Raw genomic sequence first — 57,671 nt, forward strand, 5'->3', positions numbered from 1 at the left:
GCCGATACCATAGCGCTCATTGAGAGTGAATCCGGTAAGCATTTTGATCCTGAATTAGTAGAGCATTTTAAGCAGATAGTGGATGAAGTGACGAAAATCCGTGATAAGCATCATGAGACGTAATACTACCCACAAAAAAAGCGCTCAATGAGCGCCTTTTAAAATAAATTCATCGATTATTACTCACTATCTTCTAGAGAGTAGGGTAGTTCAATTATGTGTAATTGTGATGCTTCATCGCCAGCAATTCTTAAGCTTGCGTCTAGCGGTGTATCATTAGCAAGTACAGCGGTAAATAGCACTTGCTGCTCGCGCTGGACGCTTTCAATAATGGTACCAGCCCGGCGGAACCCCGCTCCCTCTTCTAAAGCCATCTCTAACACGCTTTCATCAGCCAATGTTGCTGAGACAGTGCCACTAACGATATAGAGGGCGCGTTTATTGCCACCGCGGTACTTCATGCGAGCAATCGTCTCTTGCCCCATGTAGCAACCTTTATTGAAGCTAATGCCATCGATTGCCTGTAAGTTACACATCTGTGGCACGAACTGCGCACTATGGGCTGCACCAATATTAGGGTAGCCGGCGAGAATTTCTAATGCTTGCCATGCTGTTGCATCAAAAAGGTTAACATCAGCAACTAGGCTTGTGGTATCGACTTTACTCTGCTCTAAAATAACAATAAAGCGGCCGCTATCTTGGATGATTATGCCGTTATCGATGAGTGTTAACTCAGTATTTAGCTCACCAAACTTTGCCGTTAACCAGCTTGCAGCTTGCTCGCCAGCAACCCCTAGGATTAACCACTGCTCACTCACATCTGTAAGCTCAGCTTTGCTAAATACGGCATATTTTTGTAGTTGCGGTAGATCTAAAGCCAATGTTTGCTTTGGCATCAGCATAAATAGGGTGTCGTCTTTGGCAAAGGTTCTAAATGTTGCCAACATCTTTCCTTTAGGATCGCAGTGAGCGCCCCATCGCCATTGTTCTGCTTCGAGCGAGCTAATATCAGTAGTGACTTGGCCATGAATAAAGCTACGCCCCTGTTCACCGGTTACTGACATTAAACCAAGATGAGACAGATGAGATACCATTAGGGTAGGTTGCTGTCCGTTTAAAGGCCAGTTCGGCTGAGAAGTTGACAAGGTCATGAGCGAGTCCAAGAGTTTAACCAGAAGAGAAATGATTGTACCGCTAATCTTTGGCGGCGAAAAGTTGCATACCTCAACTTTATCAAAACTATCCTTAAACGGCTTAAAACTAATTGCTTGAAATAAAGAAAGGGAATTGTTGGCGGTGAATTTCTGAAAATAATAAGGCCGCTAAATGATATTAAGCGGCCTTTAGTTTCTATCGAGCATGGATAGGAGTCAATTTAGTGCAGTAATCGAGTTCTAATCGTGCCTTCAATCGCTTGCATTTCTGTTAGCGCTTCATCGGCTTTATCTGAATCAACTTCCATTACCACATAACCAATCTCTGCGGTTGTTTGCAGGTATTGCGCGGCGATGTTGATGCCTTTCTCTGCAAATGCCAAGTTGATTTGGATTAGAATTCCCGGTCTATTGCGGTGAATATGCAGCAAGCGTGAGGTTCCTGAATGTTGTGCTAAAGACACTTCAGGGAAGTTAACTGCAGTCATGGTTGAACCATTATCTGAGTACTTAGCGAGCTTACCGGCAACTTCGATACCGATGTTTTCTTGGGCCTCAGCAGTGCTACCACCCACATGTGGAGTCAGTAGCACATTATCCAGTCCACGTAGCGGGCTAATAAACTCATCGCTGTTAGACTTAGGCTCTACTGGGAAAACATCAATTGCAGCGCCTGCTAAATGCTGCTCTTTTAACGAGGCGGCAAGGGCGTCAATATCGACCACTGTGCCACGAGAAGCATTAATCAATATGCTGCCTTTACGCATGCAGGCCAGCTCAGCGTGGGCAATCATCTCTTTTGTTTGCGGTGTTTCTGGCACATGCAAACTGACTACGTCAGCCAAAGACATTAACTGTTCCATGGAGTGAACCTGCTGTGCATTACCCAGTGGTAGTTTATCTTCAATATCGAAGAAGATAACGCGCATACCTAAGGTCTCAGCTAGGATCCCTAATTGGGTGCCAATATGGCCATAGCCAATAACGCCAAGGGTTTTTCCACGAGCTTCATAACTACCAGCGGCACTTTTGAGCCAGCCACCACGGTGCGCCATCGCATTACGCTGGGGGATCCCACGCAGTAACATGATGATCTCGCCTAGTACTAATTCAGCTACACTTCGTGTATTAGAAAAAGGAGCGTTGAAAACTGGAACTCCCAGTTTTTCTGCTGCAGCCAGACTCACTTGATTGGTGCCAATACAGAAACAACCTATCCCGACAAGTTTCTCTGCTTGAGTTAATACTGTTTCAGTCAGTTGGGTACGGGAGCGAATACCAACAAAATGAGCATCTTTAATTGAAGAGAGTAGTGCCTCTTCGCTTAAAGCAGCCTTATGGTACTCAATATTGGTATAACCCGCTCGTTCGAATACATCTACCGCAGATTGGTGGACGCCTTCCAACAGCAGGATTTTAATCTTATCCTTGTCCAGCGAATGTTTCGCCATGATTTATGTACCCTTTTGGTTTATTTGTATTTTTATACCGCGCGTCACAGTTGAGACGACTAAATTCAAGCGTTAGCGTGGTTTCGGTATAGACTGTCAATTAATATACCTAAACCACCAGGAAGATACTCTTTGTAGAGCACTCGCATTAGCTTAATTCTAAGTGCATTACCGAGGAGTTGTAGCTCCTTGCTGTGATAATGCAACAGCGAAGTTAAGTAACGCAAGGCGTTCTTTGCGAGGTTTTAACCTACTTCATAGTTTGTATTTGATTTTGGTAAGAGGCTAGCTATTACCAGTAATCAATGACTTGGCTAAAGTTTGTTAAACTTCCACACAATTTTAGAACTTCAGGTAGTCTGGGCTTAAACAAAGTAGCACTTTTTTTGCTCGCTGTGGAGGGCTAGATGGCTAAAGTGTTTATTCTAAATTTAGAACAATATCTTATATGGGGGAGATATTTTGAATAAAAGCGTTTTATGGCTAGTTATATTTTTTATAGTACTAGTTTGGTCTGCTGTTGGACCTAAAGATCAGTTCACTTGGTTTTTAGAGGTTTTACCTGCATTAATCGCATTACCTTTACTTGCATTTACTCGTAAAAGCTTTCCGCTTACGAGTTTGGCTTACGTCTTAATTCTAATTCACTGCGTGATCTTAATGGTTGGCGGCCACTATACCTATGCTGAAGTGCCATTGTTTGATTGGATAGCTGAATGGACTGGAGGTAGCCGGAATAACTACGACAAAGTAGGTCACTTAGCCCAAGGCTTTGTGCCTGTGCTACTCGCTCGCGAAGTGTTTATTCGTCTAAGCGTGGTCAAATTGGGGGCTTGGTGTAACTTTTTGGCGGTGTGTTTTACTTTAGCATTCTCAGCTTTTTATGAGCTGATCGAGTGGTGGGTTGCAGAACTGACAGGTGAAGATGCTGAAGCGTTTTTAGGAACCCAAGGATACATTTGGGATACCCAATCTGATATGGCAATGGCATTGGTCGGTGCGATATCTGCAATTATGTTATTGAGCCGCTATCAAGACAAATTAATTGCATTGAAGATGAATCTTAAAGATAAATAGTAACTTTTAGATGAAAAAGCTAAAAACAGCAGTAAAGTTAATGATTGTACTGATGCTGATAAGTGATTTTCATCAAGCATACTTTATTACTAGGTCAAGTCTATGTAGACTGGCTTAGTCTGCTTTTTGACTGCAGCTATTTTGCTAACAACTGCATGTTATTAAGCGTTGAATGGATTAAGCGAAACTTTTCAGGGAGAGAAGTGATGAATAATAGTGATGAAGTAGTTTTTCTTCATCAGGTGACAGCACCTTGCCACCTGGCCATGCTAGCGGAATCAATAGGGTTGAAGACGCGGGTTATTTCGGATATTGAGCAGTTAGAAGCTAGCAATGAACAATGCAGCTTTTATCTAATTTCTCAACAAGGTGCAGCTGTCGACTGTAACGGGATCCCTCTAGTGGCTGCGCAATTGGTCAAGCATGTTCCTGTGGCGCTTTACGATGTAACAAAAGATTCGTTAGATGAAGAGTCAGCGCTGCTATTGGGTGTTAGAGGCTTACTTTTCTCTGATCAGCGGATGGACCTACAGCTCACGGGTTTGCGAAAAATACTGGCAGACGAACTTTGGTATGATAGAACCTTAATAAGCCGAGTTTTTCGTCAATTAGTCAGCCAAATTGAAACACCATTGCAGCTATCAGCTGAAGGTTCTGAATCCTTCCAGCAATTAACGCGTCGAGAAAAAACCATTATTCAATTGGTTTCTAGCGGTGCTCGTAATAAAGAGATTGCCGAAAGCTTGTGCATTAGTGAACATACAGTCAAAGCGCATATCTCATCTATTTTCAGAAAAACCCATGCCCGTAATCGTGTTGAATTATTACGTTGGGCGGAGCCGTTTCAGAACCAGCTAAACCTGCACACAGCTGTTTAGATACTACAAACTTGCTACGCCAAATTAAACGACCTACGGGTCGTTTTTTATAGTTATGGGTTTTAACACTTTTTGCTTGAAGTTCTCTCTCATGTGATGGGAGTTCAAAGTGCTGAAGGTAAGATTTGTATTTGCTACTGGGTAACAGCTTCTATCATTCTTGCTCTCGTTTATCCGACATCTGACCGATAAGAAAGGTGGCAATGCTCATATCAATCACAGTTAAGTATGTGATCAGAAATCGTATTACAAGGCTTCTCTTAGTATCAATCAACGTTCTGCAATCTTCCATTAACATTACACCTCTATAGGAAGCATTCTAGCTTCCCAATTCTGCTTTCCATTGCCTCAAGCTGGCATATTTAATGTGATCTTAGCTTGGTAAAAATGACAATAGCTAGTCATTTAAGAGGTAAGTTGCTTGCTAGGTAGATCAAATCTCTAAAAAAGCAATTTATTTTAGTTAAAAAAATCAAGGTTTTTGCCTGCTTACCGCTCGACACTGTTCTTTGCTAACCTCTTGATTTAACCGTTCCTTTGTTTGCTCTTGGTTGTCACTGTTCTTGATGGTGGCTATTTTATCCTTATATTACAGTTGGTTAGTGTAATCAAATGTGACGAGACCTCCTTTTTTTTGTTGCGGAACTCTGCAACAATCGTTACGCACGTTAATAGAAAATAGCGGCATTATTATAAAAATGGGGTTGAATGTATGAAGTATGTAATAAAGGGGTCGGCGTTTTTTTCACCGATTTCGTCATCGATTTCACCATCTAATTTTCCATCTACCTGAGCAACTAGCAGCTTAAGGTACGACTAATAAACATTTTTAATTTTGGGTTCGGCCTTCAATGAAAGGCTGACAAATTACTAATCGGAAGTAACAGAAATGTTAAACAAATCAACAATTGCAATCGCTATCGTCACTATGCTTAGTGCCGGTTCAGTGAACGCTGTAGTACTAGATGGTGACAGTCAAGGCGACCACGTTCGTTTATATGGCGAAGTGGGTGTAGGTGGGCATTTTGATACCCATGCAGATTATAACCACGATGAGTTCTACGACACCAAGGGCTATGTAGATGATAGCTTTGCGACTATGGGCGTATCGGGTCAACGTGAAAAATTTACTTATCGCCTTGAACTTGACTACCAACGCCGTAACTGGCTTGGCGGAGATGGTGAGTTTGAGCTGGCTATCGATAAATTATACGTAGGTTACCTTTTAACCGATCAGCAGTGGGTTGAGCTCGGCTTGACCGACACCGCTTTCGACGATTATGACCACTTTGGTGACTTCACATTCAACAAGTCCATCGAAACCGGTGAAGCCGGTGACCAAGAAAATACTGTTAAGTACCAAGCCAAGTTCGAACATCTTGTTACCGGAGTTTCTTACTCATATAACGGTGAGCACAAAAGTGGCGCACTGCAAGGTGACATCATTAACGGCTATGTAGGCTGGATGACTGATCTACTGTCTGTCGTGGTTGGCTTAGAAACTCGTGGTGGCTCTAACGGCGTCAGTAAATATGGTGAGCAGGAGCAGATAGGTTTTGGAGCACGCCTTAAACTGATGGAAGAGTTCTCTATTGGTATCAATGGCTTTATAGAAGATGAAGACTTGTCTACGCGTAAGAGCGGTGATGTACACCTGGATTACCAGACTTTCCGTAACCAAGGATTAACGGTAAGTGCCAAGTACGACCTGAATGAACATTGGGAAATCATTAGCTCCGTAAACCACGAAGAGTACGAAGGTTGGGATCTTATCAGTCCTAACTATGACTACTCTGAGCTACCACCTGAGTACGGAAAAGAGCGTCGATGGGCCAGCCTAGGCTTCAACTATCGTCCAGCTCGCGACATCGTGGTGTCACTAGAAGGCCGAGTCGGGGAAGCCCCTGAAGCTGGCTACGCTTACGTGCGTATGTACTTTTAGTCCTAATTGAATTCAACTTTTATAGAGTTTACTATGAAAAAAAGTTTCCTATCGCTGGCCATTGCCAGCACCATCAGCATGGGCGCCTTCGCTGGCGTTGAAGACCTGCTGATCACTGAAATGACTCAAGGTTCTGATGCTAGTGTGGGATCTGTTGAGATCACTAACACAGGTTCTGACGCCTTTACCTTTACTGCTGATGTCACCGCTTTCCAACGCTCTAGCGGTAAGTACGATAACGAGTTGCTTAATGCTGATGCTAAGCCATTGTTGACTGGCGAAACGCTTGCTGCTGGCGCCTCTCTAGTGCTTGTTAACAGTCGATCTACCGAAGAGTTTCGTAATGCGATTGAGACTCAAGGTGGCACAGTTGTAATCTCCACCTATGACAGCAGTAATAAATACAACAACCTGTTTATGACCAGTGATGACGGTTTCTTCCTGAAAAATGGTGATACTGTTATCGATCGTGTTGGTGCTGTGAACGACAATAGCAAGTGGGCGCCTAATACTACTCTGCGCCGCAAGAAAACTGCGGATGGCAACAATCCTGCTCAATCAGGTACTTTCGATGCGACTCAGTGGCAGAACATTTTACCAATGCGATTTGATGATCTCGGTAAGTCAGAGCTACCTGCTGCTGATGCTGAAGACATCATGGACATCTTCACTTGTCCAACTGATAAGAGTGAAATCAAGTCTCCTAGCGAAGTGCAGGGCAGAGGCTTTACCTCGCCTTTAATTGCCGAAGGTAAGACTGAATCAGATGATAAAGTTGCCGTAGAGGGGATCATCTCAGCAAAGGTGTCTATCCCTAATGAGGGCTTCTACCTTCGCAATTTTGCTTCTGACAACGATCCTGAAACTTCCGATGGCATCTTCGTTAGCTCAAGTGCGGCGGGCGAGCTTAAGGTTGGCCAAACTATTTGTATCGGCAGTAAAGTGGCAGAGTACCAAGGCCAGACTCAACTGTCTGCAGATACGGCATTTAGCTGGAACGTTACTGATACTAACATTGCAACCATGCCTACCGATATTCAAGTATTGAGCTCTGATAATGGTTCTTTCGATAAGACATTAGAGCGTTACGAAGGTATGTTGGTTAATCTGCCTGAGGATTTAGACCCTAGTACTCCTAGCGAAGAAGTCAAAGAGGACATGCGTATTACTCGCAGCTTCAGCTACAACTACTTGTCTTCTCCTAACGGCCGTAACAACATGGTTGCTGCTTATAAACGCCCTAACTTGCAGCCTAACCATTTACATGTTGCGGGAAGCCCTGAGTCGAAGGCGGCTTATGAGCAAAACAATGACTATCGTTTAGTTATTGAGAGTGCGACTAAGTCCAGCGGCACCGAGCTGCCTTATTACGCTGGTTTTAACAGTGACCCACACACCAACTACATCCGTATCGACGATAGTCTCGTTAATGCGCAGGGTGTGATCAGCCAATATGAAACTGAGCTGATCCCTGGAACTGATAAGTATGATCAGGATTACAGTCTGACTATAACTAACCAGTTGACCAGTGATAACTTTATTCACAACTTACCGCGTACTGACGAACCGGATTTGAATGACACTGTAGCGGAAGATGATTTTGCTATCCGTATTTCTAGTCAAAACCTGTTTAACTTCTTTAACTCTCCTTTCGGTGGTGACAATAATAACTTTGGTCAGAGCCGAGGTGCAGATAGCTACGATGAATACATTAACCAGAGAACCAAACTGGTAGAGATTATTCGTGCTCAGGATGCCGATGTTATGGCCCTGATGGAGATTGAAAACAATGGTTTTGGCGATGCTAGTGCCATTGCTGAGATTGTCAACCAGGTTAATATTCAGTATGTCGATGAGCGAGCTCAGGATTATAATGGTCCTAACTCCACTGAGAACCGTTATGTGTTTGTTGGTTTCGACAACAACGGCAATCAAATGTTGGATAACCTAGACGCTATTGGTTCTGACGCTATTGCAACTGGTATCATATACCGCCCAAGCAAAATGAGCGTTGAACGCACTCGCGTTATCCCAATGCCTCAGCAGAAAGCACCTACCATAGTGAACGACTTAGGTGAGGTGATCAAAGATCAGAACCAGGAAATTCTAGAGAACGGCCAGAACTACCACCGTGATGCTCTAGTTGTAACCTTTATCGTTAACCAAACAGGCAAGCGCTTGACGCTAGCTGTAAATCACCTTAAGTCAAAAGGCTCTACTTGCTGGGAAGAGTGGCAAGGTGTTGAGTTTGGCAATGCCACGACTTGGAACAACCGTACTGCACCAGATTTGGACTACCAAGGTTCTTGTGCTGAGTTCCGTGTAGCCGGTGCCGTGCACTTAGGTGAAGAGATGGAAGACGTTCTTGGGGATAAGATCATCCTTGGCGATTTGAACGCCTATGGTAAAGAAGATCCTGTGCTAGTTCTTACTGAGAACCCACGCAACAAGACGATCGTTACCGCTAGCCACACTTTCCTTGGACCTAAGCCTCAGTTTAACGAAGATGGCTCTGCAGCTGTAATCACTAAGACTTATGGTTACATCGATATTGTCGGTGAAAAGTTTAAGGAGAAGGGCAAGACGCCTTGGAGTTACTCTTTCAGTGACGAAATTGGCTCGCTTGACCACATCTTGGTCTCTCCTTCTCTAAAAGATCGCGTGATTGATGCGACTGACTGGCATGTTAATGCAGCTGAAACTGGTCTGTATGACTACCAGAATCGCTTCAAAGGTACCATCGACGGTACTGGAACGCATAAGTTCTATAGAGCAGACATCTATCGTGCGTCGGATCACGATCCTGCGTTAATCACTCTTAGCTATAAGCCTGGCGATGCGGATGCAAACGTGCCTCTGAACCTGCCAAAACTGAGAAAGTTAATCAAGGTTCCTTATCAGATCCCAACAGGTGTTACTGCTCAAGTTGGCGATGTAGCGACCGTCAATATGACTCCTACGAATGATGAAGAGCGCTTAGATTTGAGCCAAATGGTGCTGCCTAATGTGGTTGTTTCTAATGACGCAACGGCTTTGATTAATTTCGAAGTCTTCGGTGCGCCATCAGCTATCTACAACGTTACGGTAAGCCTACAGCGTGATGGTCAAATTGTAGAAGGGTCTAAGCAAACTTTCAAAGCGAAGGTATCTAGCCGTGACTCTTTGATTGCTGACATTGTTGAAGAAGAAACGGACAACACTGGCGGTGATGGTAGTGCGGGCAGTGCAGGCTTCATCAGCTTGTTATCCCTGTTCGGACTAGCAGCTATGCGCCGTCGTCTTCGCAAATAAGCGTTGTTCTCGACAATGAAGCGCACAGCCTGCGGGCAGTGCGCTTCCTATCAAGGATTCAAAAGAGATACGATTATGAGAATTAAAATGAATGCAGTTGCTGCGGCCACTGCTATGGTTTTGGGCGCTTTTTCTACTACGGCAAGTGCTGATTTACTGATTACTGAGTACATTGAAGGCGGCGGATTTAATAAAGCTATTGAGCTTTATAACTCTGGTGACGCTGCACAATCTTTAAATGGCTATAAGCTAGTTCGTTACAAAGATGGTGCCACTACTACGACAGAAATGGTCGCATTTACAGATCAAGAAATACCAGCAAAAGGCATCTTAGTTGTTAGGCATACCGATGCTGTGTTGAACCTCGACGCTAGCGTAACTGAGATGATTGGTGGCCTTCAGCAGAATGGAACAGATGCTGTTGCACTGCTCAATGGCGACACGGTCGTTGATATTGTTGGCGCGGTACCTACCCCAAAAGATTGGGGTAAAGATGTCACGCTGCGACGTAGCGATACTGCTAGCTCCATGGTGGCTAAAGATACTTTCGACGAAAATGACTGGACTTCTCAGCCCAAGGATACGGTCGATGGATTTGGCTGTATTGGTGACAATGCTTGTACTTTCGTCGAAGAGCCTGGTGTGCTGCTGATTACTGAGTATGTGGAAGGTGGTAGCTATAATAAAGCGATTGAGGTTTCTAATGTAGGTGGTAGCACACTCAATTTGGATGACAGCGAATATAAGTTAGCCATTTATTTTAATGGTGCGACTGAGATCACTGATTCCACTGTTGTTAATCTTACTGGTTCACTCGACGTTGGTAAAAGCTTAGTGTTCCACCACTCAAGCGCTGCTGAAGCTTTTAAAGTCGGAACTGCTCATACTGTAGCTAAGTTCAGCGGTGATGATGCTTTAGTGCTTACCAAAGATGGTGCTGTCATTGATAGCATTGGTAAGGTTGGAGAGCAGCTAGTATGGACTGATGGTGACTTTTCTACTAAAGATAAAACTCTGCGTCGTAAAGCAGCTGTAAAGGTCGGTGATACCAATACCGCTGACGTATACCCTGGGACCTCTAAAGAACAGTGGCTTATTCTACCTAAAGACACTGCGGATGGCCTTGGTTGTGCCGGTGAAGACGCGTGTCCTTCAGAGCCCGAGCCAGATCCAAACCCTTGCACTAATTGTGAGATCCTTGCTCCGGTTGCCGATCCGACTACGTTTAATGCTGAGATCTATTACTCAGATGTACTCAGTGGAGAATTCAATAATGCAGAAGAGCTTAAGAATGCGCTATCAACCATCATTGCTAAAGGTCATAAGCAACTGAGCTATAAGCAAGTTTGGTCCGCATTGACCTATGCAGATCAGGATCCTGCTGACGATAAGAAAGTTATTGAGATCTACACTGGTGAATCTATTTCAAAGTACGACAACCAGACTAGTGGTAGTGGTGCGGGCAAGTGGAACCGTGAGCACGTATGGGCTAAGAGCCATGGCTTCCCAAGTGATTCTCAGTGGGGTTACACCGATGCGCACCACTTGCGTCCTTCAGATCCTGGCATCAACACAGCACGAAGCAACAATGACTTTGGTGCATGTAGCGACACTGGTGAAGAAGTACTATTCAACGGTGTTGGTACCGGTAACTACCTGGACAAAACAACCGACTGCTGGGAACCTCGAGATGAGGTGAAAGGCGATGTCGCTCGTATGATCATGTATATGGATACGCGTTATCAAGGTACCGATACAGCGACAACGAATATGCCTGATCTCATCGCTGTTGATCGTCTAACGACTACAGCTGAAGATAGCGAGCCGCTGATCGGTACGCTTTGTACTCTGTATGCATGGAACAAGTTAGATGCTGTTGATACTTATGAGCAGAATCGTAACAACCAAGTCTATAAATATCAGGGCAACCGTAACCCATTCATTGACCGCCCAGAGTTAGTGCAAGAAGTATATGGTGCAGTCTGTGGTGACGATCCAAACCCTAGCTTGGTCGTTGAAGGCGATATCGTTACGCCTGAGAGTGTAACTGAAGGTACTGCATACACTATCGATGCCTCTGCAATCACAGCTGGTGAAGGTGTTGCTCTTACTTATAAGTGGGAGCAGGTTGTCGCCGAAGAGAAGACCGTTGTTGGTGACCAGGCTGTACTGTCTCTGACTGCGCCACAGATCAAAGCCGATGAGACTTTGAACTTTATGCTGACTCTGAGCGACGGTACTTTGACAACAACCAAAGCCGTTAGCTTGGTTGTGACCAATGTTCCTTTAACTCTGAGTGTAGAGTTTGCTGGCAATACCAAGTTGACTGAAGGCGATAAAGCGTCTATCACCGCGACTGTTGCAGATGCTCCAGAAGGTACTAGCTACAGCTGGAAGCAAGTATCAGGAAGCACGGCAGAGTATACTGCTACAGGTCTGACACTTGATGTAACGTCACCTAGCGTGAGCATTGATCAGGTTCTTGTGTTCGAGCTTACGGCTACTGTTGGCGAAGAAAGTTTCAGTCAGTCTGTTAGCATTGAAGTGAAAAATACTGAAGAAGCGGGTTGGACTAAGCCTGATGGGGCGGGTAGTTTAGGTGGTCTTATGACACTGCTGCTACCTCTCATGTGGTGGCGTCGCCGCCAAGGCTAGCCAATAGCTAAGCCTGTAAAAAGCAGCACCGGGATCGCTCTGGGTGCTGCTTTTTTTAACTGTACAGCCGTTGCCTTATATCTCACCTTGGCGCCTTAGCCTCATGGTGGGAAAGCTAATCACTAAAGCGAGTGGTAACGTTTATCTGTTTAATATTGAAGGGTTATTATGAATACTTCACTCCATCCTTCTCGCCTGCTTCTAACTGGTTCTTCTATCGCTCTGGCGTTGGTATTGAGCAGCTGTGGTAAGGAAAAGGTAGAAGAAGCGCCTAAAGCACCCAAGGTGACGGCATCTGCCGCCTGTATTGCTGCGGGTGATGATTGCAAGCGCTTCACTCTGTTGCATACTAATGATCATCACGGCCGTTTTTGGCATAGTAAAAATGGTGGCTATGGCATGGCTGCGCGGAAAACTATCCTTGATGAGATCCGCAAAGAGGTGGTTGCGCAGGGAGGCCAGGTGTTACTGCTCTCCGGTGGCGACATCAATACAGGTGTTCCAGAGTCAGATCTGCAAGACGCCGAACCTGATTTTATCGGCATGAATCACCTTGGTTATGACGCAATGGCCGTGGGTAACCATGAGTTTGATAACCCATCAACTGTGATGGACAAGCAGAGAAGTTGGTCAAAATTTCCTTGGTTATCGGCTAACATCTATCATCAAGTCGATGGTGAATGGCAACGCTACTTTGAGCCCTACAAGGTGTTTGAGGTGCAAGGCTTGAAGTTAGCCGTGGTTGGTCTGACTACCGAGCATACAGCTGAGATAGGCAACCCAGAGTTCGTTGCGGATTTTAAGTTCACGTCAGCTCAAGCTGAAGCGAAAGAGACTTTGGCAGAGCTTGAGCAGAAGCATAAGCCTGATTTGGTGTTTGGTCTCACCCATATGGGCCACTATGAAAATGGCAGGCATGGTAGTAACGCTCCCGGTGATGTTGCTTTGGCTCGTAGCTTAGAGCCGGGTCAGATCCAGGCAATCATTGGCGGTCACTCACAACTGCCTGTGTGTATGGAAGGTGACACGGGTGAATACGTAGAAAAGTATGCTCGAGATGAGCCGTGTAAGCCCGATCGTCAAAATGGCACTTGGATAATGCAAGCCTACGAGTGGGGCAAATTTATAGGCCGTGCAGACTTTGAATACTACGGTGACGAGCTCCACCTAGCAAATTACGAGCTGGTTCCTGTAAACACTGAAAGTAAGTATGGTTTCATGCTGCATTCTTCGATGCTAACCCCCAAGGATCCAGAAACTGTTGAGCTGCTGCGTCCCTATCAGCGCAAGGGGCAGGTACAGCTGAGGGAAGAGATTGGTGTCGCAAAGGCAGATTTCATCGGTAAGCGTAAGGTGGTTCGTTACCAAGCGACGCCTCTAGGGATAATGATAGCCCACGCTCAAACTCAGCTCCCTGTGCCAGCGGACTTCGGTATCATGAATTCTGGCGGTATTCGTGCCAGCATTAAAAAAGGGCCTATTCGCTATCGTGATGTACTTAAGGTGCAGCCTTTTTCTAACAGTGTGACTGTGACTGAGATGAATGGCGCCGAACTGAAACAGTACTTATCTAAGGTGGCGCTTAAAACTCGAGGTTCAGGAGGCTTTGCTCATTTTAGCGGCATCAAGATGACGGTTGACTGTAAAGCGAAAGATGTCGACATCAAGATGGTTGGTGACAAGCCCTTCAAGCTAACGGATAACTATCGATTTACCCTCCCCAGCTACAACGCTGCGGGTGGGAACAAGTATCCCAAGTTGAAAGAAAAGGCTAGAGACACCGGCTTTATTGATGCTGACATGCTTTATCAATTCATCAAAAAACATGACTCGCTTGATCCCATTGACTACGACACCGTGAAAGATGTCCGTTATATCAACTCTCGAAATTCTGATGGTTGCGGCGGCTAAGCTTATTATTCAGTGGAGTTAATCAGCTGCCAGCTTGGAGCATAACCCTGTGAACATCGCTCTGAGTTATCCAGTAGTTGTTGAGCGACCTAAGAGAGATGATGCTGTTCATTGTTCGCTAAGTTTGTGAATTCTGTCATTACTTGGTTTACGTCGTTGCAGCGGATAACGTTGCCTGCTTTATAAGTAGATAAAAGCAAATCGATTTATACGTTAAAAGCCACTTCCACCATAGGAGGTGGCTTTTTCATTTCCGCTTAATAAATGGTTGTTAAGGTAATTAAGTGGCCATAAAGTTCAGTCAAATAACTAGCCTGATTAACCTCAACCACTAATGATGAAATTGTTAAATTGCCAATTATTCGCTATTTAGTGCTCAATGTTCTATCAGTGACTAAATATCTATGTTAATTAATTACAGTTACGTAGTATTTAGATCTTTAAATAGCTCTATTAACGTCATTACTCTGTAAAAAATACAAAGTTACTTTCTATAAAATCTGTTGTGAAGTCGTAGGTAGTTGTTGGCTTTATTGGCTTTTATGTGATTTTTTTGTCAGTACTTTTTTGTAAAAAGTTTAACTTTTACCGTGTTCAGCATGGTTGTCTACTCAAAGCTTTGAAACCTCAAGTTTATTCTGTAAATTCAGCTTGGATCTCTTGCAGCTAAGTGCATCCTGTATACACTGCACCCATATCAATATTTATGTGGTTAAAAATGTATGGAAGTTTTCATCAGTTTATTCGGTATGCTCTGTTTGATAGGGCTTGCAGTAGCACTTTCAGAAAATCGCAAAGCTATTAATCTACGTACGGTGCTCGGTGCGCTGGCATTTCAGGTCGCCTTTGGCGCATTTGTGATGTACCTCCCTATGGGGCAATCCATGTTAGATGGTGCTTCAAGTGGAGTCATGCACGTTATCAACTATGCTAACGAAGGTTTAAAGTTCCTATTTGGTGGGTTAGCCACTTTTAGCCTAGGATTTATCTTCGTGATTAACGTGTTATGCGTAGTGGTATTTATCAGCTCTCTTATTGCAGTGCTGTATTACTTAGGCATTATGCAGCTGATTATTGGTGTGATTGGTGGCGGTTTATCAAAGTTACTTGGCACTAGCCGCGCGGAGTCACTCTCCGCGACCGCAAATATCTTCGTTGGACCCATTGAAGCGCCATCAATGGTGCGGCCGTTCGTTAAGCATATGACACGCTCAGAGTTATTTGCAGTCATGACAGGCGGGTTGGCATCTGTGGCTGGCGGCACCATGATTGGCTACATTCAGATGGGTGTGGACGTTAAATATGTTTTGACTGCCGCCTTTATGACGGCTCCTGCTGGACTTCTATTTGCTAAATTAATGTGGCCGGAAACAGAAAAACCAGTAAATGACATTAAGAAAGTCCTTGATGAGCAAACTGATAAGCCTGCCAACGTGATTGATGCAGCTGCTGGTGGCGCAGCGATGGGATTGCAGCAAGTACTCAGTGTATCAGCGTTATTGCTTGCTTTTGTTGGTCTTATCGCACTTGTGAATGGTTTTATTGGCGGTATTGGCGGCTGGTTTGGCTTCGAGGAGCTAACCATGCAAGCGATATTGGGCTACATTCTTGCGCCACTTGCGTGGGTGATGGGCGTGCCTTGGAGTGAAGCGGTTCAGGCTGCATCATTCATCGGTCAAAAGATGGTGATAAACGAATTCGTCGCCTATATAGATTTTCTAAAAGTCCAAGACCAACTGTCTGAGAAAACACAGATTATTATCAGTTTTGCCTTATGTGGCTTTGCCAATATAGGTTCGCTTGCGATGGTGATGGGCGGTTTAGCGGCGCTTTGTCCTGAGCGTAGACATGATTTAAGTGAGCTCGGCATGAAGGCACTCATTGGCGCGGCACTGGCAAACTTAATGAGCGGCACAATCGCAGGTTTGCTATTTAGCATCGCGGGATAATTTAAAACAGAGATTGTAAACCTAACTAGGATTTTGGTGTGCTTGCTGAGGGGTCAACAAGCACCTAATTGATACAAAAGGAAAGACTATGACACCACATATTAATGCCGAAGCTGGCGCATTTGCTAAAACCGTACTTATGCCAGGCGATCCATTGCGCGCTAAGTACATAGCTGACAACTTTCTAGATAATGCCGTGCTAGTAACTGATGTACGTAACATGCTGGGCTATACCGGTGAGTACAAAGGCAAACGTATTTCAGTGATGGGCTCAGGAATGGGGATCCCATCGATCTCTATCTATGCCAAAGAGTTGATTACAGAATATGGCGTCGAGAACATTATTCGTATTGGTTCATGTGGCGCTGTCAGCGACAAAATTAAGCTAATGGATGTGGTAATGGCAATGGGCGCAAGCACAGACTCTGCCGTTAACAGAACTCGCTTTGCTAATACCGATTTTGCCATGATTGCCGATTTCAACTTGCTAAAACGTGCAACTGACTCAGCAGAAAAGCTAGGCGCTAACTACCATGTCGGTAACCTTTATTCATCGGATCTATTCTATAGCAGTGATGAACAGCGTTACGACTTGATGGAGAAGTACGGCATCTTGGGCGTCGAGATGGAAGCTGCAGGTCTTTATGGAGTAGCGACTGAATTTGGCGCTAATGCATTAGCGATGATGACGGTAACGGATCATCTGCGACAGGGTTTACATTTAACTGCCAAAGAGCGCCAGCAAACATTGAATGAGATGATTAAGCTGACCCTTGATGCAGTAGAAGAGTTACTTTAATAGCGCTTTACTTTTTGAGCTTAATAGAGACTTAAGCCAAGACCTGTAAAGTGTAGTCATATAACTCTTTACCCTATGGCGTGCGATTAGGCACACAAGTTGAACGTGAAAACGTGACAGCACCTAATATTAAGCCTAATCGCGCGCCAATCCTTCCTCTTTGACTACTTTTTAATTAGCGACTCGAATCGTTAAAAAAGCCTAGATCCACTCATCTTACCTGTTTAAACAATTTGGCTTACGCAGTAAACTGTCGACAATAACTACAACAATGGATGTAAAAGATGTCGATTTGGTTTAGACCGGTAAGCTTAGATACATGTGCCAAGATGGATTCAGGGATGCATGGCAAAGGCACATTAATGCAAACAATGGGGATCACCATCTCAGAGATTGGTGATGACTATATGAAGGCAACTATGCCGGCATCTCCTGCTGTGCATAACCCCCTAGGCATTGTGCATGGGGGCGCAAACGTCGCTCTGGCAGAAACCGTAGCCAGTTATGCGGCTAATTTCGCAGTCGATTTCGAGCAGTATTACTGCGTCGGACAAGAGATCAATGCTAATCATCTAAAAGCATCGCGCAATGGCACATTAACGGCGACTGCAAAACCTATACACCTTGGAAAGCGTAGCTCTGTGTGGGAAGTATTAATCCACAATAGTGCTGGTGAGTTATGTTGCATATCTAGAATGACTGCTGCTGTAGTAAAACGCTAATAAGCAATAAGCTCACTAAAGAATATTTAATTACGCAATGAGGTTGTTGCATTGGCAATCTATTGCTCATACTCAGTATATGGTTTTTTAGGATAAAGGTTGGAGCAAAAATGGATAGCGCAACAATATGGGAATGGGTCGGGTATTTAGCCTCTGTGGTGGTTGCCATATCGCTGATGATGTCAAATATCAAAAAGCTACGCTGGTGGAACCTGATTGGAGCTGCACTGTTTGTGGCCTATGGCTTAGCCATTGATGCCATTCCTGTTGCATTGGTGAATTTCTTCATTGTACTTATCGATATTTACTATTTAGTTAAACTCTATAAAGCCGATCCTCAAGAGCAGGACACTGGTTCCTAAGTGTTTATAAAGCTTTGCTAACAATGGATGTTGGTTACTCATTAATGCTCTATGGCCACTAGGCCACGGAAAAGGAGGCGATATAAGTCGGCCTCCTTTAATTTTATCTTCTCTATAATACTCACAAGCTTAAACCTCTTAACCTCAATAATGGCCTAACTCTTACGGCTGAACACTAGTACACATTTTCAGTTAAGTATCAGTTCACCTTTTGAGGTTAATATTTTACTTGCTTGATTTAATGTAAGTCTTTTTATTTTTCTACTGATGCATTCTGTTGGGGGGAGTTAGATTTTCGGTGATTCTCACTATTAATCGTATCGCGAGCTAAGCAACGTTATCAAAAGATAAGAGTGTTAATCTGTATTTGTGTTTAGCGTTATCGCTTTTAATCGCTTTATTGATTTTTGGTTGGCGACTACTATTAATCCATCGACAAGAGGTCAATATCACCGCAATACGATACCGTACTGCACAGAGGAGATAAATCATGGCCACCATTTTTGATTTAATCGAAACTTGGCTTGAGTCTAGCCAAGATTGAGGAGTAATTTATGAGTCAGCACAACCGAGTACTAACTGCACAGAATGGCGTACCAATTAGCGACGACCAAAACTCACTATCCGCAGGTGAACGCGGACCATTGTTACTTCAAGATTGGCATTTAATTGAAAAGTTGGCGCACTTCAATCGCGAACGTATCCCGGAGCGTATTGTGCACGCCAAAGGCACAGGTGTTTACGGTACGTTTACCCTGACAAAAGATTTAAGTGACTTCACACTGGCAGAACATTTCAACGGTGTAGGCAAGCAAACTGAGACTTTTGTGCGCTTCTCTACCGTTGGTGGTGAGATGGGCAGCGCCGATGCTGAGCGAGATCCCCGTGGATTTGGTCTACGTTTTTATACCGAGCGCGGTAATCACGATATTGTCGGTAATAACACTCCGACCTTCTTCCTGCGTGATGGTATTAAGTTTCCGGACTTTATCCATACTCAAAAGCGTAACCCGCAAACCAACTTAAAAGATCCACATGCAATGTGGGATTTCTGGGCACTTAACCCTGAAGCACTACACCAAGTGACGATTCTAATGTCAGATCGTGGTATTCCTGCTAATTATCGTCAAATGCATGGATTCGGTTCGCACACTTTCTCTTTTTGGAATGCCAAAGGTGAGCGCTTCTGGGTTAAGTTCCATTTCAAAACCCAGCAAGGTATTGCAAATTTAACGGCCGAACAGGCAGATATTTTGAAAGGTATCGATCCTGATTCATCGCAGCGTGACATGGTGGCGGCGATTAATGATGGCAACTTCCCTAAGTGGAGCGTTAAAGTTCAGATCATGCCTGAAGCTGAAGCCAATACTTATAAGATCAATCCATTCGATCTCACCAAAGTATGGCCACACGGCGACTACCCACTGATTGAGATTGGTGAGCTAGAGCTTAATCGTATGCCTGAAAACTACTTTGCAGAGGTCGAGCAAGTCGCATTGGCGCCAAGTAACCTAGTACCTGGTGTGGGCGCATCGCCTGACAAGATGCTGCAGGCGCGGTTATTTGCCTATGCAGATGCGCAGCGCTATCGTATTGGCGCTAACTATAATCAACTGCCTGTAAACTGCCCCCATGCAACCACGGCAAATCATCACCAACGTGGCGGCGCAATGGCCGGAACTCAGTGCCCATTCTCCGGTAGCCAAACGGGTGGTGATGCGAGTCGTAACTATGGTCCTAACAGCCATGATGGTTTGCAAGAGCAAGCACACTTTGCTGAGCCACCTCTGCGTTTAGACGGTGAAGCTGACCGCTACAGTCGTTACAACCAAGATGACTTTAGCCAAGCAGGTGATTTGTACCGCTTGTTACCAGAAGAAGAGAAGGCTAGATTAATTACAAATATTGTTGGCACTTTGAGCATAGTGAGTGAAGCCACTCAAGCTAAAATGGTTGAACACTTTAGCGCGGCTGATAGCGACTACGGCCAGCGCGTGAAGCAAGCGTTGGGCTTATAGACTTAGCATAAACCGAGAAGGCTAAGATGGCTCTGAGCCGAAGGGCTAATACGGTAAAGACAGAAGAGCTGAACAAAAAAGCAAAGGCCTGTGGGGCATGACTCCACAGGCCTTTTTACTCGTATCTAAATCATTTCGGCATGATCTGGCTCAGCTAGAACCGATGCTAAAACATCAAAGTCACCACACCTAACAAAGCAAAAAGTACTGCACAGCCTCGATGGATCCAGTGCATGGGTAGTTTCTCTGCACTGAAGTGCCCTGCAATCACCACGGGGACGTTGGCGATTAACATACCCAGCGTTGTCCCCATCACTACCATTGCTAATGCATCGTATTTGGCTGAAAGCACGACGGTAGCTATCTGTGTCTTATCGCCCATTTCAGCAATGAAAAATAGTATAAAGGTTGCTAAGAAAGGTCCCATTGAATAAAAACGGCTCTCCTCTTCATCGACTTTATCTGGCACAAGCACCCAAAGTGCAATGGCAAAGAATGACCCTGCGACTAAGTAGCGACCAATCTCGGGACTGATATAACCGATAGCCCACTGACCAAGCCAAGCTGCGGCAAAGTGGTTGGCGAGTGTTGACAGAAAAATACCCAGAATAATGGCTGTTTTGTTTTTAAATCTGGCGGCGAGAATGAGCGCTAATAACTGTGTTTTATCACCAATTTCGGCAATAGCAACGGTAAAGGTTGAGGCGAGAAGAGCTTCCAATGGTATTCCTATATTAGGGAGGCAAAAATCCAAGCACAATACACCCCTCCCTAAAATGAGTGGCATTGTGCTCAGGTCTTGCTGGGTCGATGGCAATCAAAATGACACCGACTGTAAGTACCATGGCGTATGGCCAATTATGTTGATACTTACTCAACCAATGTAAAGCGAATACATTGATTGATAGCTACTCCCCTGAAGCAGAGCTGAGCATTATAGTGATAATGCAGCTAAGTTCAATGCTAAAAAGGCTGTCGATGCCTCATTTTTGAACTAAAACAGTGAAACGTAAACTAAGTGTTACTAAGGCTTTACAGCCTTATTGTCGATAAGTATTAAGTTGATTTTATGCTATGCAGATGGCTTGCCGAGGCGGTGAGTAGCTGTTAATGTCGCTAACAGTCATTTTTTAGAGAAAGAGTCGTAATGAAACAATCTTATCGATATTGCCCGCGATTTACCAAGCCTCAGTGGCGAAGTTGATAAGGTGAATATCCGTATTATTTAACTAAGCCGTTGGGGCCAATTGGAATCGTAAGGTCGATGGTGACCAGATTCGATTGGGGGCTGTTAATAGTATTGTTAACTTGCGAAAATATCTCTCCCTCAAAGTCGTTCTAAATCTGACCTACCAAAAATAAATTATAAAATCTAACAGGACAATTTTGTGAATTCAAAAATACTTGGCTCTATCGCCATTGTAGCTGGAACAGCAATTGGTGGTGGTATGTTGGCATTGCCACTTGCTACCGCATCACTCGGTACTATCCCTGCACTACTTTTACTGGTTGTGATTTGGGGCGTATCTATCTACACCTCTTTATTGATGCTTGAAATTAACCTGCGTGCAGGTGTTGGCCTAAACGTGCATGCGATTACCGGTAAAACACTAGGTAAGGTGGGGCAACTTATTCAAGGTGGCTCATTTTTAAGCTTGCTATTCGCATTAACCATGGTCTATCTGATGGGCGGCTCGTCGCTGCTTGAATCTAAGATGGAACTGGTCGGTATGAAGATGGACAACCAGCTCGCGGTACTGTTGTTTACTGCTATTTTTGGTGGTTTTATTGCAGTCGGTGTACGTTGGATTGATAAAGTATCCCGGGTGCTATTTACTTCGATGATTGCACTATTGGTTATTGTTGTAGCCTATCTGCTACCAGAAGTGGATATGAATCTGCTGATGAACAACTCAACCGCAGGCATCGTTGCAGGTAGTGATTTAACTAATCTATGGTTAGCCGCTATTCCTATTGTGTTTACCTCTTTCGGCTTCCATGTCTGTATCGCGACTATTGTGCGTTACTTAGATGGCGACGCCATCTCACTACGTAAGGTACTTATTATTGGTTCAACCATTCCGTTGGTGTGTTATATCCTATGGCTAATGGTGACGCTTGGTACATTAGGCGGTAAGACTGTTTATGGCTTTGAAGGCTCATTACCGCTATTGGTAACAGCACTGCAGGGCGTGGCTGACTCTGCTATTTTGCAGCAGTTTATTGATCTGTTTGCAAACCTTGCATTGGTCACGTCGTTCCTCGGTGTGACCATGAGTTTGTTTGATTACGTGGCTGAGCTTACTCGTGCTAAAGACAACGCCTTAGGCCGTGCGCAAACTTGGTTATTGACCTTTATACCGCCACTTTTATGTGCGCTTTACTACCCTGATGGTTTTTTCCAAGTACTCGGTTTCGCGGCGATTCCACTGGTTGTGATGATTATCTTCTTGCCAATTGCTATGGCTCTTGGCCAGCGTAAGCAAAACTTGGGCGGCTATCAAGTGAGTGGCGGTAGCGCTGCACTCAGTGTTGCTGGTGTGTTGGGCGCAGGCATTATTGCCGCGCAGTTGTGGGTTGCTCTATAGATAAAGTAGCAATGCAACGTTAGCTTTACAGATGATACAACTGGAGTCTGTTTATTAGCTAACATCTTGTGATAAAGTCGAGCAACAATATAAATATTGAGCTCGGCTTTTTTTATATCTAAAACTGACCAAAGTTGTATATGGCAGTTAGCAGAAAATAATAATCCTAAAAATAAAAATGGACTTAACAACATGAAAAAATGGCTTTTGACAGCTGCGGCAATGGCGACCTCTTTTGGAGCTACTGCTGATGAAGGTATGTGGCAGCCTTATCAGTTACCTGCAATGGCAGACGAACTGAAGGTAAAAGGGTTAGAGATCGATGTTAACTCGATTTCAAAACTAACCGAATTTCCAATGAATGCCGTGATCAGCCTTGGCGGCTGTACAGCGTCATTTGTTTCACCAAAAGGCCTAGTGGTAACAAACCATCATTGTGCTTATGGTTCAATTCAGTACAACTCAACGCCAGAGAAAAATTTACTTAAAGATGGCTTTTTAGCTAAAAGCTTTGCTGAAGAGTTGCCTGCTACGCCGGGTTCTCGTATCTATGTTACCGAAGCCGTCACTAATGTGACCGACGATGTGAAGTCAGGCCAAATGAGCAAAGTGGGTAACGACTTCTATAAAGGCATAGAGCAAAAAGAAAAAGCGCTAGTAGCTGAGTGTGAAAAAGAAGATGGCTACCGCTGTCAGGTTTACAGTTTCCATGGTGGTCTTGAGTATTACTTAGTCAAGCAAATGGAAATTCGTGACGTACGCTTAACGTACAACCCTGCCGCGAGTGTGGGAAAATATGGTGGTGATATCGATAACTGGATGTGGCCACGTCATACTGGCGATTACTCTTTTTATCGTGCCTATGTCGGCAAAGATGGTAAGCCAGCTGATTTCAGCAAAGACAACGTGCCTTACGAGCCAAAAAGCTTTTTAAAAGTATCAGCTAAAGGCGTTAGTGATGGCGATTTTGTCATGGTAGCGGGTTACCCTGGCCGTACGAATCGTTACCGCACCGCGAATGAAGTCGAAAACCAGTTTGAGTGGGCTTATCCAGAGGGTAAAGTTCTCCGTGAGCGCATTATTGAGATTATCAAAGAAACTGCACCAGAGGGCAGCGATGAGCGCATTAAGTATGAAAGCGCGATTGCCGGTCTAGCTAACTACGCTAAAAACTTCACCTCGATGATTGAGTTCTACGGTAAATCAACCATGCTTGATGACCGTAAAGGACTGGAGCAGGACTTAGCGAATTGGATTAAAGCCGACAAGAAACGCCAAGCTAAATACGGCGAAGTATTGGCACAATTGGACAAGCTAATTGCTAAAGGTCAACAAGGTCAAGAACGTGATTTGCTGCTGGGCTATATGGGTTACAGCACTATGATGAGCACAGCTAATCGTTTGTATCGCTTAGCGAATGAAAAAACGTTACCAGATATGCAGCGTGAACCAGGTTATCAAGACCGTGATATGACTCGCTTTACCTCTGGTATGGAGCGTATTGAGCGCCGTTATGCTGCTAGTGTTGATAAAGCAATACTTGCCGATCTAATTAGCCGTTATGCCGCACTACCAAAAGATCAGCGCTTACCTGCGTTTGATAAAGCCTTTGGTATTGGTAACAAGTTCGATATGGCTAAGTTTAATAAAACGCTAGATAAGATGTATGCCAACACTAAACTGTCAGATAAAGACACGCGTTTGGCATGGATGGATAAGTCAGTTGCTGACTTTAAAAAGTCTAAAGATCCATTCATTCAATATGCAGTCGCGACATATGCAGAGCGTATGCAACGCGAGCAGGCTGAAAAGCAGTTGGCGGGTGATTTAATGAAAGTACGTCCACAATATATGGACGCCATCATTGCTTATAACCAAGAGCAAGGAAAGCCAGTGTATGCTGATGCAAACTCTAGCCTACGAGTCACAGTGGGCAATGTGAAAGGCTACTCACCTGAAGATGGTCTGCAAGCAGTGCCATTTACTCGTCTTGAAGGTATCCTAGCAAAAGACACTGGTGTTGACCCATTCGATGCGCCTAAGAAGCAACTTGAGCTAATCGCTAACAAGCAGTACGGCGATTACTATGTTAAGTCGCTAGATTCTGTACCCGTTAACTTCCTATCGACGCTGGACACTACAGGTGGTAACTCAGGTTCACCAACCTTGAATGGCCGTGCTGAGTTAGTCGGTCTGCTATTTGACGGTGTATACGAGAGTATCATTGGTGATTGGGGTTACGATCCTGATACTAACCGTTCAATTCAAGTTGATAGCCGTTATATGCTTTGGGTGATGAAGTACTTAGATCATGCAGATAACTTGCTTGAAGAGATGGAAATTGTGCACTAATCATATTGATTATGATTAATTAGCCTTTTGATGCGAAAGCCGAAACATGAAAGTGTTTCGGCTTTTTTGTTTGAATCTAGCTTTCGTTATTTTGACTACATTTCACTAGAGAGTTTTGAAGCTCATTTATTGATTGTATGAGGTTAGTGATTCTTGTTTCTAAGTCATAAAATGCGTTGTTTAGTTCTTGGTTGGAACCTGATGTATATGACCAACATGTAATTGAGATATTTGAGGAGGCTTCTTCGTACTTGAGAAGTTTATCTTTTAACTCTGGAGTATAAATATGGATAAGCATATTAAGGCGCATTTGATTTTCGGATTTTTCCGATAGACTCTTTTTAATACTTTCTATTTGTTCAATAATTTCTGCTTCAGATAACCCTTTTCTTTGATTCGGTTCAATTTCAGTTTTATATAATTCGGAATGAAATTGCCGTAATTCAAATAAGAGGTTAAACATTGGCCCGAGGTTACTGAGTTTTTCTTTTCTACCGCTAACACGTCGTTCATGTTGATGCTGCATATCTAATTGCTCAAAGCGGGCTCTCATTTCAGTTTTTGCCCTTCCATGAAGAAAAATCTGTATCAGTATTACTCCGATAAAAGCAAGTAGCCCAACAGCTAACTGAGCGGCGGGCCCGAATAATTTATGAATCATCAGGAATTCAATAATGTACATATTCTGAGTGTTTATTGGATGTTGTGAACAGTACACTAAAGTGAAATCTTAATTTTATCAATGACTAAAAATACGAACTTACGCCCGAGGAAAGTCGTGGCGCTTCGCCCACACCCGAGCCAAGGGGGAAAGCGCTTGCCCCCCTTAGCGAACCCTCAGCGCCCCGGCGAAATTTAAAAAGCGAAATTTCCAACGGGGGAGATTAGCTTCTGCGAGCTAAGCTTTTTACCTTTACTCCAGTGCTAACTGAGAGCGCCGTTAATTTTTAGCGTAAAGCTGAAAACTCAAATGCAGCAAGTTCGCGCTTTTTTAACTCAGTGTAGATACGGCTGTGACCTTCCATGACATGGATGTCATGGCGAGCTTCCATGGACGGACTTGCTGCGCGTCACGGTCGTATCTGCACATGCGCCGACCGCAGGTCATTGGAACCACTTTTGCTTGATGATTCCTGATAGATAAAAAGATACTTTGAAAGCATGGAAGGCGGTGAGCTTATATGGCTAAACTTTTAGCGGGCCTCGGATTTATCTGCTCATGCTCATGCGCTAGCCGCAGGCCATTGGAACCAATGGTGCCGAGCGGCATAATACCAGACAAAATAAACCGTAATCGCTATAGGTTTGTCCGATAGCGGACATTCATTTAATGGAGAAAACCGTACTCTGTGCGGTATCTAAAATACGCTCAGCTGCGCAGCCTAGCCCGTAGCTGATTGTTAAGTCTTAACAGGTGAAAGAGTGAAACGGTTTTTAATCCTAATACTGAGCATACTGGCATTTAATAGTGCAGCCAGTTTTGATGAAAAAGTAGCGGCTTCATTTGCAGCTAAATACGAGGTTTGTGCACTCAAATTGAAAGATACTCAGGGCTATAAGCTCAAAGCGCTGGGGCTGAAAATTAAGGCTGATGAAATTGGTCGAGATAAAATTAGTGCTGATTACATCAAAGCTTTTGTCAAAGAGAAAAATAAAGCATGGTTGTTGCCGCTACATAAATGCAAAAAGTTTGCTGATAGGCTGTAGCTTACAGCTGGTCTGAAACGATAAATCAACATTGAGGCTATTATTGGCCTGACCGTTCACTGTGGGCGGTTTTCTTATATCTAGTACCTGCATCCTGCTTGTCTCTATATGCCATAATAGGGTGAGTAATTCATTGGCAACTCATCTTTTTAAGGTATTAATTTGATTGACTCTACGCTGCTAAAGGCACTCCACTGGAATACAGAACTTTCAGCGGGTTTGACTGAAAAGTTGTTATCGATTGCCCAGCTTAAAACGCAATTGAAAGCGAGTGAGATGGACGGTGCGACGATTGCGCATCAAGGCGCCAGCTTTGTCGTACAGGGCACCGTAGCAATTTGCTTGCAAACCCCGAACCTTAAAACCGTCAACAATATCGTGATGGGCAAAGGGGATTGGTTTGGCAACTATGACAGCCGTAACTCGTCTTATACGCCATTTTTTATTACCGGAATTGATGAGGTAACTCTTATCCATTTCAGTAATTTCGATCTACACCGTCTTGCTCAAGAGAATATTGAGATCTATAAGTGGTTTCATTCGTTGTCGCTGGAGTCTAAAACTAAGTGGCTGCAGTCGCAATTGATGATGAGTGAGAATAAGTTAAAGCGGGTAGTGTATTTACTTTTGGAGCTTGCAGCTCATATTCCTTTACTACGTGGTGAGACACCTAAAGTGTCGATATCTCAACAGCAAATCAGCCAAATAACCGGTATTGCTCGTCAGCGAGTTAATGAAGTTATTAAACAGCTGGAAAAAGAGCAGTTATTACAAATTAAACGCAGTTGCATTTACCTAGTTGATTTAACGGGACTTGGGCGTAAGCTCGATAACGTGGATTTGAGTTTACGCGATCCGAGATTGATGATTAATCAATGAATTGTAAAGCCACGAACTAAAAGGTGGCTATACAGGAATCATTATTCTTGATGATTTGTGAGTAGTTGAGTCGTGTTTGAATAAGCTGCTTGATCTAGGATATCGAAAACAATATCATTAACTGATCTAGCCGAATTTCGCAGCTGTTCACATTGTGCATAAACAAAATTGAGTAATGAAATGTCAAGCTTTGGCATATCACCATTATGCTCCTGCCAGCTGTAGATGCTACTGCGTATTTTCCATTCGGGATTATTTGCGAGGTTGCTTGTTATATCTTGTTTTAGGTCTTGACAGTAGTAGGTTTCATGCCCTGTAGGACTATCAGCTATTGTTGGTTGTGATATAAACAGCAGAGCAAGTGCTAGTAAGTTTTTAAGCATCATATCTCTCCCGCATAATAATAGGCTTTCTCTGTGGAAACCCATTTAAATCAGTATTGTTGCTATGTCTTTCTAGCTCCTTGAAAGGTATTTCATGATGTGAGTCCTTCATCATGCTAAATCTTGAAAATATCATTCTTTTCTCTACTCGCTAAACGCATTTACTCTATTGCACTTGAGTATGCTCATGCACAATATTTAAGACCGCGGTAGTATGCCATTTTAGATGATAAAGCTCTGTCCTGTAGTGGACACTTTTAGGGTTCTAGTTTGAAGTTGCCAGCATTTTGGATAAGGTTAGGAAGTTGCTAATGAAAGTTGTAACTTTGCCAGCTCAACAGGGCTTAAAGGGCGCATCTCTCCTTCGGCTAAGTGTGCTAACGTTAAAGCTTGAATCGATACTCTTTTAAGGTCAATAACTTTGTAACCAAGCGCTTGAGACATACGGCGAATTTGTCGGTTCAGCCCTTGGGTTAAGGTGATTTCATACTTATCTGTCCCTAAACGACTAATCACACATGGCAACGTAGTGACATCCTTATAACTCACGCCCGCAGCCATATTTGCCAAAAACAGTTCATCAAACGGCCGGTCAACTTGCACATGGTAAGTCTTGCTGTGGCCAAAATTTGGGTGCATTAATTGATGGGTAAGTTCACCATCATTGGTGAGTATAAGTAAACCGTGTGAGTCTTTATCGAGCCGACCTACAGGGTAGAGTCGAGGCGATTTGGGCAACAGGTGCAGCAGGCTATTGGGTAGTTCGGCTAACAAGCGACTATCGGTGCCTACTGCCTTATTAAATATCCAGTATTCTTTAGCCTCAACGGTTTGGATTAACTCACCATTGACAACAATTTTCTCTAGGCAGTCTTGGCCGTCAGGCGTATCGATTAGGGTGACGCTATCGACATGGTTGGCGAGGCGATCATTGAACATGACTCGCCCATCACGGATTAAACGGGTTGCGGCGCGTCGCGAACAGCATCCTGTGATAGCGAGGTACTTTGCGAGTCTCATGGTAAGCGTTATTGCTCCCCAGCAAGGTAGCGCTGTGATAGTTCTAGATAGTTCTTTATCGCGATTCTTCTCACTGTCCAGGCAAAGGACAAGCACCAAAGCAGAACGATATTGGTTTGTAGCCACATAGTGATAGCGACCCAGCATGGAGCGTTTTCTGGGTGTTCACAGGGGCTAAAGTCGAGGGTATTCCAATCGAGTTGTACCACTAATGCTGTTGCAGCAATAAAACCCAGAATACTTAAGGTGAAAATGGGTCCTTTGCAGATAGTATGTTGACTGAATCTGTCGGTTATACATAAAAAATACATCAATACAGTGCCGAGCAAAAAGCAGGTCGATACTAAGCGATGCATCTCTAGATAGTTGATGGGAAACACGCCCATCAGTAACACACACATGCCGACCCAACCACCGACGAATGAAAGATAATGACTAAAAAAGCCTTGTTTTAGCAGGTATAAGCCGAACATCGCCAGCATGATACAGATCCCTGTGATCATTAACGCGATATTAAATACAAAGGCAAATTTAGCGTTATTATAGTCACCTAAAAAATCAGAACGACGATTGAAAACAGTATCACCGATAACTTGGTATTCGGCCCAAACTGAGATGGAAACACCCGTAGCGGCGATGAGTGCACCAAAGAAAATAGTCAGTACGACTAACCGGTGCAGATCATACTGCATCGATTGATACTTTATTCTATCTTCCATCAAGTTCTCCATTTATTACGAGTGGCTAGTATATACCCAAGCTACTTGAAAGTGCAGGTTGTGTTGAGGAGATCGACTCTAGGCAACAATTTGCAGTTTAACATTACGCTTGCATGAAGAAATAGCGTCACTACTGCAGTGTGGAGACGCCAAGTGTTGAACTCGCTTATAACCTGCCTGAAGATCTTACTTTGTACAAGAATTTGATTTCTTTCGGCAACTCTCTACAAAAGAGTTGGTTTGGAAAACGTTAGGGGCTTGATCGTGACTAAGATACAAAAATGTATGATTTTCAGCATAGAACCAAGGCAGAGATCCCAGCAAAGTTTTTGTAACCATGATCGAGCATGCACTCAGTAGTGTAAAAACAGCGCTTTCGAATACTGTCAGATAGTTGCTGATGTACTTTTTTAGGATCGATATCTAGGTGATTTATATGGTACCGAATTCTGTGAAAAAATATGACCCGAGAGCGAAGCGAAAGTTTCGATGTTTTATTACAGGATTGAAGGCCTCGATAAAAGAAGGAAAGTGTCCTGCGTTTCCTTATTTTCAGAAAGAAGCTAGCTGGATCAATCTGTTGTTGTCGATATTGTAAAATTGTAGATTTTAATATACCCAACTGCAGCAAAGCGCGTGGTATACGATGACCAACACCGGGTAGCCGAAAGCGAACTCTGCAACTTTGGAAACGCTTCATATGCATTGAGTCAGGTTTATAGAGTGGATCATAAATAATGGTTAATGGGATGTCACAGTCTGCAGAGTCTGGAGATGCATTAAGATACTGAGCTGCTTCTCTAACTTTTGGATCCCAAGAGGCAATAGATATATCGTAAGTGCTAATAGGCATCAGCAGCAAGGCACGATCTAGGCGTAAATTCTTAGAAAACATCGATGTGGCAAAGCCGCCTCGACTGACACCATAACCGATGCGTTCGCAGAAACAATCCAAATGTTTGCCCAGTTTTTTGGTAAATATTACAAGCTCATTGGAAGTGAAATAGTTGCCTTTGCCTATATGGTTAAATGAAATGACATTCATCCGTCGTTTTGCAAAGAAATCATATCCCCAAGGTGCTTTATTTTCAATCAAATCTGAATCAGAGAATGCTTCACTACCAGGTGGGAAGGTGATCATCAGTGGTTGAGCAGCATCAAATATATGATATTGAATAACAACATCGTCAACCTGCAAGCGAACAGTTTGGTTGAATAATAGCAATGTTAGTTGCTCCTGAATCAGCACTAGGCTCTTTTGAAATAGAGTTGAGCATATTTGTAATTAGGCTAATTTTACTGAAAGCTAATATATCGAGAAGTCATTACCTCTTTTAATGTGATCTACCTTCAATTAAAAAATTAAAGCGTTAAAATCAATGGGTAATTGTATGTTTCTTGGTGGTGTACTTGTTGTTGGCTGGTTTGTTAGCTGTGCTTTATGTTACTTTGCTGTGTGTTTTTTGGGCGGTTTATGACAGTAACAATTAATTGGTTCAGTATCATTAGTTTGTTCGTAGAGGCCATAGGGCTGTTAAAAAAGGGCAAATGAGGGTTAACAGCCTCTTTTGCCCTTGAGAAGAGTTTACTTGCTATGATGGGTTAGTTTTGCTCAAACTGATACTCTTTGACTGGCTTAGCACCGAGCAAGTGTTCGACAAAATAGTCCCAGCGTTTACGTACAAAGTAATCGCTATCATTAAGGAAATGATCGCGGTTTGGATAGATCATCAAGTCAAAATCCTTATTGGCTTTGATGAGTTTATCCACCAACTGCATAGTTGCAGCAGGGTTAACGTTTTCGTCTAACTCACCATGGGCCAGTAACAGCTTACCTTTAAGCTTAGCTATGCTATCCATGTTTAGATTGGTTTGCTCATCCCAGTGTTTTGCCACCGGGTAGCCTAGCCAAATCTCGTTCCAGCCGGTTTTATCAACTCTAAAGTCATGGTTGCCTGATGCCGCTACGCCTACCTTAAAGAAGTCAGCATGCCTAAACATCGCTTGAGCAGTGTCGTAACCTCCAGCTGAAAAACCGTAAATACCGACTCGGCTAACATCTAAGTAGCTGTGCTTTCTAGCAAGATCTTTGATGGCTTGGACGTGGTCATCGACACCAGCGGCTAAATTCTCGTAAGCAACTAAATGGAAATCTCTATTTCGCTTGCTGGTGCCACGTCCATCCATTTTAATAACCACAAATCCAAGTTCAGCAAGGGATTGTGCTTGTTGGAAATAGCTCCAAAAAGATTTGGGTGTGAAAAAGTTATGTGGTCCAGTATAGGTCGCATCAATTACCGGATATTGTTTGCTTGCATCAAAGTTGCTGGGTTTATACATTAAGCCATAGAGTTTAGTTTTGTTGTCATTGGCGAGCACTTCAAAGGGTTCTGGTGCACGCCAACCAATGGCCATCAGTTCACTGACGTCAGGATTGCCAACGGTCATCACCACTTTGCCGTCGATTGTGCTACGCACTTTAGTTGTCGGCACTGATTGTACAGTAGAAGATATGTCGACAAAATAACTGAAATCAGGCGCAATGCGAGCGCTGTGCTCTAGTGCTTCAGGAGTAAGTAATTGATGGCCTGTTCCGTCTAAATTTACTTTATAAAGGTGGCGCAGGTAAGGGTCGCGATCATCAAATCCACCTGATGCTTCGTAATATAGTGTGCGGGTTTTCTTATCCAATGCGCGGTAAGTTCTGACAAAACAGTCACACTGGGTGATTTTGTTTTTGAGCTTTCCGCTTGCTAAATCATACAAGTAATACTGTTGCTTACCAGAGCGTTGGCTTGGCCAAATGACCTCATTTGTCTCCGGTAGCACCCAAGCATCTTGTGCCCACGGATCAAGGAATTTATCGGATTTTTCTTCAACAATGAGTCTTACCTGATGGTTTTCAGGGTTGTACTCATGAAAGCTTATGCGTTTTTTGGCTCTGGCTTGCTCGAAGAAATAGAAACGATTGTTGTCTTCCCACCAGCCCCACAGCGGACCACCGTAATAGGTTTGCTGCAACTCTGGTGCAACGACTTTGGTGACTTCCTTACTAGCTACATCAACGGAGTAGATATCACCTGTTGGTAGGTGTTCATCACCCGCGAGTGGGTAATAGTAACTATAAAGTTTTGGTCGTAGGCCTTCGTTATGACTTGACTGAATAAGGTGTAACTTGCCGACCTTTTCGCGATTCATTCTGTGGGTCAGAACTGTTTTACTATCTGGTGCCCAGTAGACACTAAGTCGCTGTTTAACCTTAGCAGGATCTTTATTGATATAGGCTTTTGGGTTCTGGTTTTGTACTGCATAAGGGTAACCTTCAGTGCCATCAAAAGTGAGTTGACTGATACTGTTGCTGCGATTATCAGTCAAAAATAGATTCCAATCTTTAACACCTAACGCATAGTTACCATCTGGAGATGAATAGCTTGCTTGTGACGGAGTGTCAGCCTTATCAGGTTTATCACAAACACTGGTGAGTAGGCTGCATTGATAGTCCTGCTTACCATATCGCATGCTCAGCTGGTTATTATCGACGTCTATTGCGTTAATCTTCAAATAGAAGTTAGTGCTCTCATCATGCTTTACGCTCGTTTTTAGCTGTTGATGATCAAACAATAGCGATACTTTGGCCGTGGCAGGTTCAACTTTGTAATAAGTATTATTGCCTTCGGGATCGACCTCACTGAACCAGAAATTGCTACTGTTATTTATCCAGTTAGGCTCAACCGCTAGGTTGCGGATCTTCTTACGTACATTTTTTGGTAAAAAACTCTCTGCACGTTGGTAATCTGCAATAGAAATGCTGGGCGTTTCAGGGGCCGTTGGTGTCGCGCTGCATGCTGCAAGCATTGCAGATGCGAGCACCATCGCTAACTTTCTTATCATTTTATACTCCGTAACTTAATCTTAAACAGTCGAAATAAAGTCTACAAAGAGTACGAGGATACACTTAATGGATAATGTATACACTTATTGTTACCGAAATGAACACTCTGAAAATAGAGCAAAATAAACGCAATGAGGTTATTAGCAGTAATTCCTAAGGGCTTAACAACCCAGTGACGGTGGCTTATGTTATGTATAGGTTTACAAGCTATAGAAAATGCTGCTGAATATTTTAATGTGAAGTATTGCGTTTGGAGATGGCGTTGAAAGAGCTAGATGACTGTTTGTTCTTTGGGGGATAAACAATGAGCAGCGTATTAACGATGCTCATTTTTTATCAATAAAACTTAGTTAAGCACGTTTACGAAATACCACAATCAGCACGGCAACAACCGCCAATATCATGCAGTACCAAGCGTGAGTAACCACTTCTAATGGTGATAAGCTGAAGGTTGATGCAACCAATAGTGCTTGTGCGCCGTATGGGATTAGGCCTTGGATAATACATGAGAATATATCCAAAATACTGGCCGCACGTTTTGGCGTTACGCCATGTTTTTGCGCTAAATCTTTAGCAATATCGCCAGTCACTACAATCGATACTGTGTTGTTAGCAACACAAGTATTGGTTGCTGCCACAATACCTGCCATGCCGAGTTCTGATGCGCGGCACGAAGCTTCGCCTTTGGCTTTAGAGAAACGTGCTATTAGCTTTTCTATCTGCTTACTCACAAAGGCGAGTCCGCCTTGTTGTTGCATCAGTGCAGCTAAACCACCGACTAACATAGACAGAATGAAAATCTCCTGCATGTTGCCAAAACCAGCGTAAATATCTTGTCCGAACTGAATGACACCGTAGTCCATCGTTAACAGTCCAGTAATCCCCGCTAATAAGATACCCACTGTAAGCACAACAAATACGTTCAGACCCGCAACCGCTAAGAATAGAATCGTTAAATAAGGGATGACTTTAATGAAGTCAATCTCTTGAGCTGCAACGTCAGCCTGCCCTTGGCCAACTAAGGTAAAGATAATCAAGGTGATAATAGATGCCGGGACAGCAAAGATAAGGTTTTCTTTAAACTTATCTTTCATTTCACAGCCCTGAGTTCGAGTCGCAGCAATGGTGGTGTCTGAAATAATAGAGAGGTTGTCACCGAAAAGTGCACCAGAGATAACCGCGCCCGCCATGATGGCCAAGTCGATTTGTGCTTCGTTTGCTACGCCTAGTGCGATAGGCGCCACTGCGGCGATAGTGCCCATTGAGGTACCCATTGCAGTTGCAATAAATGCCGCAATCACAAAGAAACCTGGCAGCAATAAGCTAGAAGGTACTAACGATAAACCTAATGCTACAGTAGCATCCACACCGCCAGTCGCTTTTGCCACGGCCGCAAATGCACCTGCAAGCAGATAGATCATACACATTGCAATGATATTAGAATGACCAATACCAGCTAAAAATGTCTCAATTGATTGATTTAGTTTTTGCTTCGAGATTAATATCGCAAAAATAATCGCTGGCAGAATAGCAACGACACTCGGTAGTTGGTAAAAAGCAAAGTCGACACCTTGGCTTTGAAAGTAAACTCCAGCACCAATAAACAGTGTTAGAAAAAGAAAAAGCGGAGTTAGCGCTAGAAACGATGGCGCTGTTGCGTCATTTGTTTGAGCTTTTGGGGCATTGCTGGAATTTGTCAATGTTATCTCTCTTATATTAAATCAGTCATCGAACCACTGTTCCCATCGCCCTCCTAGCTGGAACAAACTGTGGGTTAAATGAATAAACTCACAGAATGGTACATCTCAATAGTTGAGAGGATATGAGATCAAGAGCCGCCTGTCAATTTAGACGTCTAGATGTTTTTACTGCCAAAGTGAACGTTAGGTAAAAGTTGTGACATAAGTAGGATTAACTGCTACTTATTTTAGCAAGAACTTAACTTGCCAACATTGTGGGGTAAATACAAATGTTTTACCGAGACAAGGTGGATTTTGGAATATTATCCCCATCCGACCTGAAAATGCAGGATTCAGTGGGAGTTTAATGGGCTTTAGTCACAGGTTCATTGCTCCATGCTGAACCTAAGCACCAACATCCATGTAGACGAGGCATTGATTGCAGCTAATGGTCGCTCCCTTGGTACAATCAATAACACAGAGTAACGCCCATGCTTTTTATATAAGAAACGCCCATCGAAGAAGCGGTTGTGCAAGCCCACTTCGTTGTTGCGGCAACTTAACAGGGAATAACCATTTCCACGTTAACGCGCCTAGAATTGAACTAGCACAACACCGCTGAAACGAGCATTTTCAAGTGAGACGGGTATTAACTGGTAGCTAAGATGCTAGAATAGCAGCTCTTCTATCTGCTTAATCTTGAGAGCCACTAATGCAAATAATGCACGTTGATAAACAGTCATATCGAAAAAATACTAATATTGTTATCGCGACATTTGTTGCAAGTTTGGCAATATTGGCGCTAGTGTTTGGAACATTACTTATTCAGTTTTTTGGCACAGTAATAGTGCCTGATGATGGTTCGACAGGTAACTTTCATTTGAATGTATTAGGTGTCATTTTGTCTTTAGCTGTTTGCAGTGCGGTGTTAAATAGTCAGAAGAATAAACCTTATATGCGTGAGGTTTACTACGTTTGGCGCTTAAAGCAGTTACATAACCAGATCTATCGTAAATTAGCCAAAATTAAACTGGCAGCTGAAAACAATGATACCAATGCATTTATTATTTTGAGTTTTTACTTTGCTAGCCTAAAGCAGGTTTATAGTTTAGATAACAACACGTTAACCATTTCGACTGTCGAGAAAGATCTCAATCAGTTAAATGAAAAGATAGCATCGCTTGGTTTAACTATTTCTGCAGAACAGTTTGAGCCAGAACTGTTAGAGAAAATCTAGTACTGATAATGTGGTTGCTGTGTGAGCTAGCAATAGCTAGCTCACAGGTAGACTGTAGTGCGTTATTTTCAGGCAAGTATGGTTACAGTAACTTGTGGCTAATACGCTCCACTCAGCAGACTGATAGCATCAGCTTAACTCAAAATAAAAAAACGTTTAGACTTCCAGATGGCTGGATGATATGTTCATATTTCATTCAAATGGAATAGGAATTAGCTGGTATGAAACTCGAATCTTTAGCATTGCACCATGGTTACGAATCGGAAGCGACCACTAAGGCGGCCGCAGTGCCTATCTATCAAACCACCTCTTATACCTTTGACGATACCCAACACGGAGCGGATCTATTCGATCTTAAGGTGCCGGGTAATATCTATACTCGGATCATGAACCCCACTACCGATGTGCTTGAGCAGCGCATTGCGGCCATAGAGGGGGGAATTGCTGCATTAGCATTAGCATCGGGTATGGCGGCAATCACTTACGCAATCCAAGCGCTCACTGAAGTCGGTGACAATATTGTCAGTACCAGTCAGCTATATGGAGGCACTTACAATCTATTTGCCCATACACTGCCAAGACAGGGAGTGGATGTACGTATGGCTGCTTTCGATGATTTTGAGCAATTAGATGCACTGATAGATGACAAAACTAAAGCACTTTTTTGTGAATCTATTGGTAATCCAGCCGGCAATATTGTTGATCTACAGCGCTTGGCTGAGATCGCTCATAAGCATGGCGTTCCGCTAATTGTCGATAATACCGTAGCAACCCCAGTGTTGTGTAAGCCGTTTGAACATGGCGCAGATATCGTGATTCACTCACTAACCAAATATATAGGCGGTCATGGTACGACTATCGGTGGAGCGATTGTTGATAGTGGTAATTTTGATTGGGCTGCGCAGCCTAAACGCTTTGCACTACTCAATGAGCCTGATGCTTCCTACCACGGGGTGGTCTATACCCAAGCTTTCGGCCCTGCGGCATTTATTGGCCGTTGCCGCGTGGTTCCTTTAAGAAACACTGGTGCTGCACTCGCACCACAAAGTGCATTCTTATTACTGCAAGGCCTAGAAACTTTAGCGCTAAGAATGGAGCGCCATTGTGAAAATGCGCTGGCTTTAGCGCAGTATTTAGAGGCCCACCCAAAAGTGAGCTGGGTCAATTACGCGGCACTGCCAAATAGCCCTTTTCATGACAATTGCCACAAAATTACTGGCGGTAAGGCTTCTGGTATTATTAGTTTTGGTATTAAAGCTGCTGACGGCAAAGTGGCTGGCGGCCAGTTTATTGATGGGTTAAAAATGATCTTGAGGCTCGTCAATATCGGTGATGCTAAATCACTCGCATGCCATCCGGCTTCAACAACCCATAGGCAGTTAGATGCCGCCGAGCTTGCCAAGGCGGGGGTATCGGAAGACTTAGTGCGGATCTCTGTGGGCATTGAGCATATCGACGATATTATTGCCGATGTGGCGCAGGCTTTAGAGCAAGCTTGATAGCTTGCTCACATTTCAGTTAAAAGGTTAGCTTGCGGGCTAACCTTGTCTGTCTGTCCGCAGAACATTCGTTAGCTAGTTGGGATAACTAGTAAAATGGTAAATACCCAGTGCTTTGGTGTTATCGCAGTATATTGGTAGATATTTATCATAGTGTTGACTATGTCATTATTTTATATTGGAAAGTGCTAAATAAAGTTACCAAGTACACAATTGGTTTTCATGTGTTACTCTGCTGTTTACTACTCAAAAAGAGTTAAGTTTAAAGAGCTGTAAAATGCATAAAAAAATAATTATAGCGATCACATGTTCTGTTCTTATGGCGCTTTTTTCCTCTGCTCATGCGAATACTACGCTGTTGCAGTTAGAAACAAAGTTTAAAGATAGCTTTCCAGAAACTGCACTAGCCACACTTAATAATGCAGGCATAGCTAAAGATGAGCTAACCGCATATGAGCGTGCACGTTTGTACTTCCTCTATGGACAAGCTTATGAAAAAACGCGTCAGTTAGAGTTAGCGATTGAAAGTTATGATAAAGGTATTGCTGAAGTAGAATCTCTGCCTATTTCAGACATACTGATCGATAGTTATTTAGAACGCTCATTTGCTGTCTACCTACAGACTAACGATCCCGCTGCTTACTGTATTGATCGTCGTAAGGCGCTTAAATATGCACGGCAACATGATAACCAAGAGTTGCTTGCTAAGACTCTGACCCAAAATGCTTATTGCTATTATACAGCTACAACTGTGAATGAAGGGATTGCGCTGCTCGATGAGGCGATGGTGATTGTTGATAAAGGTGAGCAGCTAGATGTACACAGAAAAGCGGTTATCTATAATGCCACTGGTAGTTTGTATCGTACTGCCGGCTTACATAAACGTGCCTACGATAATTTTAACAAAGCCTATGAAACTTGGAAAACTGTAGACGACAAAGAAGACATGTTTAACATGCAGCATAATATGATTAGCTCAGCGATTAAGTCTGGTGATTGGGATAATGCTAAAGTTAATATTGCTGCGCAGTTTACCTTAGCGGAACAAGCTCCTGAGTTTAAAGATTTCTACTTTTTTGCCTACCTAAATGCTGGCCGAGTGGCACTGGGGACTTTCGATTACCCGCTTGCTGTCTCTCACCTCGAACAAGCTGTTGCCTTTAAAGATACAACCCAAGAACGCTATTTTGTGACTAGCAGTCATCTGTTTTTAGCACTAGCGTATATGCGAACAGGTGAGGTGGAAAAAGCGGCTAATATGGCGGCTATTTTTAAACAAGATAAGCGTTTCCCTGCCAATATGACCAGTATGGCGCTTACCGCTGATGCGATTTTGGCATTCGACAACAATGACTACTTGAGTTCAGTCAATACGCTGTTAAAAATTATAGATGAAGAGCGTGAGAATAATAAAAATATCATTAATAACAAAGTGATAGATGCAGCGCTGGAGCACAATGCAAAATTGGTTGAGTTTGAAAACGTGTTATTGGCTAATAAGCTCGAGCTCAAGGAGTTGAGTCTTAAAGCAGCAACAGATAAAGAGCGTATCAATGAACTTATACTTAGTATCTATTTTTTAGTCGCAGTGGTACTGCTAGCTGCTATTTTCTTCCTGTTACATTCACGTAGAGTGTTTATGGGTCGTGCCCAAACAGATTTCCTTACAGGCATTGCCAATCGAGGGTATACCTTTGTAGCAGGTGATAGAATCCTCGAAAAAGCGATCAAGAAGCAGCAGTTAGTTTCAGTCATCATTTTTGATATTGATAACTTCAAAAGTATCAACGATCGATATGGCCACCATATTGGTGATCTCACCATTCAAGCTACGACCAAGCGTATTCAGCGTTGGCTTAAGGAGCAAGACCTTTTAGGCAGAATTGGTGGTGAAGAGTTTCTTATTATTTTACCTGATACCAACGGCGAAGAAGCTGCAGCAGTGTCTGAGCGGATCCGCAGCGCTGTTGCATCACAGCCTTTTCAGTTTGATGAGATCAAATTGGAGTTAACGATTAGCTTAGGAATTGCTGTTTTACACGAACAAGCGACCACGCTGAGTGAGCTGGTCATAGAAGCAGATCAAGCGCTCTATAAGGCCAAATTCTCAGGTAAAAACAAGGTCTATCTCGCTTGGCAGCGTGCTTAAAGCTTAAAGGCCTGTAAGTCATAAATATTACACAGCAGCCCAAGTTCTTGGGCTGCTTAATTCTATGCTCAACCTGAGTACACTGGCTTGCCAGCCATCAAAGTTTCATCATATTGAGTAAACCGACCAAGCTAAATTTGACCTTCTAGCGTTAACTTACTGCGATTCTTCTTGTGTTATCAACTTGTATTAACCTATTTATTTGCTATGTTTTTTGGATAGCAATTACTGTTTTTGACTATCAATCATGTATATAGAAAATCAAGACCAGCGAATGTATGACGCTAAAGCAGAAAATGGATAAATAACCAAGGTTGGAGATACTATGAAAAAAGCGCTAGCAATATTGCCCCTCGCCACGTTGGTTTTTGTGCCGACAAGTTCGGCGATTGAAGTATTTAAAGATGATAAGAATGCATTTGAAGTTGGTGGTTTCGTTGATGCTCGTATCATTGATACCCAAGGTGTCACCGAAGTCGTAAACGGCAGCTCTAGAATTAATTTTAGCTTTACCCGAGAGATGACTGGTGACTGGAAAAGTTACGTTAAACTTGAGTGGGGCGTAAATCCCTTTGGTAATGCAACGATATCTTATAGTAGTGAGAGTAATTTCGAGACTCAAAGTGGTGATTTTTTAAATAACCGTTTAGGTTATGTTGGCCTTAGTCATGGTGATTACGGTTCAGTCTCTATCGGTAAACAGTGGGGCGCATGGTACGACGTCGTCTATAACACTAACTATGGTTTTGTTTGGGACGGTAATGCATCAGGGACTTATACTTACAATAAGTCTGATGGTGCCATCAATGGTGTGGGTCGTGGTGATAAAATTATCCAGTATCGCAATGATTGGGGTGACTTGAGCATTGCTCTGCAAATGCAGCTCAAGAGTAGCATGACTGATATTGAAGATGATGGCAGTAACAATCCTAATAGACTGGTATCAACAGAATACGATAATACATATGGTATTGGTTTAACCTACCAAGCGACAGATATGTTAGTGATTACCGCTGGTGGCAATATTGGTGAACCTGAGGGAACCACCGCAAGTGGTCGAGTGATCTCTGAGACTGACTATATTTACGGTTTTGGGCTAACCTGGGGAAGTTGGGATGAGCATGGTTTTTATGCGGCGATGAATCTCAACCAGAATGAGTTTCACGACACCGATAACTTAGGCCGTTTTTTGCAAGAGTCGGTCGGTCTTGAGACCTTAGCTTCTTACTTATTAGACAATAACTTTAAGCTTATGGCCTCATACAATATTTTAGAGGCTGGAGATGCCTATGAAGCGGCACATCCTGGTGATGTATTTAAGCGACAATTCGCCGTTGCTGGGCTGCATTATGTTTGGGACAATAGCTTGGTATTGTACTTAGAAGGTCGAGTCGACTTTAGTGATTTCAGTAGTGCGAATCCTGAGAATGAAGCTAAGCAGTCAGTTTCAGAAGATGACGGTATAGCGATCGGTATTCGATATGTTATGTGACCACTATAGTGAGTAGAAAAATAAATGCTTATCAAACTTAAGTTATTGATAAGCATTTATTATTGCTAGGCTATTTCAGGCGGTAAGTCACTTCAACCCTATCTTGGATCGTCACTTGTCCCTGTTGATAGCTTTTTGTCACATTGTAGCTGTCGCTCTCGGCGTTCATTCTCATCATTATCGGTTGCACCGGGCGTTGGTCAAAGTAACGAATTTGCCAAACTCCATCGAGCTCTTCACCAAAGCTTTCGGCTAATTCAGACGCTTTTTGTTGGGCATCTTTAATCGCTGCCAACCTGGCTTGTTTTATGTATTGTGCCTCTTTGCTCGATTTAAGGGCAATATTGTTGATGCGATTAATGCCTTGTTCGAGGGCGGTATCTAAAATACTGTTAAGCTCGCTAAGATCATTCACTGTAACGGTTACACGGCGATTTGCGCTATAGCCTATTAGCTTATTAGGCTGGCCCTTTTCGTAATGATATTGCGGTTGAAGATTGATATTGGCGCTTTGAATGAGCTCACGGCTAACGCCTGCTTTTTCTAACCGTTCAATAAACTTGGCGACTGCAACATCGGACTGTTTCTTGGCTGCTTTTGCGGTTTCGGCTTTAATGATCACTTCGACGTTAACGTCAGCCATATCGGCTTCCGCAACAATATTGCTGCTACCGATAGTTTCAAGGTGTGGGAAATTGACTTCGGCAGCCAATGTTGGTGCCGCGAGACTTGCAGATAGAATTAGACCAGAGATTACTGCCGCGATTGATGATTTATTCATAATGACTCCAAAAGTTGGCTTGCATTTGCCAAGAGATAATTGAGTTGTTGTGAGCTATAAACGGCGGCAATTTGGAAAAGGGTTATATTTTTTTGATATTTTAATATTTTTTGGAAGTTTGACTAATTGCAATGCTCAGGTTTTGGTAACTAATTATCATTTTTACAGTGATTTACCTTGTGCATCATGTCCATTACAAACCATTGGCTATACTGATTACTTCACTGACAAGGAGTAAACTAATGCAACGCATTTTAATCGTAGTATTTCTTTTGTTAACCGTAATATCTGTGAGCGTATCTGCAGGAGAGAGACCAGACCCTGGCAAAATGTTAGCTAAGCTGACTGAAGAACTGAGTCTCACTGAAGAGCAACAAACAGAAACAGAAGCTGTGATGGGATTGTTTCATGACGAGATGAAACTACTACACGAAAGTGATGGAAGTCGCCGTGATAAAGGCAAAAAAATGAAAGCAGCAGTCGAAACTCGCGACAGTAAAATGCAGCAGATCTTAGATGAAGCACAATATGAGAAGTATCAAGTGATGGTGACTGAAATGCGTGAGCAGATGAAGCAACGAAGAAAGCAGAACTAGGACTGCTTAACTTTTGCGGTTTTCTTTTTAAGCTGGCAAGTTTAACAGCCCTTAGTCAAACTGCTCTTTAAAAACGGTTTGTGCAGCAGATTTAGTTTGTTGCCAGCCTGTTTGTTTAAGTTCAGGCTCGGCCAGGAATTCATCAACGTAGCCAATGCATAAATAGCCAATCAGCTCTGATGATTCAGGGGCATTGAGAATGTCCTTAACCTTAAGTGGGTCTAAAATACTGACCCAGCCAACCCCGATGTTGAGTGAACGAGCCATTAACCACAGGTTTTGAATCGCGCAAACTACGCTGAACTTGCCCATCTCGGGCATACTCGTTTGGCCTAACACGGCTACTGTGCTGGGCTGATAAAATACCGCTAGATTGATGGGCGCCTCAATAATCCCTTCAAGTTTCAAGGCGTCATATTGAGCTCGTTTATCGCCACTAAACTGCAGGCTGCCTGCAGCATTTTCTTCTACGAAAGTTTGTTGTACTGCCTTTTTGGTCGCTAAGTCTCGGATAACCACAAATTGCCAAGGTTGTGAATATCCCACCGAGGGCGCGTGCATCGCTGCATTTAGCAGTGAATCAATCGTTGCTTGAGAAACCGGATTATCATTAAAACGATTACCGCGTACGTCTCGCCTAAGGCGGATGATATCAGCCAATACTTGGCTATCGCTTTGACTAAATAATTGACTCATTTGGCTTCCATCACTGTCATTAATGCTTAAGTTTAATCCGCGGTTTGTTTAAAAAAAACGTGCCGTTAGCGGCACGTTTTGAGTATAACTAGATTGAGGGGGGAAGGTTAGCTTGATTGTGTATCAGCGAATCCTTTTACTAGTTTATTGCCATTGAAATGAAGTAGCCGACAAATGTTGCCGTCACCACACCAATAAAGCCCGGGATGATAAAGCTGTGATTTAGGACATACTTACCAATGTGAGTGGTGCCCGTTCTGTCGAAACTAATCGCTGCTAAGTCACTTGGGTAAAATGGGAAAAAGAAGTAGGCATAGCAAGCTGGTAATACGCCGATTAATACTGGTGCAGGGATCCCTAAAGAGAAGCCTAATGGCAGCATGATTGTTAAAGTAGCGGCTTGGCTTTTTAAAAACACCGAAGCGACAAACATTGCAATCGCAAACGACCAAGGATGCGCATGCACTATGTCACTAACAGACTCAATCAAATAACTCTTGTGGTGACCGATAATGGTGTCACTTAACCATGCGATACCGAAGATAATAATTACCGCTGTCATCCCAGCAATGAACACGTTGCTGTTAACTATTTTCTTGGGATCTATTTTGGTAGCTAATAAAATAAGCGCGCCAACAGAGAGCATCATAAATTGAATTGCCACCGACATTTTAACGCCCTCAGGTAGCAATTCTTTGCTAAACATAGCTAAACCAATGACGGCTAGGATCCCAAGTAAGAAAATGGTTAAGCCTTTTTTGGCAATACTGTCACTTTTGGCTGCATCAGAGGTTTCTATTTCGGGATCAATTAGACTATTTTTAAACTCTTCATCCAATAGACGAGCTTGAAATTCTTCATCTTTATCAAGATCTTTACCGCGCTTTAAACTCCACGCTGAAGCAACTAATACCCCGATAAGCGTAGAGGGAATAGTGACCAATAATACATCTACTAAGCCAATGTCTAAATTATTTTCCATAGAGGTGGCAATAACAACCGCTGCCGCTGCGGCGATTGGACTGGCGGTGATCCCCATCTGTGATGCAACTGTCGCAATTGCAAGTGGCCGCTCAGGTCGAATACCTTTCTTGTATGCCACGTCGTAGATGACTGGCAACAGCGGATAAACCGAGTGACCAGTACCAACCAGTACCGTGAGTGAATAAGTACATAGCGGTCCGAGAAACACTATTTGATTTGGATGTTTACGCAGTAATTTTTCAGCATAACGTACCAGAAGCTTAAGCCCGCCAGTCGCTTCAAGCGTCGCCGATGCAGCAACCACGGCTAGAATGATCAACATTACATTGATGGGAGGCGAGCCTGGAGCAATTCCAAACACAAAGGCGAGAATCGATACACCTAAGCCGCCTAAAAGGCCAAAGGCAACACCGCCATGACGGATCCCGACAAAGATGACAGCCAGTAATAACAGCATATGTACGAAAAACATAAGGTATCCCTTCTAGTGATGTACTGAATTGTGTTTCTACAACAAATGGTGGTTATGCGTTAGAAATTGCCCTGCAATAGCTAACTTATACCGTATGTTATCTACTGCTTAAATAGTGGCGGTACAGCAAGGTGATAAGCCGCATTGTTCTGCCATTCTTTTTAGATAAAATGTGAGCTTAGTGCTTTTCATTGGACGCCAAACTATCGTGCTAAATAACAGTTATTGATAGTAGGACAGATTAAGAATGTGATAATAAAATAATAGAGGCATGCAATTCAGCAGGCCATGAATAGCCTGCTGTGAGGTGAGAATATTAACGAATCAATAGCAGCGGAACAGTGCTTTTTAGCAGCACTTGTGTGGTGTTACTGCCAACAAAATACTGCCTTAATTTTGAGTGGCCGTAAGCTCCCATTACAATCATTCCAAGCTGTTGTTGCTGTTGATAATCGAGTATTGCTGTATCTACATGGCCCGTTAATACCCGCTCGGTTACTCTTACCCCAGCATCTTTTAGCTGATTTGACGCCTGTTTAAAAGCCGCAGTTTGATCGCCAGAGCCATTAATCATTACAAGATGACATTCGAGCCCAGTGAGCAAAGGGGTATTTTTTGCTTTTTCAATTAGTTTGTCGCTGGTTGCACTGCCGTCAAAAGCAATCATGTATGAGTTAGGTATGGCAAAGGTCTCACTCACCACCAAAGTGTGTGCTTTAATGCTTCTAACAACGCTCTCTAGCTGCGAACCAATAGCTTTTGAAGCGCTGTGTTCTTCACCTGAGCGACCAATAACCAGCACCCTTAGTTGATGTTCAATATCGCAGAGCGTTTCGAGTAAGCTACCATGGCGCTGTAATTTATAGATTTCATCGACCCCCTTAACATGCGCTAGCTCTTCAGCGTCATTGAGTAGTTGTTTTCCATGCTTCAGTGCCACTTTACTGCGTAATTCATCGAGCTCAACCAGTTCATTGAGCAGCTCTTCTTGACTGCCAATGCCTATTTGCCCTGATAGTTCACTGACCACAGGCCTAGCTGTTCTATCAAGCACGTGCAGTAGAGTTAGTGGTGCTTTGACTTTCTGTGCAACCCACGCACTGGCTTCACAGGTGGCTAGGGTTAACTTAGAGCCATCGATACATGCAACTATATTTTTCATCTGTCTCATCCTTAATGTCCAGCCAGTAGTCTTTCAATTTCTTCGGTTTTGTCGTGTACACCAAACTTATCGACAATGGTGCGGGTCGCTTGATTCATGCCAATGAGGTTCACTTGGGTTGCTTCACGGCGAAACTTGATGACTACCTTGTCTAATGCGGATACCGCGGTCACATCCCAAAAATGTGCAGCAGACAGATCGATGCTGACCGATTCTAAAACCTGTTTAAAATCAAACGAATCAATAAACTTATCCGCGGATGCAAAAAACACTTGTCCGATAACACGATACTCACAGCTGTCATTTTCAACATTGTCACTCTTTACTACCATCATACGACTGATTTTGTTGGCGAAAAATAGCGATGCCAATAGAACACCAACAAATACACCAATCGCGAGGTTATGAGTCGCCACTACCACGACAACCGTCGTCAACATGACAATGTTGGTCGACAGTGGATGTTTCTTCATGTCGATAATTGAGCGCCAAGAGAAGGTACCAATGGCTACCATTATCATGACGGCAACTAAGGCGGCCATTGGAATTTGCTTTAGCCAAGGGCCAAGAAATACCACCATGATCAGCAAGAATATCCCCGCCGAAAAACTGGATAGACGTCCACGGCCACCAGATTTGATGTTAATCATCGACTGACCAATCATGGCACAACCTGCCATACCACCTAGTAAACCCGTTGATATATTGGCAATCCCTTGTCCCTTACATTCGCGATTTTTATCACTGCCGGTATCGGTAAGGTCATCGACAATGGTTGCGGTCATCATTGACTCTAACAGTCCTACAACAGCAAGTCCTAGAGAGTAAGGTAATACAATCAGTAAGGTATCGAGATTTAACGGTACATCCGGCCATAAGAATATCGGCAAGGTATCGGGTAAGTCGCCCATATCGCCTACAGTGCGTATATCAACATCGAACATCATCACAAATGCTGTTAAGCCAACAATACAAACTAAAGGGGAGGGCACAATTTTGCCGATAACCGGTAAATAGGGAAACAGGTAGATAATCGCTAGCCCTGCCAATGTCATTGCATAGACATGCCAGGTGACATTGCTGAGTTCAGGAAGTTGCGCCATAAAAATGAGTATTGCTAAGGCATTCACAAACCCGGTGACCACCGAACGGGATACAAAGCGCATAAGATCCCCAAGTTTTAGATAACCTGCAAGGATCTGTAGTAGGCCTGTTAACACTGTTGCTGCGAGTACGTATTGCAAGCCATGTTCTTTGACTAGCGTAACCATTAACAGTGCCATCGCGCCAGTTGCCGCTGAAATCATTCCAGGGCGAGCACCGGTAAAGGCAATAACTACTGAAATACTGAATGAGGCATAAAGACCTACTTTGGGGTCGACACCAGCAATAATCGAAAAAGCGATAGCTTCTGGGATCAGCGCTAGGGCAACAACGATACCGGCGAGCATGTCGCCACGAATATTAGATATCCAATCAATTTTGAAATTTTTAAACATTGAACTCTCAGTTTACGCACGGCAGTTCGCACCAGAGGTAATACTAATCAGTATAAAGATTTGATCGCTCAGCGAGAGTTTAGCGGCTTTGAAGCAAGGCGATGAATGAAGAGCATAGTTATTCTACGCTCAAGTTCATTAACGCAGTATCAGAGCCGCTAAAACTCGCCAGTAGGAGTGTTTTGGGCTTGCTACTTCTACGTAGCATAAACTCATAAGGGAATAACCATTATGTCATTTATCCGCTTTTGAATTAGCTTGCCAAAAACGCTCTGAGTAGATCAACTTCTTATACTGATTGGTATAAGGCTGGAGTGTTATGCGTGCTTTTTTGATAAAATTTTGGCGCGGAAAATGGTCGTAGTGATTCGACAACGAATTAACAAGCGCAAAGAATTAAGTGTGATACTTAGTTAGCAATGAAAGCTATAGGGAGGGCAGAGCGTTAGGGTGGCGTCATTAGCACAGTGAGTAATTTCCTCTAGATTAATTTTGGCTGAATACTACACCTAATAAGGCGTCGTTTGTGTGATTAAGATCACGCTAGAGTCGTTTCAAATTTATGCCAAGCCAAGCCAAGCCAAGCCAAGCCAAGCCACGCTCGCATAGCCGTTTAGGCGTTTATGGTTGAGGAGATGGCGTTGTAAATTAAGCTGTTAAACCGCTTCGATATCTCACTGAATTGGCAATCTTGTGTTTGAGTGAGTTTAAAGCATAGTTAACTGACAAATAGCCGCGCAATTGGTTAGAATAAAGCAGATTTTAAAATTCAGAGTGACCACTATGCACGTACATATATTAGGGATTTGTGGCACCTTCATGGGCGGCCTTGCGCTGCTAGCAAGAGCTGAAGGGCACAAAGTGACAGGCAGTGATGCCAATGTATACCCGCCAATGAGCACTCAACTAGAAGAGCAAGGGATCGAGCTTATTCAAGGCTTTGACCCATCTCAATTAGGGCAAGGTGAAGATGATGCTCCTGATCTTGTCGTGATCGGCAATGCGATGAGCCGCGGTAACCCTTGTGTGGAAGCCGTGCTCAACCGTGGTCTTAAGTATACTTCTGGCCCACAGTTTTTAGCGGAGCATATTCTTGCTGAGCGCTGGGTATTGGCGGTTTCTGGTACTCATGGTAAAACCTCAACGGCTAGCATGTTGGCCTGGATTTTAGAAGATTGCGGCTATGAACCCGGTTTTTTAATTGGCGGTGTGCCGCAGAACTTTGGCGTATCAGCCCGGCTTGGAGGCTCGCCATTTTTTGTGGTGGAAGCCGATGAATATGACAGTGCATTTTTCGATAAACGCTCCAAGTTTGTACATTACCAGCCTCGTACCTTGGTGATTAATAATCTGGAGTTTGATCATGCAGATATCTTTGATGACTTAAAAGCCATCCAACGCCAATTTAATCACGTAATACGTACTGTACCGGGAGAGGGTAAAGTCATTTGGCCTGCTGATGCTAAAAGTGTGCAGCAAGTTATTGAACTGGGTTGTTGGAGCGAACAGGAGATGTACCACCTAAACTCCGCAGCTACAGGTTGGTATGCCACTAACCATAGTGAAGACGGCCATGAGTTTGAAGTGTTCCTCGATGGTGATTCACAAGGTGTTGTTAATTGGCAGTTGATTGGCCAGCACAATATTGAAAATGCAGTAATGGCAATCGCAGCAGCTAGACATGTCGGGGTTAAGCCAGATGCCGCGATTGAAGCATTGGTTAAGTTTGCGCCGCCAAAACGCCGTATGGAGCTGATTGGTTGTGTTGCTGGTGTTGAAGTTTATGATGACTTTGCTCATCACCCTACAGCGATAACCACCTCTTTGGCAGGCATGCGAGCTAAAGTGGGGGCGGGAAAAGTGACAGTTATTTTAGAGCCGCGTTCAAACACCATGAAAAGTGGTGTGCACAAAGACACCTTAGCCAATTCATTGGCCTTGGCCAGTAATGCATATCTTTATCAAGCGGGTAATATTGATTGGGATATAAGCGCTGCCATGAGTACAGCTGCAGTGCCTGTTGAAGTCTTATTCGATATTGATGAGATTATTGCTAAAGCCGTGGCTCAAGCTTGCAGCGGAGATACTATCATTGTGATGAGCAATGGAGGTTTTGGTGGTTTGCATCAAAAGTTACTTGCTCAGCTAAACAATAAAGCTAGCCACTAACATAGCGATTAAAATAGGTAATAGATTAAGCATGAGTGTCACATATCAAAAAGCAGACAAGTCTATCAGTTTAGCTTGGACTGGCGCCTCTGGTGCACCCTATGGTTTGAGGTTATTGGAGATTTTGCTTAAGAGCGATTACCAAGTTTTCTTGATGATCTCATCTGCCGCAAGAGTGGTACTCGCCACAGAACAAGGGTTGCAGTTAAGTGCCAATAGTGACAAAGCCAAAGCGCAGCTACTTGCACAGTTTGGCGATGTGGCCGGAGAGCTCATTGTACTCGGTAAGGAGGAGTGGTTTTCACCACCTGCGTCAGGTTCCGCAGCGCCTAAGCAGATGGTGATCTGTCCCTGTAGTACTGGAACTTTAGCCGCCGTTGCCACTGGGATGAGTAATAATTTACTAGAACGAGCGGCGGATGTTGTAATAAAAGAGCGTGGCCAATTGATACTTGTTCCAAGAGAAACTCCTTTTAGCGCCATACACTTAGAGCACATGTTGTCGCTATCTCGACTCGGTGCAACCATTATGCCTGCTGCGCCAGGCTTTTATCATAATCCCAAATCGATTGAAGATCTGGTAGACTTTATGGTCGCCCGGATTCTTGACCATTTGGGCGTCGACCATGCATTAACGAATCGTTGGGGTTATGAAAAGCATAATAGCAACGACATCGACTATTGAGAGTTTTATGAAACACACCACTGAAGTGATGATCTCTGCTGAAGAGATCGATCAAAAATTGGATATTTTGGCTGAGCAAATTAATGCTCATTACGCCGATAGTGACCGCCTGTTGATGGTAGGTCTGCTTAAAGGTTCTGTTGTATTTATGGCAGATCTTTGTCGACGTATTAAAGGCCACGTAGAGATCGATTTTATGTCGGTATCAAGCTATGGCAATGCCATGACAAGTAGCCGTGACGTAAAAATCCTTAAAGACGTGCAGTCCGAGATTCAGGGGCGTGATGTACTGATCGTTGAAGATCTTATCGACTCAGGTAATACCTTAAATAAGGTACGTGAGATGTTACTTATCCGCGAACCAAAAAGTTTAGCCTTATGTACGCTGCTTGATAAGCCTGAACGCCGTGAAGTTAACGTACCTGTCGACTTTATCGGTTTTACCATTCCTGACGAGTTTATTGTTGGTTATGGTATCGACTATGCGGAGCAGTATCGTAACCTGCCTTACATCGCAAGAGTCGTTCCACTAGAAGACTAATTTGGTCTCTTTAGCTTTAATCTAGTTTCAACGCTAGATTGAAGTTGGGAGCGCAATGTAAATTATTGACTCCCGCTAATGCGGGAGTTTTTTTTATTGATACAGATTGATTGGAATAATCATGGCAAACACAGAAGCCGCCTTAGTTATTGACTCCCTAAAGAAAACCTATAAAGGCGGAGTTGAGGCAGTAAAGGGCATTAGTTTAACCGTTAACAAGGGTGATTTTTTTGCACTGCTTGGGCCAAATGGAGCTGGTAAATCGACAACGATTGGTGTGATTAGCTCCTTGGTACAAAAAAGTTCAGGCAGCGTGTCAGTGTTTGGACACGATATTGATAAAGAGCTTGAGCTTGCCAAACTCAGTATTGGTTTAGTACCGCAAGAGTTTAATTTCAATCAATTTGAAACTGTGCAGCAAATAGTTGTTAATCAGGCTGGTTATTACGGCGTTAAGAAAGAAGTGGCGCTACAACGTGCTGAAAAGCATTTAAGTCAGCTAGATCTATGGGAAAAGCGTGATAGCCCTGCACGAGCCTTATCTGGTGGAATGAAGCGCCGTTTGATGATTGCTCGCGCGCTGATGCATGAACCACAGCTTTTGATCTTAGATGAACCAACCGCAGGCGTAGACATTGAGCTTCGTCGTTCTATGTGGACATTTTTGACTGAACTGAATGAGCAAGGTGTGACGATTATCCTCACCACTCACTATTTGGAAGAGGCAGAAATGCTGTGCCGAAATATCGGCATTATCGACAAAGGTGTGCTGGTGGAATGCACCACGATGAAGTCACTGCTAAGTCGATTGAACATGGAAACATTTATTCTTGATCTTGCTGGTGATCTGGCAGCTAAACCTGAGTTGTTAGAGATTGAAAGCCGTCTTACCGATGCGCATACGTTAGAAGTCGATGTAGCTAAAGATCAGAGCTTGAACGATGTGTTTGTGCAATTGAGTAAGCTTGATATTCAAGTATTGTCTATGCGTAATAAAGCTAACCGTCTAGAAGAGTTATTTGTCGAGCTGGTAGAGAAGGGCAAAATGGCTGGGGATCAACTATGAATATGAAAGCGCTTTACTTTACAGCTTTTAAAAGTATCTTAACTAAAGAGATAAACCGTTTTACCCGCATATGGGTGCAAACATTAGTACCGCCAGCTATTAGTATGACTCTGTATTTCCTTATATTTGGTAATTTAGTTGGCAAGCGTATTGGTGAGATGGGCGGTGTGTCATACATGGAGTTTATAGCCCCAGGTTTAATCATGATGGCGGTCATCACCAGTTCATACTCTAACGTGGCATCTTCCTTTTTTAGTGCGAAGTTTCAACGAAACTTAGAGGAGTTGATTGTCGCTCCTGTGCCGCATTACGTGATTATTGCTGGCTATGTTGGTGGCGGTGTTGCTCGCGGCCTCTGTGTGGGCACGATAGTGACCTTAGTGGCGCTGTTCTTTGTCGATATCAGCATTCAACATGTTGGGCTAGTCGCTGTTACCGTGTTTTTAACTGCGGTATTGTTTGCCTTAGCTGGCTTAATCAATGCGGTTTTTGCCAAGAGCTACGACGATATTAGTATTGTTCCTACTTTTGTTTTAACGCCGCTCACTTACCTTGGCGGTGTATTTTACTCATTGTCTTTGTTACCAGACTTTTGGCAAGGAGTGTCAGCGTTAAACCCGGTGGTTTACATGATCAACGTATTCCGCTTTGGCTTTTTGGGTTACGCAGATATGAGTGTGCCTTTGTCTGTTGCTGTGATGGTTGGCTTCTGCGTGGGCTTCTGGAGCCTAGCTTATTACCTAATTTCACGTGGGATAGGCCTAAGAACCTAACAGTATTATTAGCTTCAATAAGATCTGCAAAAAGCCAGCAATGTCATTGCTGGCTTTTTTATTCGTTTATTTCTGTAGCAAGGGAAAGTTAATTTTGTTCGATAAATGCAACGATCTCAAATAGCTGCTCGATGGTATTAATCGTTAACTTACTGGTACAGCAGTGACCGTTTTGGCTGGCATATCGTTGAACAGTGCTGCGTAGCTGAGCTAAAGATATCTGTGGCGAAGCAATCTGTAACCTTGTCGGAAGATCTTCGCTAATCAAGTAACTGTTACCTGTATTATCAATAATATAACTACCTTTTAGTACGCCGAGCATATCTGTTTTTTCTGGCCAATCTTGTAAAGATTCAACAAGCAGCAAATCATCGCTATCTTGTTGTTGCAGTATGATAGGCCAGTTAACTTTGTCTAATAATATTGCCATCAGTCCTCCCGTTGCTGTAACCAAGGGTATTGTTTTTGGCAGGCATAATCAGCATAAGCTTGGGATTTGTCTTGAATGCTATCTGCGATGCCAAAGGCATAGCCCTTGATATATACAAGCACGTAAAAAGCGCGCTGTTGACCGTTATCAAATGGCGTCAATAATGAATTGAGTCGTAGGTTAAGCTGCATATTATCAATTTTCTTACCACTGCTCATTGCCAACTTTGAACAGACTAACATATCGATTATTTCGGGCTTACCCAATACTTTATTCGCAGTGTTAACAAAACCATGCATCCCCATGCCACCGCGGCTGGCAATCATCTTTTGCAAGGTAATATAAGCGAAAGCTGTACCCAATAATAGGCCGAGTATAAAGAGAGCGATGTAGCTGAGTTTACGCATGATGATAGCGGTGCTTTTATAATGGTAATAGATGAATATTACTCGGGTGGCATACAAAGCCTAGTTTCAATACTCTTATATGTGACATAAGCGGCTAGCGCAGTGCAGTAGTAAGCTATTTAGCGTCAGAAGTTTCTAAGGTAATCTGTTCTTTTCGATCGCCGAGTAACATTATGGTTGTCGCGTTGTTGGCAATAAGGTTATCAAAATGGCTATTCATCTCTTGAACTGATTCGATATATTCAGGATCAGTTGTCTCCTTTTTTTGCCAATACCGGTTACGTTCCAGTTTTTGTAACTCACTGGCTCTTAATATTTCAAAGTAACTATTTTCTTGTTTTAAGCGGTACACTTCACTGTCTAGAAGCTGTAATAAACGGGTTTTAGAAATAACTTCTTTCTGCAGTAGTGCCCGCAGTGGATCGACAGTATTGGTGCGTTTATCTGAGTCAGTTTCGGTGGTAATGCCGAGTTGATACTCAATTTTGTGCTGTCGAAATTCTTTTGGGCAAGAATGCTGACTAAAGACGATCTTATCGCCTTTAATACACTTAAAAATGCTGTTTGCTGCAGCGGAACCACTAAACATTAAGCAAAGTATTGAGAGTATGACTTTCGTCATTGGGTTAAATATCCTTTTAGCCACAGATTCCATTACTTATCTCATCCGTATTCCGTGAGCATTTTTAGCGATGCTTGGTGTTATACCAATTCCACTAAAGATGTGATCAATTCAGAGCTTTCTCAGGACTTTCAATTCAAGGCGCATTGTGGAATAAATGGTTATTCCCTTTTAAGACAATGCAACGCAGCAGTGAATGTCCTGAAAAGCTCACTGCGTGTGGGTTTTAAATCCCTTAATACGGCGCACGTGGCTTTCGATATAGAATAACTATTAACTAAAACCCGCTTGCTTGTCTAAAGTGATTTAAATTCCCGCTGAATGACCAACTCTTTAATGGAATTGGTATTACTGTCGATACAAATGTGTGGTTTGTGTAATAAGCATACTATGACTTAACTAGAAAGATAAAACCAGTTTTTTGACGCCGGATTAGGATGAGAAATTATGTAGTTAAGCTAGATAATACGGAGTTTTATAGCTGATATTTGTGTTCAGAGTTCAAAATATTGACATATAACCAAGCCTATTTGGTGAGATTAAATCGGCTGTAAGCAAAGCCATAAAAGCGATTGCTTAATAAGGCTCGAGCCAGCTGGCTTGAGCCTATGAAGGGCTACTTAAGTTTGACGACTAGGTTATCGATTAAGCGTGTTGCGCCCATATAAGCGGCGACTAAAATGACCAATTCTGCATCACTGCTTGAAGGCTTGCTAAATGTTTTTGCATTACGAATATCCAGATAATCGTTATCAAATCCCGCTGCAGAAATTGCTTGCTTCGCAGTGCTGATAACCTCGTCAGTTTGTATGCCAGCGCGAAGCTCTATCGCCATTTTGTCTAAGGTTTGTTTGAGCACTGCTGCTTGCTGCTTTTGCGCTGCAGTTAAGTAGCCGTTGCGTGAGCTCATTGCGAGGCCTGAATCTTCGCGAATCGTTTCTACACCGATAATTTCAATCGGCATAGAAAGATCTTCAACCATGGTCTTAATGACTAACAGTTGCTGGAAGTCTTTTTGTCCAAAAACAGCAATATCGGGCTGAACAATATTAAACAGCTTACACACTATTGTGGCTACGCCGCGAAAGTGGCCTGGACGGCTTTCACCACATAGCTGATCTGAAATAAGCGGCACTTCAACAAAAGTTTGTGCTTCCATTCCCTTTGGGTAAATAATGCTCGGTGTCGGCGTAAATAGTAGTTCAGCTCCTGCTTCAACTAATGCACTTTGGTCATCACTAAGGGTTCTTGGATAAGCATCAAGATCTTCATTCTGACCAAATTGCATGGGGTTGACGAAAATAGAAGCGACTACGTGATCGGCGCGTGATTTTGCTTCTCTAACTAATGTGAGATGCCCTAGGTGTAAATTACCCATTGTAGGGACAAAGGCAACAGTCTCGCCTTTCAAGCGCCATGCAAGGACTTGCTTGCGAATAGCGCTAATTGATTCGGTGGTGATCATGATTTTACTGCTCTAACACTGACAAAAATTAAATTGTTGAAATACCTTTAACTAATCGTTTTAGTTAAAGGTATGCTCTTCAGCTGGAAAAACACCTTGAGCGACTTCGTCAATATAGGCGCGAACCGCACTGCGGATTTCGCCTGTTTGCTTGAGGTAGTTTTTAGAAAAACGTGGAATGTAACCACTAGAAATACCGAGTACGTCGTGCATAACTAAAATTTGACCATCGGTATCTGCGCCTGCTCCAATACCTATCACTGGTATCGTTAAGGCTTCGGTAATTGCTTTTGCTAGTGGTGCAGGTATGCACTCTACCACGAGTAACTGCGCTCCTGCGGCTTCTAGTGCCTTGGCTTCGTCGAGAATGCGCTGGGCATTATCTGCATCACGACCCTGAATTTTGAAACCACCAAAGACATGCACTGATTGCGGCGTTAACCCCAAATGAGCGCAAACTGGAATACCGCGCTCGGTAAGCATTTGAACGCTCTCAAGTAACCAGTGGCCACCTTCAACCTTGACCATGTTGGCACCAGCTTGCATCAGCGTGGTGGCGTTAGTCATGGTTTGTTCTGGTGTGGCGTAACTCATAAAAGGCATATCAGCGATTAGCAATGCGCGTTCAACGCCGCGGCGAACACAGCGAGTATGGTAGGCAATATCATCAACGGTGACAGGCAGCGTATCGTTATGTCCTTGAAGTACCATTCCCATAGAATCACCGACTAATAGCACGTCAACGCCTTCGCTATCGAATGCGTTTGCAAAGCTGGCATCATAGGCCGTTAATGCAGTGAACTTCTTGCCTTCACTTTTGAAGGTTCTCAGTGTGGAACTCGTAATTTTGGACATAGTGGTAATTTTAAAACCTAAATTGTGAAGTTGTTATAAGCCAAGTAGCTCCGAACTTCAATGATCATGGAGTCAAACATCTGTACTAATGTGGACAGTCTATCAAAAAACAGCCATGAAAATGAATTCTATAGCTCGGACTGCTGTGCCAGCTGCAATTCGGCAACTAAAGCGTCGGTTATCAAACTGCTTAACGGTACTTCATCTGGTAGTACGAGTGTTGGAGATAGATCAAATAACGGTACTAATACGAAGCTGCGTTGCTTCATTCCGTAATGAGGCACTACTAGTCGAGGCAGATTTATCTGTTCACTTCCATACAGCAGCAGATCCAAATCTAAGGTTCTGGGCCCCCAACGCAACGTTCTTAATCGACCTTGTTCATTTTCTATCTTTTGCAGTGCATCGAGGAGAGCGAGGGGAGCGAGATCAGTTTTAAAGCCGGCGACAGCATTAACATAATCAGGTTGCTCAACGTCACCCATTGGCACTGAACGGTAGTAAGGCGAGACGCTAAAAGAGGCTTCTTCGGCAATGCTCAACAATGCTCGGCAAGCATTGTTGAGCTGCTCGATGGGTTGGCTTAAATTAGCCCCCAATGCAACATAGACTTGAATCATTATTCAGCAGGCTTAGGTGCTGCTTTTTCTGAAGGCTTACGGC

General features: G+C 43.4%; 48 protein-coding genes (2 of these 48 cut by a window edge). 26 read left to right on the forward strand and 22 right to left on the reverse strand.

Annotated elements, in window-relative coordinates; all coding sequences use genetic code 11:
* A protein-coding gene (locus L2730_RS00460) for a response regulator (RefSeq protein ID WP_248972785.1) crosses the window boundary here: on the forward strand, nucleotides 1–123 show its 3' end. Its footprint begins 894 nt before the window's first position; the window shows 123 of its 1,017 coding nt (coding positions 895–1,017); its start codon lies beyond the left edge, outside the window; it ends in the stop codon at nucleotides 121–123.
* Between the two features lie 56 nt (nucleotides 124–179).
* Here the strand turns inward: L2730_RS00460 and ygfZ are convergent, their stop codons facing one another.
* Nucleotides 180–1,151: a tRNA-modifying protein YgfZ gene (ygfZ, locus tag L2730_RS00465; RefSeq protein WP_248972786.1), complete on the reverse strand. Its 972-nt coding sequence runs from the start codon at nucleotides 1,149–1,151 to the stop codon at nucleotides 180–182.
* 224 nt (nucleotides 1,152–1,375) lie between these two features.
* Nucleotides 1,376–2,605 carry a phosphoglycerate dehydrogenase gene (gene serA / locus L2730_RS00470; protein ID WP_020914426.1) on the reverse strand — a complete coding sequence of 410 codons (1,230 nt, stop codon included), beginning with the start codon at nucleotides 2,603–2,605 and terminating at the stop codon, nucleotides 1,376–1,378.
* A 462-nt stretch (nucleotides 2,606–3,067) separates the two neighbouring features.
* Here serA and L2730_RS00475 point away from each other — a divergent pair, with 462 nt between their 5' ends.
* From L2730_RS00475 to katB, 11 genes are all read left to right on the forward strand, one after another.
* Complete coding sequence (locus tag L2730_RS00475; protein WP_248972787.1) at nucleotides 3,068–3,682, forward strand: DUF2238 domain-containing protein; 615 nt, start codon at nucleotides 3,068–3,070, stop codon at nucleotides 3,680–3,682.
* 206 nt (nucleotides 3,683–3,888) lie between these two features.
* A complete protein-coding gene (locus L2730_RS00480; protein WP_248972788.1) occupies nucleotides 3,889–4,560 on the forward strand; it encodes a helix-turn-helix transcriptional regulator in 672 nt (223 codons plus the stop codon).
* An 889-nt stretch (nucleotides 4,561–5,449) separates the two neighbouring features.
* Complete coding sequence (locus L2730_RS00485) at nucleotides 5,450–6,502, forward strand: porin (RefSeq protein ID WP_248972789.1); 1,053 nt, start codon at nucleotides 5,450–5,452, stop codon at nucleotides 6,500–6,502.
* A gap of 33 nt (nucleotides 6,503–6,535) precedes the next feature.
* The gene (locus L2730_RS00490; RefSeq protein WP_248972790.1) at nucleotides 6,536–9,793 is read left to right on the forward strand and encodes an ExeM/NucH family extracellular endonuclease; all 3,258 of its coding nucleotides are present in this window, start codon (nucleotides 6,536–6,538) and stop codon (nucleotides 9,791–9,793) included.
* Nucleotides 9,794–9,868: 75 nt separating this feature from the next.
* A complete protein-coding gene (locus L2730_RS00495; RefSeq protein WP_248972791.1) occupies nucleotides 9,869–12,448 on the forward strand; it encodes an endonuclease in 2,580 nt (859 codons plus the stop codon).
* A gap of 168 nt (nucleotides 12,449–12,616) precedes the next feature.
* Nucleotides 12,617–14,359, forward strand: a complete 1,743-nt coding sequence (gene ushA, locus L2730_RS00500; protein ID WP_248972792.1) for a bifunctional UDP-sugar hydrolase/5'-nucleotidase UshA — start codon at nucleotides 12,617–12,619, stop codon at nucleotides 14,357–14,359.
* A 722-nt stretch (nucleotides 14,360–15,081) separates the two neighbouring features.
* Complete coding sequence (locus L2730_RS00505; protein WP_248972793.1) at nucleotides 15,082–16,308, forward strand: NupC/NupG family nucleoside CNT transporter; 1,227 nt, start codon at nucleotides 15,082–15,084, stop codon at nucleotides 16,306–16,308.
* Nucleotides 16,309–16,396: 88 nt separating this feature from the next.
* Nucleotides 16,397–17,107 carry a purine-nucleoside phosphorylase gene (deoD, locus tag L2730_RS00510; protein WP_248972794.1) on the forward strand — a complete coding sequence of 237 codons (711 nt, stop codon included), beginning with the start codon at nucleotides 16,397–16,399 and terminating at the stop codon, nucleotides 17,105–17,107.
* A 284-nt stretch (nucleotides 17,108–17,391) separates the two neighbouring features.
* Complete coding sequence (locus L2730_RS00515; protein WP_248972795.1) at nucleotides 17,392–17,829, forward strand: PaaI family thioesterase; 438 nt, start codon at nucleotides 17,392–17,394, stop codon at nucleotides 17,827–17,829.
* A gap of 110 nt (nucleotides 17,830–17,939) precedes the next feature.
* Entirely contained in the window at nucleotides 17,940–18,191 is a 252-nt protein-coding gene (locus tag L2730_RS00520; RefSeq protein ID WP_248972796.1) for a YgjV family protein, read from the forward strand.
* 554 nt (nucleotides 18,192–18,745) lie between these two features.
* Nucleotides 18,746–20,209 (forward strand): catalase KatB, encoded by a 1,464-nt coding sequence (gene katB / locus L2730_RS00525; RefSeq protein ID WP_248972797.1) that lies wholly within the window; start codon nucleotides 18,746–18,748, stop codon nucleotides 20,207–20,209.
* Between the two features lie 166 nt (nucleotides 20,210–20,375).
* Here katB and L2730_RS00530 read toward each other — a convergent pair whose 3' ends face one another.
* Entirely contained in the window at nucleotides 20,376–20,930 is a 555-nt protein-coding gene (locus L2730_RS00530) for a TMEM165/GDT1 family protein (RefSeq protein ID WP_248972798.1), read from the reverse strand.
* 667 nt (nucleotides 20,931–21,597) lie between these two features.
* Here L2730_RS00530 and L2730_RS00535 point away from each other — a divergent pair.
* Together L2730_RS00535 and L2730_RS00540 are read left to right on the forward strand one after the other, a co-directional pair.
* Entirely contained in the window at nucleotides 21,598–22,797 is a 1,200-nt protein-coding gene (locus L2730_RS00535) for an amino acid permease (RefSeq protein WP_248972799.1), read from the forward strand.
* A 192-nt stretch (nucleotides 22,798–22,989) separates the two neighbouring features.
* Entirely contained in the window at nucleotides 22,990–25,149 is a 2,160-nt protein-coding gene (locus tag L2730_RS00540) for a S46 family peptidase (RefSeq protein WP_248972800.1), read from the forward strand.
* A 76-nt stretch (nucleotides 25,150–25,225) separates the two neighbouring features.
* Here L2730_RS00540 and L2730_RS00545 read toward each other — a convergent pair whose 3' ends face one another.
* On the reverse strand, nucleotides 25,226–25,810 hold the full coding sequence (locus L2730_RS00545) for a hypothetical protein (protein ID WP_248972801.1): 585 nt from the start codon (nucleotides 25,808–25,810) through the stop codon (nucleotides 25,226–25,228).
* Between the two features lie 761 nt (nucleotides 25,811–26,571).
* On the opposite strand from L2730_RS00545, the gene L2730_RS00550 reads away from it, so the two are divergent.
* Nucleotides 26,572–26,856: a hypothetical protein gene (locus tag L2730_RS00550; protein ID WP_248972802.1), complete on the forward strand. Its 285-nt coding sequence runs from the start codon at nucleotides 26,572–26,574 to the stop codon at nucleotides 26,854–26,856.
* A gap of 162 nt (nucleotides 26,857–27,018) precedes the next feature.
* Nucleotides 27,019–27,735 (forward strand): Crp/Fnr family transcriptional regulator, encoded by a 717-nt coding sequence (locus L2730_RS00555; protein ID WP_248972803.1) that lies wholly within the window; start codon nucleotides 27,019–27,021, stop codon nucleotides 27,733–27,735.
* A 41-nt stretch (nucleotides 27,736–27,776) separates the two neighbouring features.
* Here L2730_RS00555 and L2730_RS00560 read toward each other — a convergent pair whose 3' ends face one another.
* From L2730_RS00560 to L2730_RS00585, 6 genes are all read right to left on the reverse strand, one after another.
* A complete protein-coding gene (locus tag L2730_RS00560; RefSeq protein WP_248972804.1) occupies nucleotides 27,777–28,121 on the reverse strand; it encodes a hypothetical protein in 345 nt (114 codons plus the stop codon).
* 294 nt (nucleotides 28,122–28,415) lie between these two features.
* A complete protein-coding gene (locus tag L2730_RS00565) occupies nucleotides 28,416–29,138 on the reverse strand; it encodes an RNA pseudouridine synthase (RefSeq protein ID WP_248972805.1) in 723 nt (240 codons plus the stop codon).
* A gap of 8 nt (nucleotides 29,139–29,146) precedes the next feature.
* Nucleotides 29,147–29,857 carry a DUF998 domain-containing protein gene (locus L2730_RS00570; RefSeq protein ID WP_248972806.1) on the reverse strand — a complete coding sequence of 237 codons (711 nt, stop codon included), beginning with the start codon at nucleotides 29,855–29,857 and terminating at the stop codon, nucleotides 29,147–29,149.
* A 292-nt stretch (nucleotides 29,858–30,149) separates the two neighbouring features.
* Nucleotides 30,150–31,106 carry a hypothetical protein gene (locus tag L2730_RS00575; protein WP_248972807.1) on the reverse strand — a complete coding sequence of 319 codons (957 nt, stop codon included), beginning with the start codon at nucleotides 31,104–31,106 and terminating at the stop codon, nucleotides 30,150–30,152.
* Nucleotides 31,107–31,459: 353 nt separating this feature from the next.
* Nucleotides 31,460–33,748: a S9 family peptidase gene (locus tag L2730_RS00580; protein WP_248972808.1), complete on the reverse strand. Its 2,289-nt coding sequence runs from the start codon at nucleotides 33,746–33,748 to the stop codon at nucleotides 31,460–31,462.
* A 351-nt stretch (nucleotides 33,749–34,099) separates the two neighbouring features.
* Complete coding sequence (locus tag L2730_RS00585; RefSeq protein WP_248972809.1) at nucleotides 34,100–35,449, reverse strand: Na+/H+ antiporter NhaC family protein; 1,350 nt, start codon at nucleotides 35,447–35,449, stop codon at nucleotides 34,100–34,102.
* 691 nt (nucleotides 35,450–36,140) lie between these two features.
* Between L2730_RS00585 and L2730_RS00590 the strand changes: the two genes are divergently transcribed.
* The 4 genes from L2730_RS00590 to L2730_RS00605 all read left to right on the forward strand — a co-directional run bounded on the left by L2730_RS00590 (nucleotide 36,141) and on the right by L2730_RS00605 (nucleotide 41,805).
* Nucleotides 36,141–36,665 carry a DUF3087 domain-containing protein gene (locus tag L2730_RS00590; RefSeq protein ID WP_248972810.1) on the forward strand — a complete coding sequence of 175 codons (525 nt, stop codon included), beginning with the start codon at nucleotides 36,141–36,143 and terminating at the stop codon, nucleotides 36,663–36,665.
* 221 nt (nucleotides 36,666–36,886) lie between these two features.
* A complete protein-coding gene (locus tag L2730_RS00595; RefSeq protein ID WP_248972811.1) occupies nucleotides 36,887–38,164 on the forward strand; it encodes an O-acetylhomoserine aminocarboxypropyltransferase/cysteine synthase family protein in 1,278 nt (425 codons plus the stop codon).
* A 277-nt stretch (nucleotides 38,165–38,441) separates the two neighbouring features.
* On the forward strand, nucleotides 38,442–40,313 hold the full coding sequence (locus L2730_RS00600; protein ID WP_248972812.1) for a GGDEF domain-containing protein: 1,872 nt from the start codon (nucleotides 38,442–38,444) through the stop codon (nucleotides 40,311–40,313).
* 325 nt (nucleotides 40,314–40,638) lie between these two features.
* Nucleotides 40,639–41,805, forward strand: a complete 1,167-nt coding sequence (locus tag L2730_RS00605; RefSeq protein WP_248972813.1) for a porin — start codon at nucleotides 40,639–40,641, stop codon at nucleotides 41,803–41,805.
* Between the two features lie 70 nt (nucleotides 41,806–41,875).
* On the opposite strand, the gene L2730_RS00610 is transcribed toward L2730_RS00605, so the two are convergent.
* A complete protein-coding gene (locus L2730_RS00610) occupies nucleotides 41,876–42,586 on the reverse strand; it encodes an oxidative stress defense protein (protein ID WP_248972814.1) in 711 nt (236 codons plus the stop codon).
* 242 nt (nucleotides 42,587–42,828) lie between these two features.
* Here L2730_RS00610 and L2730_RS00615 point away from each other — a divergent pair, with 242 nt between their 5' ends.
* Nucleotides 42,829–43,182 carry a hypothetical protein gene (locus L2730_RS00615; protein WP_248972815.1) on the forward strand — a complete coding sequence of 118 codons (354 nt, stop codon included), beginning with the start codon at nucleotides 42,829–42,831 and terminating at the stop codon, nucleotides 43,180–43,182.
* A 51-nt stretch (nucleotides 43,183–43,233) separates the two neighbouring features.
* Here the strand turns inward: L2730_RS00615 and bluB are convergent, their stop codons facing one another.
* The 4 genes from bluB to L2730_RS00635 form a co-directional block, all read right to left on the reverse strand.
* Nucleotides 43,234–43,878, reverse strand: a complete 645-nt coding sequence (bluB, locus tag L2730_RS00620) for a 5,6-dimethylbenzimidazole synthase (protein ID WP_248972816.1) — start codon at nucleotides 43,876–43,878, stop codon at nucleotides 43,234–43,236.
* Between the two features lie 139 nt (nucleotides 43,879–44,017).
* On the reverse strand, nucleotides 44,018–45,334 hold the full coding sequence (locus L2730_RS00625; RefSeq protein WP_248972817.1) for an anaerobic C4-dicarboxylate transporter: 1,317 nt from the start codon (nucleotides 45,332–45,334) through the stop codon (nucleotides 44,018–44,020).
* 316 nt (nucleotides 45,335–45,650) lie between these two features.
* A complete protein-coding gene (locus L2730_RS00630) occupies nucleotides 45,651–46,496 on the reverse strand; it encodes a universal stress protein (protein WP_248972818.1) in 846 nt (281 codons plus the stop codon).
* A gap of 11 nt (nucleotides 46,497–46,507) precedes the next feature.
* Nucleotides 46,508–47,995, reverse strand: coding sequence for a SulP family inorganic anion transporter (locus tag L2730_RS00635; protein WP_248972819.1), 1,488 nt, complete (start codon nucleotides 47,993–47,995; stop codon nucleotides 46,508–46,510).
* 783 nt (nucleotides 47,996–48,778) lie between these two features.
* On the opposite strand from L2730_RS00635, the gene mpl reads away from it, so the two are divergent.
* The 5 genes from mpl to L2730_RS00660 all read left to right on the forward strand — a co-directional run bounded on the left by mpl (nucleotide 48,779) and on the right by L2730_RS00660 (nucleotide 53,229).
* A complete protein-coding gene (mpl, locus tag L2730_RS00640; RefSeq protein ID WP_248972820.1) occupies nucleotides 48,779–50,164 on the forward strand; it encodes a UDP-N-acetylmuramate:L-alanyl-gamma-D-glutamyl-meso-diaminopimelate ligase in 1,386 nt (461 codons plus the stop codon).
* A gap of 31 nt (nucleotides 50,165–50,195) precedes the next feature.
* The gene (locus L2730_RS00645; protein ID WP_020914378.1) at nucleotides 50,196–50,849 is read left to right on the forward strand and encodes a flavin prenyltransferase UbiX; all 654 of its coding nucleotides are present in this window, start codon (nucleotides 50,196–50,198) and stop codon (nucleotides 50,847–50,849) included.
* A 7-nt stretch (nucleotides 50,850–50,856) separates the two neighbouring features.
* Nucleotides 50,857–51,390 carry a hypoxanthine phosphoribosyltransferase gene (gene hpt, locus L2730_RS00650; RefSeq protein ID WP_044556115.1) on the forward strand — a complete coding sequence of 178 codons (534 nt, stop codon included), beginning with the start codon at nucleotides 50,857–50,859 and terminating at the stop codon, nucleotides 51,388–51,390.
* 121 nt (nucleotides 51,391–51,511) lie between these two features.
* The gene (locus L2730_RS00655; RefSeq protein ID WP_248972821.1) at nucleotides 51,512–52,456 is read left to right on the forward strand and encodes an ABC transporter ATP-binding protein; all 945 of its coding nucleotides are present in this window, start codon (nucleotides 51,512–51,514) and stop codon (nucleotides 52,454–52,456) included.
* A gap of 2 nt (nucleotides 52,457–52,458) precedes the next feature.
* The gene (locus L2730_RS00660; protein ID WP_248973165.1) at nucleotides 52,459–53,229 is read left to right on the forward strand and encodes an ABC transporter permease; all 771 of its coding nucleotides are present in this window, start codon (nucleotides 52,459–52,461) and stop codon (nucleotides 53,227–53,229) included.
* A gap of 88 nt (nucleotides 53,230–53,317) precedes the next feature.
* On the opposite strand, the gene L2730_RS00665 is transcribed toward L2730_RS00660, so the two are convergent.
* The 7 genes from L2730_RS00665 to pcnB all read right to left on the reverse strand — a co-directional run.
* Nucleotides 53,318–53,659, reverse strand: a complete 342-nt coding sequence (locus tag L2730_RS00665; RefSeq protein WP_248972822.1) for a DUF4144 domain-containing protein — start codon at nucleotides 53,657–53,659, stop codon at nucleotides 53,318–53,320.
* Nucleotides 53,659–54,066, reverse strand: coding sequence for a hypothetical protein (locus L2730_RS00670; protein ID WP_248972823.1), 408 nt, complete (start codon nucleotides 54,064–54,066; stop codon nucleotides 53,659–53,661). The genes L2730_RS00665 and L2730_RS00670 overlap by 1 nt, the downstream gene beginning before the upstream one ends.
* Nucleotides 54,067–54,181: 115 nt before the next feature.
* Complete coding sequence (locus L2730_RS00675; protein WP_248972824.1) at nucleotides 54,182–54,688, reverse strand: DUF4124 domain-containing protein; 507 nt, start codon at nucleotides 54,686–54,688, stop codon at nucleotides 54,182–54,184.
* Nucleotides 54,689–55,304: 616 nt separating this feature from the next.
* On the reverse strand, nucleotides 55,305–56,153 hold the full coding sequence (gene panC / locus L2730_RS00680; protein ID WP_248972825.1) for a pantoate--beta-alanine ligase: 849 nt from the start codon (nucleotides 56,151–56,153) through the stop codon (nucleotides 55,305–55,307).
* Nucleotides 56,154–56,213: 60 nt separating this feature from the next.
* On the reverse strand, nucleotides 56,214–57,008 hold the full coding sequence (gene panB, locus L2730_RS00685; protein ID WP_248972826.1) for a 3-methyl-2-oxobutanoate hydroxymethyltransferase: 795 nt from the start codon (nucleotides 57,006–57,008) through the stop codon (nucleotides 56,214–56,216).
* A gap of 128 nt (nucleotides 57,009–57,136) precedes the next feature.
* Nucleotides 57,137–57,628 carry a 2-amino-4-hydroxy-6-hydroxymethyldihydropteridine diphosphokinase gene (folK, locus tag L2730_RS00690; protein ID WP_248972827.1) on the reverse strand — a complete coding sequence of 164 codons (492 nt, stop codon included), beginning with the start codon at nucleotides 57,626–57,628 and terminating at the stop codon, nucleotides 57,137–57,139.
* On the reverse strand, nucleotides 57,628–57,671 hold the final stretch of the coding sequence (gene pcnB / locus L2730_RS00695; protein WP_020914368.1) for a polynucleotide adenylyltransferase PcnB. The gene runs 1,258 nt beyond the window's last position; 44 of the gene's 1,302 nt are visible here — the last part of the coding sequence; its start codon lies off the right edge, out of view; the stop codon is at nucleotides 57,628–57,630. Before pcnB ends, folK begins: the two co-directional genes overlap by 1 nt.

It is taken from the genome of Shewanella kaireitica, assembly GCF_023284045.1.
In the GTDB taxonomy this organism is placed as follows: Bacteria; Pseudomonadota; Gammaproteobacteria; order Enterobacterales; family Shewanellaceae; genus Shewanella; species Shewanella kaireitica.

Bases quoted from the DNA above. Each gene is read 5' to 3' on its own strand.
- L2730_RS00610 (WP_248972814.1), bottom strand. From the start codon at position 42,586: ATGAATAAATCATCAATCGCGGCAGTAATCTCTGGTCTAATTCTATCT.
- panC (WP_248972825.1), bottom strand. From the start codon at position 56,153: ATGATCACCACCGAATCAATTAGCGCTATTCGCAAGCAAGTCCTTGCA.
- L2730_RS00570 (WP_248972806.1), bottom strand. From the start codon at position 29,857: ATGGAAGATAGAATAAAGTATCAATCGATGCAGTATGATCTGCACCGG.
- L2730_RS00505 (WP_248972793.1), top strand. From the start codon at position 15,082: ATGGAAGTTTTCATCAGTTTATTCGGTATGCTCTGTTTGATAGGGCTT.
- L2730_RS00545 (WP_248972801.1), bottom strand. From the start codon at position 25,810: ATGATTCATAAATTATTCGGGCCCGCCGCTCAGTTAGCTGTTGGGCTA.
- L2730_RS00665 (WP_248972822.1), bottom strand. From the start codon at position 53,659: ATGGCAATATTATTAGACAAAGTTAACTGGCCTATCATACTGCAACAA.
- panB (WP_248972826.1), bottom strand. From the start codon at position 57,008: ATGTCCAAAATTACGAGTTCCACACTGAGAACCTTCAAAAGTGAAGGC.
- ushA (WP_248972792.1), top strand. From the start codon at position 12,617: ATGAATACTTCACTCCATCCTTCTCGCCTGCTTCTAACTGGTTCTTCT.
- L2730_RS00580 (WP_248972808.1), bottom strand. From the start codon at position 33,748: ATGATAAGAAAGTTAGCGATGGTGCTCGCATCTGCAATGCTTGCAGCA.
- serA (WP_020914426.1), bottom strand. From the start codon at position 2,605: ATGGCGAAACATTCGCTGGACAAGGATAAGATTAAAATCCTGCTGTTG.
- L2730_RS00670 (WP_248972823.1), bottom strand. From the start codon at position 54,066: ATGCGTAAACTCAGCTACATCGCTCTCTTTATACTCGGCCTATTATTG.
- L2730_RS00625 (WP_248972817.1), bottom strand. From the start codon at position 45,334: ATGTTTTTCGTACATATGCTGTTATTACTGGCTGTCATCTTTGTCGGG.
- L2730_RS00515 (WP_248972795.1), top strand. From the start codon at position 17,392: ATGTCGATTTGGTTTAGACCGGTAAGCTTAGATACATGTGCCAAGATG.
- bluB (WP_248972816.1), bottom strand. From the start codon at position 43,878: ATGAGTCAATTATTTAGTCAAAGCGATAGCCAAGTATTGGCTGATATC.
- L2730_RS00495 (WP_248972791.1), top strand. From the start codon at position 9,869: ATGAGAATTAAAATGAATGCAGTTGCTGCGGCCACTGCTATGGTTTTG.
- folK (WP_248972827.1), bottom strand. From the start codon at position 57,628: ATGATTCAAGTCTATGTTGCATTGGGGGCTAATTTAAGCCAACCCATC.
- L2730_RS00600 (WP_248972812.1), top strand. From the start codon at position 38,442: ATGCATAAAAAAATAATTATAGCGATCACATGTTCTGTTCTTATGGCG.
- L2730_RS00660 (WP_248973165.1), top strand. From the start codon at position 52,459: ATGAAAGCGCTTTACTTTACAGCTTTTAAAAGTATCTTAACTAAAGAG.
- L2730_RS00590 (WP_248972810.1), top strand. From the start codon at position 36,141: ATGCAAATAATGCACGTTGATAAACAGTCATATCGAAAAAATACTAAT.
- L2730_RS00480 (WP_248972788.1), top strand. From the start codon at position 3,889: ATGAATAATAGTGATGAAGTAGTTTTTCTTCATCAGGTGACAGCACCT.
- ygfZ (WP_248972786.1), bottom strand. From the start codon at position 1,151: ATGACCTTGTCAACTTCTCAGCCGAACTGGCCTTTAAACGGACAGCAA.
- L2730_RS00635 (WP_248972819.1), bottom strand. From the start codon at position 47,995: ATGTTTAAAAATTTCAAAATTGATTGGATATCTAATATTCGTGGCGAC.
- L2730_RS00675 (WP_248972824.1), bottom strand. From the start codon at position 54,688: ATGACGAAAGTCATACTCTCAATACTTTGCTTAATGTTTAGTGGTTCC.
- L2730_RS00560 (WP_248972804.1), bottom strand. From the start codon at position 28,121: ATGATGCTTAAAAACTTACTAGCACTTGCTCTGCTGTTTATATCACAA.
- L2730_RS00655 (WP_248972821.1), top strand. From the start codon at position 51,512: ATGGCAAACACAGAAGCCGCCTTAGTTATTGACTCCCTAAAGAAAACC.
- L2730_RS00595 (WP_248972811.1), top strand. From the start codon at position 36,887: ATGAAACTCGAATCTTTAGCATTGCACCATGGTTACGAATCGGAAGCG.
- L2730_RS00520 (WP_248972796.1), top strand. From the start codon at position 17,940: ATGGATAGCGCAACAATATGGGAATGGGTCGGGTATTTAGCCTCTGTG.
- L2730_RS00630 (WP_248972818.1), bottom strand. From the start codon at position 46,496: ATGAAAAATATAGTTGCATGTATCGATGGCTCTAAGTTAACCCTAGCC.
- L2730_RS00615 (WP_248972815.1), top strand. From the start codon at position 42,829: ATGCAACGCATTTTAATCGTAGTATTTCTTTTGTTAACCGTAATATCT.
- mpl (WP_248972820.1), top strand. From the start codon at position 48,779: ATGCACGTACATATATTAGGGATTTGTGGCACCTTCATGGGCGGCCTT.
- deoD (WP_248972794.1), top strand. From the start codon at position 16,397: ATGACACCACATATTAATGCCGAAGCTGGCGCATTTGCTAAAACCGTA.
- katB (WP_248972797.1), top strand. From the start codon at position 18,746: ATGAGTCAGCACAACCGAGTACTAACTGCACAGAATGGCGTACCAATT.
- L2730_RS00540 (WP_248972800.1), top strand. From the start codon at position 22,990: ATGAAAAAATGGCTTTTGACAGCTGCGGCAATGGCGACCTCTTTTGGA.
- L2730_RS00645 (WP_020914378.1), top strand. From the start codon at position 50,196: ATGAGTGTCACATATCAAAAAGCAGACAAGTCTATCAGTTTAGCTTGG.
- L2730_RS00565 (WP_248972805.1), bottom strand. From the start codon at position 29,138: ATGAGACTCGCAAAGTACCTCGCTATCACAGGATGCTGTTCGCGACGC.
- L2730_RS00490 (WP_248972790.1), top strand. From the start codon at position 6,536: ATGAAAAAAAGTTTCCTATCGCTGGCCATTGCCAGCACCATCAGCATG.
- L2730_RS00485 (WP_248972789.1), top strand. From the start codon at position 5,450: ATGTTAAACAAATCAACAATTGCAATCGCTATCGTCACTATGCTTAGT.
- hpt (WP_044556115.1), top strand. From the start codon at position 50,857: ATGAAACACACCACTGAAGTGATGATCTCTGCTGAAGAGATCGATCAA.
- L2730_RS00605 (WP_248972813.1), top strand. From the start codon at position 40,639: ATGAAAAAAGCGCTAGCAATATTGCCCCTCGCCACGTTGGTTTTTGTG.